This window comes from Pseudoalteromonas haloplanktis ATCC 14393 (genome assembly GCF_000238355.1).
Classification (GTDB): Bacteria; Pseudomonadota; Gammaproteobacteria; order Enterobacterales; family Alteromonadaceae; genus Pseudoalteromonas; species Pseudoalteromonas haloplanktis.
Genome location: NZ_AHCA01000009.1, coordinates 1 through 57,104, shown reverse-complemented (window position 1 = coordinate 57,104; position 57,104 = coordinate 1). Strand labels below are relative to the sequence as shown.

At 41.0% G+C, this 57,104-nt stretch carries 61 protein-coding genes, 1 tRNA gene and 1 pseudogene (1 of these 63 running past the window's edge); 40 read left to right on the top strand and 23 right to left on the bottom strand.

Annotation, left to right across the window (positions count from 1 at the left end):
* From PHAL_RS0116100 to PHAL_RS0116090, 3 genes are all read left to right on the top strand, one after another.
* Positions 1–463, top strand: the 3' portion of a protein-coding gene (locus tag PHAL_RS0116100; protein ID WP_016709456.1) for a GNAT family N-acetyltransferase. 23 nt of this gene lie to the left of the window's left edge; the window shows 463 of its 486 coding nt (coding positions 24–486); its start codon lies beyond the left edge, outside the window; the stop codon is at positions 461–463.
* 82 nt (positions 464–545) lie between these two features.
* Positions 546–2,501 carry a hybrid sensor histidine kinase/response regulator gene (locus PHAL_RS0116095; RefSeq protein WP_029216203.1) on the top strand — a complete coding sequence of 652 codons (1,956 nt, stop codon included), beginning with the start codon at positions 546–548 and terminating at the stop codon, positions 2,499–2,501.
* An 88-nt stretch (positions 2,502–2,589) separates the two neighbouring features.
* Positions 2,590–3,720: a response regulator gene (locus PHAL_RS0116090; protein WP_016709454.1), complete on the top strand. Its 1,131-nt coding sequence runs from the start codon at positions 2,590–2,592 to the stop codon at positions 3,718–3,720.
* A gap of 21 nt (positions 3,721–3,741) precedes the next feature.
* Here PHAL_RS0116090 and queG read toward each other — a convergent pair whose 3' ends face one another.
* From queG to PHAL_RS0116070, 4 genes are all read right to left on the bottom strand, one after another.
* Complete coding sequence (gene queG, locus PHAL_RS0116085) at positions 3,742–4,875, bottom strand: tRNA epoxyqueuosine(34) reductase QueG (protein WP_016709453.1); 1,134 nt, start codon at positions 4,873–4,875, stop codon at positions 3,742–3,744.
* A 66-nt stretch (positions 4,876–4,941) separates the two neighbouring features.
* The gene (locus PHAL_RS0116080; protein ID WP_016709452.1) at positions 4,942–6,159 is read right to left on the bottom strand and encodes a methyl-accepting chemotaxis protein; all 1,218 of its coding nucleotides are present in this window, start codon (positions 6,157–6,159) and stop codon (positions 4,942–4,944) included.
* Between the two features lie 101 nt (positions 6,160–6,260).
* A complete protein-coding gene (locus PHAL_RS0116075) occupies positions 6,261–6,959 on the bottom strand; it encodes a glycerophosphodiester phosphodiesterase (RefSeq protein WP_016709451.1) in 699 nt (232 codons plus the stop codon).
* Positions 6,956–7,822 carry a DMT family transporter gene (locus PHAL_RS0116070; protein WP_016709450.1) on the bottom strand — a complete coding sequence of 289 codons (867 nt, stop codon included), beginning with the start codon at positions 7,820–7,822 and terminating at the stop codon, positions 6,956–6,958. Before PHAL_RS0116070 ends, PHAL_RS0116075 begins: the two co-directional genes overlap by 4 nt.
* Before the next feature lie 273 nt (positions 7,823–8,095).
* On the opposite strand from PHAL_RS0116070, the pseudogene PHAL_RS0116060 reads away from it, so the two are divergent.
* From PHAL_RS0116060 to rlmB, 3 genes and pseudogenes are all read left to right on the top strand, one after another.
* Positions 8,096–8,305: pseudogene (locus PHAL_RS0116060) on the top strand (response regulator transcription factor); the annotation flags it as partial.
* A 119-nt stretch (positions 8,306–8,424) separates the two neighbouring features.
* Positions 8,425–10,917 (top strand): ribonuclease R, encoded by a 2,493-nt coding sequence (gene rnr, locus PHAL_RS0116055; RefSeq protein WP_016709447.1) that lies wholly within the window; start codon positions 8,425–8,427, stop codon positions 10,915–10,917.
* Positions 10,914–11,660, top strand: a complete 747-nt coding sequence (rlmB, locus tag PHAL_RS0116050) for a 23S rRNA (guanosine(2251)-2'-O)-methyltransferase RlmB (protein WP_016709445.1) — start codon at positions 10,914–10,916, stop codon at positions 11,658–11,660. Before rnr ends, rlmB begins: the two co-directional genes overlap by 4 nt.
* A 195-nt stretch (positions 11,661–11,855) precedes the next feature.
* Here rlmB and PHAL_RS24265 read toward each other — a convergent pair whose 3' ends face one another.
* A complete protein-coding gene (locus PHAL_RS24265; protein ID WP_016709444.1) occupies positions 11,856–12,032 on the bottom strand; it encodes a hypothetical protein in 177 nt (58 codons plus the stop codon).
* An 82-nt stretch (positions 12,033–12,114) separates the two neighbouring features.
* Here PHAL_RS24265 and rpsF point away from each other — a divergent pair, with 82 nt between their 5' ends.
* The 14 genes from rpsF (at position 12,115) to alr (ending at position 22,293) form a co-directional block, all read left to right on the top strand.
* Positions 12,115–12,456: a 30S ribosomal protein S6 gene (gene rpsF / locus PHAL_RS0116040; protein ID WP_016709443.1), complete on the top strand. Its 342-nt coding sequence runs from the start codon at positions 12,115–12,117 to the stop codon at positions 12,454–12,456.
* Positions 12,457–12,510: 54 nt separating this feature from the next.
* Positions 12,511–12,828, top strand: a complete 318-nt coding sequence (priB, locus tag PHAL_RS0116035) for a primosomal replication protein N (protein WP_016709442.1) — start codon at positions 12,511–12,513, stop codon at positions 12,826–12,828.
* Positions 12,829–12,840: 12 nt separating this feature from the next.
* A complete protein-coding gene (gene rpsR / locus PHAL_RS0116030; RefSeq protein WP_002962753.1) occupies positions 12,841–13,068 on the top strand; it encodes a 30S ribosomal protein S18 in 228 nt (75 codons plus the stop codon).
* Between the two features lie 36 nt (positions 13,069–13,104).
* Positions 13,105–13,557, top strand: a complete 453-nt coding sequence (gene rplI / locus PHAL_RS0116025) for a 50S ribosomal protein L9 (RefSeq protein ID WP_016709441.1) — start codon at positions 13,105–13,107, stop codon at positions 13,555–13,557.
* A gap of 392 nt (positions 13,558–13,949) precedes the next feature.
* Positions 13,950–14,375, top strand: coding sequence for a type IV pilin protein (locus PHAL_RS0116020; protein ID WP_016709440.1), 426 nt, complete (start codon positions 13,950–13,952; stop codon positions 14,373–14,375).
* A gap of 2 nt (positions 14,376–14,377) precedes the next feature.
* The gene (locus tag PHAL_RS0116015; RefSeq protein ID WP_016709439.1) at positions 14,378–14,830 is read left to right on the top strand and encodes a GspH/FimT family pseudopilin; all 453 of its coding nucleotides are present in this window, start codon (positions 14,378–14,380) and stop codon (positions 14,828–14,830) included.
* Positions 14,830–15,243, top strand: coding sequence for a type IV pilus modification PilV family protein (locus PHAL_RS0116010; protein WP_016709438.1), 414 nt, complete (start codon positions 14,830–14,832; stop codon positions 15,241–15,243). Before PHAL_RS0116015 ends, PHAL_RS0116010 begins: the two co-directional genes overlap by 1 nt.
* A complete protein-coding gene (locus PHAL_RS0116005) occupies positions 15,243–15,767 on the top strand; it encodes a prepilin-type N-terminal cleavage/methylation domain-containing protein (RefSeq protein WP_016709437.1) in 525 nt (174 codons plus the stop codon). Before PHAL_RS0116010 ends, PHAL_RS0116005 begins: the two co-directional genes overlap by 1 nt.
* Positions 15,767–17,551, top strand: coding sequence for a pilus assembly PilX family protein (locus PHAL_RS0116000; RefSeq protein WP_016709436.1), 1,785 nt, complete (start codon positions 15,767–15,769; stop codon positions 17,549–17,551). The genes PHAL_RS0116005 and PHAL_RS0116000 overlap by 1 nt, the downstream gene beginning before the upstream one ends.
* A gap of 199 nt (positions 17,552–17,750) precedes the next feature.
* Complete coding sequence (locus PHAL_RS0115995; protein ID WP_016709435.1) at positions 17,751–18,302, top strand: RNA polymerase sigma factor; 552 nt, start codon at positions 17,751–17,753, stop codon at positions 18,300–18,302.
* Positions 18,289–18,771, top strand: a complete 483-nt coding sequence (locus PHAL_RS0115990) for a hypothetical protein (RefSeq protein WP_016709434.1) — start codon at positions 18,289–18,291, stop codon at positions 18,769–18,771. Before PHAL_RS0115995 ends, PHAL_RS0115990 begins: the two co-directional genes overlap by 14 nt.
* Before the next feature lie 11 nt (positions 18,772–18,782).
* On the top strand, positions 18,783–19,724 hold the full coding sequence (locus PHAL_RS0115985) for a DUF4097 family beta strand repeat-containing protein (RefSeq protein WP_016709433.1): 942 nt from the start codon (positions 18,783–18,785) through the stop codon (positions 19,722–19,724).
* Between the two features lie 110 nt (positions 19,725–19,834).
* Positions 19,835–21,214, top strand: coding sequence for a replicative DNA helicase (gene dnaB / locus PHAL_RS0115980; protein ID WP_016709432.1), 1,380 nt, complete (start codon positions 19,835–19,837; stop codon positions 21,212–21,214).
* Positions 21,214–22,293, top strand: coding sequence for an alanine racemase (gene alr, locus PHAL_RS0115975; protein ID WP_016709430.1), 1,080 nt, complete (start codon positions 21,214–21,216; stop codon positions 22,291–22,293). Before dnaB ends, alr begins: the two co-directional genes overlap by 1 nt.
* 23 nt (positions 22,294–22,316) lie before the next feature.
* Here alr and PHAL_RS0115970 read toward each other — a convergent pair whose 3' ends face one another.
* Positions 22,317–22,556, bottom strand: coding sequence for a DUF2960 domain-containing protein (locus PHAL_RS0115970; protein WP_016709429.1), 240 nt, complete (start codon positions 22,554–22,556; stop codon positions 22,317–22,319).
* Between the two features lie 132 nt (positions 22,557–22,688).
* Here PHAL_RS0115970 and PHAL_RS0115965 point away from each other — a divergent pair, with 132 nt between their 5' ends.
* The 3 genes from PHAL_RS0115965 to PHAL_RS0115955 are packed head-to-tail and all read left to right on the top strand — an operon-like array spanning position 22,689 to position 24,415.
* Positions 22,689–22,940, top strand: a complete 252-nt coding sequence (locus tag PHAL_RS0115965; protein ID WP_016709428.1) for a hypothetical protein — start codon at positions 22,689–22,691, stop codon at positions 22,938–22,940.
* 24 nt (positions 22,941–22,964) lie between these two features.
* A complete protein-coding gene (pnuC, locus tag PHAL_RS0115960; RefSeq protein WP_016709427.1) occupies positions 22,965–23,588 on the top strand; it encodes a nicotinamide riboside transporter PnuC in 624 nt (207 codons plus the stop codon).
* Between the two features lie 8 nt (positions 23,589–23,596).
* Positions 23,597–24,415, top strand: coding sequence for a phosphotransferase (locus PHAL_RS0115955; RefSeq protein WP_016709426.1), 819 nt, complete (start codon positions 23,597–23,599; stop codon positions 24,413–24,415).
* Here PHAL_RS0115955 and PHAL_RS0115950 read toward each other — a convergent pair.
* Positions 24,412–24,594 (bottom strand): hypothetical protein, encoded by a 183-nt coding sequence (locus PHAL_RS0115950; protein ID WP_016709425.1) that lies wholly within the window; start codon positions 24,592–24,594, stop codon positions 24,412–24,414. The two genes, PHAL_RS0115955 and PHAL_RS0115950, sit on opposite strands and share 4 nt — an antisense overlap.
* Before the next feature lie 254 nt (positions 24,595–24,848).
* Here PHAL_RS0115950 and PHAL_RS0115945 point away from each other — a divergent pair.
* The 7 genes from PHAL_RS0115945 to PHAL_RS0115915 all read left to right on the top strand — a co-directional run bounded on the left by PHAL_RS0115945 (position 24,849) and on the right by PHAL_RS0115915 (position 30,789).
* Positions 24,849–24,923, top strand: a tRNA-Arg gene (locus PHAL_RS0115945).
* A 315-nt stretch (positions 24,924–25,238) separates the two neighbouring features.
* Positions 25,239–25,901, top strand: a complete 663-nt coding sequence (locus PHAL_RS0115940) for a hypothetical protein (protein WP_016709424.1) — start codon at positions 25,239–25,241, stop codon at positions 25,899–25,901.
* Between the two features lie 226 nt (positions 25,902–26,127).
* Positions 26,128–28,278 carry a TonB-dependent siderophore receptor gene (locus PHAL_RS0115935; RefSeq protein ID WP_016709423.1) on the top strand — a complete coding sequence of 717 codons (2,151 nt, stop codon included), beginning with the start codon at positions 26,128–26,130 and terminating at the stop codon, positions 28,276–28,278.
* A gap of 94 nt (positions 28,279–28,372) precedes the next feature.
* Positions 28,373–29,920, top strand: a complete 1,548-nt coding sequence (locus PHAL_RS0115930; protein WP_029216200.1) for a PepSY-associated TM helix domain-containing protein — start codon at positions 28,373–28,375, stop codon at positions 29,918–29,920.
* Positions 29,917–30,261, top strand: a complete 345-nt coding sequence (locus PHAL_RS0115925; RefSeq protein ID WP_016709421.1) for a hypothetical protein — start codon at positions 29,917–29,919, stop codon at positions 30,259–30,261. Before PHAL_RS0115930 ends, PHAL_RS0115925 begins: the two co-directional genes overlap by 4 nt.
* Positions 30,261–30,539, top strand: a complete 279-nt coding sequence (locus PHAL_RS0115920) for a DUF3325 family protein (protein ID WP_016709420.1) — start codon at positions 30,261–30,263, stop codon at positions 30,537–30,539. The genes PHAL_RS0115925 and PHAL_RS0115920 overlap by 1 nt, the downstream gene beginning before the upstream one ends.
* A 25-nt stretch (positions 30,540–30,564) precedes the next feature.
* A complete protein-coding gene (locus PHAL_RS0115915) occupies positions 30,565–30,789 on the top strand; it encodes a Rho-binding antiterminator (protein ID WP_016709419.1) in 225 nt (74 codons plus the stop codon).
* Here the strand turns inward: PHAL_RS0115915 and PHAL_RS0115910 are convergent.
* The gene (locus PHAL_RS0115910) at positions 30,767–31,738 is read right to left on the bottom strand and encodes a zinc transporter ZntB (protein WP_016709418.1); all 972 of its coding nucleotides are present in this window, start codon (positions 31,736–31,738) and stop codon (positions 30,767–30,769) included. The genes PHAL_RS0115915 and PHAL_RS0115910 overlap by 23 nt on opposite strands.
* Positions 31,739–31,888: 150 nt before the next feature.
* Between PHAL_RS0115910 and PHAL_RS0115905 the strand changes: the two genes are divergently transcribed.
* Genes PHAL_RS0115905 through PHAL_RS0115895 form a run of 3 tightly spaced genes read left to right on the top strand, consistent with a single transcriptional unit; the run spans position 31,889 to position 34,278 of the window.
* The gene (locus PHAL_RS0115905; protein WP_016709417.1) at positions 31,889–32,317 is read left to right on the top strand and encodes an ATP-dependent zinc protease family protein; all 429 of its coding nucleotides are present in this window, start codon (positions 31,889–31,891) and stop codon (positions 32,315–32,317) included.
* A gap of 10 nt (positions 32,318–32,327) precedes the next feature.
* A complete protein-coding gene (rimK, locus tag PHAL_RS0115900) occupies positions 32,328–33,233 on the top strand; it encodes a 30S ribosomal protein S6--L-glutamate ligase (RefSeq protein ID WP_016709416.1) in 906 nt (301 codons plus the stop codon).
* Complete coding sequence (locus PHAL_RS0115895; RefSeq protein ID WP_016709415.1) at positions 33,220–34,278, top strand: succinylglutamate desuccinylase/aspartoacylase family protein; 1,059 nt, start codon at positions 33,220–33,222, stop codon at positions 34,276–34,278. The genes rimK and PHAL_RS0115895 overlap by 14 nt, the downstream gene beginning before the upstream one ends.
* A gap of 84 nt (positions 34,279–34,362) precedes the next feature.
* Here PHAL_RS0115895 and PHAL_RS0115890 read toward each other — a convergent pair whose 3' ends face one another.
* From PHAL_RS0115890 to recQ, 4 genes are all read right to left on the bottom strand, one after another.
* The gene (locus PHAL_RS0115890; protein ID WP_036981231.1) at positions 34,363–34,908 is read right to left on the bottom strand and encodes a mechanosensitive ion channel domain-containing protein; all 546 of its coding nucleotides are present in this window, start codon (positions 34,906–34,908) and stop codon (positions 34,363–34,365) included.
* 77 nt (positions 34,909–34,985) lie between these two features.
* Positions 34,986–36,695, bottom strand: a complete 1,710-nt coding sequence (locus PHAL_RS0115885; RefSeq protein ID WP_016709413.1) for a BamA/TamA family outer membrane protein — start codon at positions 36,693–36,695, stop codon at positions 34,986–34,988.
* 65 nt (positions 36,696–36,760) lie between these two features.
* On the bottom strand, positions 36,761–37,060 hold the full coding sequence (locus tag PHAL_RS0115880) for a DUF3630 family protein (protein ID WP_016709412.1): 300 nt from the start codon (positions 37,058–37,060) through the stop codon (positions 36,761–36,763).
* Positions 37,061–37,075: 15 nt separating this feature from the next.
* Positions 37,076–38,899, bottom strand: coding sequence for a DNA helicase RecQ (recQ, locus tag PHAL_RS0115875; RefSeq protein ID WP_029216198.1), 1,824 nt, complete (start codon positions 38,897–38,899; stop codon positions 37,076–37,078).
* A 108-nt stretch (positions 38,900–39,007) separates the two neighbouring features.
* Between recQ and PHAL_RS0115870 the strand changes: the two genes are divergently transcribed.
* Both PHAL_RS0115870 and rarD read left to right on the top strand, forming a co-directional pair.
* On the top strand, positions 39,008–39,463 hold the full coding sequence (locus PHAL_RS0115870; RefSeq protein ID WP_016709410.1) for a thioesterase family protein: 456 nt from the start codon (positions 39,008–39,010) through the stop codon (positions 39,461–39,463).
* Between the two features lie 52 nt (positions 39,464–39,515).
* Entirely contained in the window at positions 39,516–40,439 is a 924-nt protein-coding gene (rarD, locus tag PHAL_RS0115865) for an EamA family transporter RarD (RefSeq protein ID WP_016709409.1), read from the top strand.
* Positions 40,440–40,455: 16 nt separating this feature from the next.
* Here rarD and PHAL_RS0115860 read toward each other — a convergent pair whose 3' ends face one another.
* Together PHAL_RS0115860 and PHAL_RS0115855 are read right to left on the bottom strand one after the other, a co-directional pair.
* Positions 40,456–41,691 (bottom strand): response regulator, encoded by a 1,236-nt coding sequence (locus tag PHAL_RS0115860; protein ID WP_016709408.1) that lies wholly within the window; start codon positions 41,689–41,691, stop codon positions 40,456–40,458.
* Positions 41,692–41,781: 90 nt separating this feature from the next.
* Complete coding sequence (locus PHAL_RS0115855; RefSeq protein WP_016709407.1) at positions 41,782–42,156, bottom strand: DUF413 domain-containing protein; 375 nt, start codon at positions 42,154–42,156, stop codon at positions 41,782–41,784.
* Between the two features lie 91 nt (positions 42,157–42,247).
* On the opposite strand from PHAL_RS0115855, the gene PHAL_RS0115845 reads away from it, so the two are divergent.
* Positions 42,248–43,123, top strand: coding sequence for a LysR family transcriptional regulator (locus tag PHAL_RS0115845; protein ID WP_016709405.1), 876 nt, complete (start codon positions 42,248–42,250; stop codon positions 43,121–43,123).
* Positions 43,124–43,316: 193 nt separating this feature from the next.
* Positions 43,317–44,246, top strand: a complete 930-nt coding sequence (locus PHAL_RS0115840; protein WP_016709404.1) for a porin — start codon at positions 43,317–43,319, stop codon at positions 44,244–44,246.
* A gap of 50 nt (positions 44,247–44,296) precedes the next feature.
* On the opposite strand, the gene recG is transcribed toward PHAL_RS0115840, so the two are convergent.
* The 3 genes from recG to asnC are packed head-to-tail and all read right to left on the bottom strand — an operon-like array spanning position 44,297 to position 47,638.
* On the bottom strand, positions 44,297–46,378 hold the full coding sequence (recG, locus tag PHAL_RS0115835; RefSeq protein ID WP_029216197.1) for an ATP-dependent DNA helicase RecG: 2,082 nt from the start codon (positions 46,376–46,378) through the stop codon (positions 44,297–44,299).
* 60 nt (positions 46,379–46,438) lie between these two features.
* Positions 46,439–47,125 carry a tRNA (guanosine(18)-2'-O)-methyltransferase TrmH gene (gene trmH / locus PHAL_RS0115830; RefSeq protein ID WP_016709402.1) on the bottom strand — a complete coding sequence of 229 codons (687 nt, stop codon included), beginning with the start codon at positions 47,123–47,125 and terminating at the stop codon, positions 46,439–46,441.
* A 54-nt stretch (positions 47,126–47,179) separates the two neighbouring features.
* Positions 47,180–47,638 carry a transcriptional regulator AsnC gene (asnC, locus tag PHAL_RS0115825; protein ID WP_016709401.1) on the bottom strand — a complete coding sequence of 153 codons (459 nt, stop codon included), beginning with the start codon at positions 47,636–47,638 and terminating at the stop codon, positions 47,180–47,182.
* Between the two features lie 198 nt (positions 47,639–47,836).
* Between asnC and asnA the strand changes: the two genes are divergently transcribed.
* A complete protein-coding gene (gene asnA, locus PHAL_RS0115820; RefSeq protein ID WP_016709400.1) occupies positions 47,837–48,832 on the top strand; it encodes an aspartate--ammonia ligase in 996 nt (331 codons plus the stop codon).
* A gap of 52 nt (positions 48,833–48,884) precedes the next feature.
* On the opposite strand, the gene PHAL_RS0115815 is transcribed toward asnA, so the two are convergent.
* From PHAL_RS0115815 to PHAL_RS0115790, 6 genes are all read right to left on the bottom strand, one after another.
* Positions 48,885–50,489: a DUF342 domain-containing protein gene (locus tag PHAL_RS0115815; RefSeq protein WP_016709399.1), complete on the bottom strand. Its 1,605-nt coding sequence runs from the start codon at positions 50,487–50,489 to the stop codon at positions 48,885–48,887.
* Between the two features lie 158 nt (positions 50,490–50,647).
* Entirely contained in the window at positions 50,648–51,040 is a 393-nt protein-coding gene (locus tag PHAL_RS0115810; protein ID WP_016709398.1) for a RidA family protein, read from the bottom strand.
* A 12-nt stretch (positions 51,041–51,052) separates the two neighbouring features.
* Positions 51,053–53,158 carry a bifunctional GTP diphosphokinase/guanosine-3',5'-bis pyrophosphate 3'-pyrophosphohydrolase gene (spoT, locus tag PHAL_RS0115805; protein WP_016709397.1) on the bottom strand — a complete coding sequence of 702 codons (2,106 nt, stop codon included), beginning with the start codon at positions 53,156–53,158 and terminating at the stop codon, positions 51,053–51,055.
* A 128-nt stretch (positions 53,159–53,286) separates the two neighbouring features.
* Positions 53,287–53,562, bottom strand: coding sequence for a DNA-directed RNA polymerase subunit omega (gene rpoZ / locus PHAL_RS0115800; RefSeq protein ID WP_016709396.1), 276 nt, complete (start codon positions 53,560–53,562; stop codon positions 53,287–53,289).
* A 117-nt stretch (positions 53,563–53,679) separates the two neighbouring features.
* Positions 53,680–54,300 (bottom strand): guanylate kinase, encoded by a 621-nt coding sequence (gene gmk / locus PHAL_RS0115795; protein ID WP_016709395.1) that lies wholly within the window; start codon positions 54,298–54,300, stop codon positions 53,680–53,682.
* Positions 54,301–54,413: 113 nt separating this feature from the next.
* A complete protein-coding gene (locus tag PHAL_RS0115790) occupies positions 54,414–55,274 on the bottom strand; it encodes a YicC/YloC family endoribonuclease (RefSeq protein WP_016709394.1) in 861 nt (286 codons plus the stop codon).
* 178 nt (positions 55,275–55,452) lie between these two features.
* Here PHAL_RS0115790 and rph point away from each other — a divergent pair, with 178 nt between their 5' ends.
* Together rph and pyrE are read left to right on the top strand one after the other, a co-directional pair.
* Entirely contained in the window at positions 55,453–56,166 is a 714-nt protein-coding gene (gene rph / locus PHAL_RS0115785; protein WP_016709393.1) for a ribonuclease PH, read from the top strand.
* A gap of 23 nt (positions 56,167–56,189) precedes the next feature.
* Positions 56,190–56,834: an orotate phosphoribosyltransferase gene (pyrE, locus tag PHAL_RS0115780; protein WP_016709392.1), complete on the top strand. Its 645-nt coding sequence runs from the start codon at positions 56,190–56,192 to the stop codon at positions 56,832–56,834.
* The last annotated feature ends 270 nt before the right edge of the window (positions 56,835–57,104 follow it).

Genomic DNA, 57,104 nt, shown 5'->3' with positions numbered 1-57,104 from the left:
CAATGATTTACCGGCCATCGTTGCAATTTATAATGAAACCATTGCCAGCAGAATGGTTACCGCTGACACCGAAGAGGTGACAGTAGCACAAAGACAAAGCTGGTTTGATAGCCATACGCAACTTCGGCCAATATATGTGTATGAGCAAGATGAAAAAGTGGTTGCATGGCTCAGCTATAAATCGTTTTATGGCAGACCCGCTTATGACGGCACTGTTGAGATCAGTATTTATATTACTGGCCGCGCACAAGGGCAAGGGCTTGGTAAGTATTTACTCGAATTTGCACAGACGCAGGCTAAGCAGTTAAATATTAAAGTGTTACTAGCATTTATATTTAGTCACAATATTCCCAGCATTAAACTGTTTGCGGCCTTTGAGTATCAACAATGGGGAGAACTCCCCAACGTTGCTATTATGGATGGTAATCACTACAGCTTAACCATATTAGGCAAGCATATTTAAGAAAATGACCTTTTTGATTATGTGAATACAGAAAATTTAGGCTACGCTTTCATCAGGTTAAGTGGGTGAAAGTGTGGTCAAAATAGTGCGAAAAATATTAATCGTTGATAGCAGTAGTGTTTTAGCTATGCGAATAAAAGTATTGCTAGAATTAATTGGCTGCGAAGTTGAATTAATCCATTTTTCAATGTTAAAAGAGTGCCCCGCGTTGAGTTCTTACGATCTCGTGGCTATAGCACATGGCGTGCCAGTAGCTACTGCAAGTTTATTAATTGCAGAGATCAAAGTCGAGCACGTGGTACTTCTTGCACCAAAAGTTGAAAACAACGAGCAACTGTCTTTATTCAGTGAACTTAACCGGTTGGTGCCAAATGCGATTGTCATTTATCCCTTCTTCTCAAATAAAGAAATTAGCAGCTTATTAGAGCAAGCTCTAGAGCTTGGCACTGATACTACGTTGCAATTACCGACAGTATTACTGGTTGATCATATTCCTGAGCGGCTTGAAAAAGTAGCGAATAGCTTGTTAGGCGCTCATATCAAAACTATTACTGCTAACAGTATTAGCGCTGCAATTAGCCAAGCACAAGGGCATGATATTGATTTGCTATTGAGTGACTTTAGTTTACCTGATGGCTCCGGTATTGATGTATTTGTCACCCTCAAAGCACATTACCCACAATGCCGTTGCTTGCTTTTTACTTCAAAGCCAAATCAAGTTTCTATGATTGAAGCGATCCGCCAAGGTGTTGAAGACGTGTTAATAAAGCCAATTAATGAAAATATGCTACTGCAATCTGTACATAAACTCTGGCAAACGGAATTATTAAAACGTCATAACATTGAATTGGTTGAGCGCTTACAAGATACCGTTGATGCACTCATCGAAAAAGATAGTCTACTGCGAGTTATTTATAAACATACACCAGATCCTATCATGCTATTTGCAAGAAATGGTGAAGTCATTGAAGCAAATGACGCCTGCTCTAAACTTTTTCGACTTTCAGCAAAAGAGCTTCAGAGCTGCTCTGTGTTTACTTTATTAGATGAAACATCAGCAGAAAAAATTAAGGATAAAGTGGTCACTTTAAATCAAAATCGGCAATTTAGCTGTGACGTGCATCTACCTTTGGAAGCCGGTGAAGGCATCCCTTTGGTTGGCTCGTTTAATGAGATTGATCATCATGGTGAAATTGCGCTGGCTGTTATTTTTAAAAACGTTACTCATCTAAAACACAAAGAAGATCTCTTACTAGAAGCGAAAGATATGCTGGAAGAGCAAGTCAGAGCGCGTACCTCGCAATTGGAACATGCTAAAAATGTTGCTGAAGCGGCTAATCATAGTAAGTCAGAGTTTCTTGCCAATATGTCTCATGAATTGCGTACCCCAATGCATTCAATCTTAAGTTTTGCTCGCTTTGGTTTAGATAAGCTTAGCAAAGGGGATATTGCGGTGGAAAAGTTACAAAAATACTTATCACGTATTGAGTGCAGTGGTGAAAGATTGCTTTCATTACTTAATAATTTGCTCGACTTATCAAAATTAGATGTGGGCAAATTTCCCTTTAATCCGCGTCCGCATAATCTAACGAACATAATTAAAACCAGTATTGATGACGTCTCTGGTACTGCGATGGAAAAAGAGATAGACATTCAGTTTGTGCCACCAAGCTCGCCTGTCATGATTGACTGTGATGAAGAGCAAATAAATCAGTTATTACGAAATATATTGGGCAATGCATTGAAATTTAGTGAACCACGTAGCTGCGTTGAAGTGGTTTTAACGACTAATCAACAAGCGCAAGCTGTTATTGAAGTCATCGACAGTGGTATTGGTATACCTGACGATGAGCTTGAGCATGTGTTTAGCAAGTTTGTACAAAGCAGTAAAACGAATAGCGGTGCTGGGGGAACTGGCTTAGGTTTAGCGTTATGTCGAGAGTTTGTTTCGCTACATAAAGGGGCGATATCAGCGCATAACAATAGTTCAGGTGGGACTACAATTAATATCAATTTGCCATTAGAGGTAAAACTTTAGCCAAACAAAAATAAATTACTTGTTCGTACTGGTAAGTGCCTTTTTTACGACTAAACTATTAATGTTAATTAAGAAATGGACGACAATTATGGCTTTGACAAGAATATTGGCGGTTGATGACGAACCTTTTAATTTAGAAATTATTGAAGAGATATTACTCGATTTGGATTTTGAATTAAAAATGGTAGGCAGCGGCTTTGAATGTTTGAGTGTGGTAGAAGACTTTGCACCGCAAGTTATTTTACTTGATGTGAGCATGCCGCAAATGAACGGCTATGAAGTATGTAGAAAACTGAAAGCGAATCCTAGCACAGCTCATATCATTGTTATGTTTGTTTCAGCTCGAGGCACTGTTGAAGAGCGTATGGAAGGTTATGCGGTAGGAGCCGAAGACTATATTGTTAAACCGTTTGGCCACGATGAATTAAAATCAAAGCTGAACATTCTTAATCAAGTATTAATTGAAAAAGAGTCGCTAGAACAGCAGGTTGAAGATGCAACCTCAACCGCTTTTAATGCTATGGCAAATAGCTGTGAGATGGGATTAATCGTTAATTATATTGAAAGCATAGGTATGATTAACAATACTAAGGCGCTTGGTGAGGCTTTAGTCAATTGCTTAAAGTCGTTTGATTTACAAAGTAATGTTGAGTTTAGAACGATTCCTGATGCTCCTGAGCATTTTTCTCTAACAGGTGTGTGCTCGCCAATTGTAATTGAATTGTTTGATATGCTTAAACATAAAGGGCGATTGCATGAATTTTCTCATCGCATATTGGTTAATTATGAATTAATTAGTTTATTGATTTTAAATATGCCAGATCATGATCCTGATAAGCATGGACGAATTCGTGATCATGTTTGTTTTATTGTTAGTGTGACCGAGCAACAGCTGCGAGCAATTATGATCCGTGCAGCTTTAGAGTTGCAACAAACTAAACTAAATAATGCCATAACGATGGTTAATAGTAAGTTTCATGGCTTAATTGATTTGCTGAATGAAAATCGTAAGAATAGTGAAGCGGTTTTTAAACGCTTACAAGAAGAACTGGAAGATAAGATCCCATCAATGGGATTAGATGAAGATCAGGAAATTTTTATTTATCAAAAGGTCGATCAAACTATCCAGAACTCAGTTGCCCGAGAAGAGTCTGTTAAGGAGGTGAAGGCTGCTTTTCATGAAATAGAGCAAGATCTATCAACTTTACTAAGTAAGTAAATTTACTCGCGATAATTGACTTTATGCGTCTCGTGGTAAGCCTTTTTCTACAATACGTATTAAACGGGCGGTTTTGCGTAATAACTTATCATGCTTAGCGCGTTGTTGCGCAAGCGCCCAATCGATATGCTCGATGACCATAGCACTCGATTGTGTGCGAATAACATTGAGTGTATCAACAATGCTTTGGCTAAATGCTGCATTTCCTAATCCCACCGCAATATTGCGACGCCAGCGCTGATGGCCAATGCGACGAATTGGGCTGCCTTCGGTATTCTTTAAAAAAGTGGCTTCGTCCCAACTAAATAGCTCGAGTAGATCTTTATCTTTTAACTGCTTGCGTGGGTGAAAATCTGCTTCATCTGTGATTTGCCCATAGCGATTCCACGGACAAACGAGTTGGCAGTCATCACAACCATAAATACGATTACCAAGTAGTGGCCGATATTGTTCAGGTATAGAGCCTTGTAGCTCAATGGTTAAGTAAGAGATGCATTTACGCGCATCAACCACATAAGGCTCGACAATGGCACCAGTTGGACATAAGGTAATACACGCAACGCATTTCCCACAACCTTCAAACTCATTTGGTTTATCAATGGGTAGTGGAATATCAACAAATAGTTCCCCTAAAAAAAACCAAGAGCCAGCTTCTTGATTAATCAATAAGCTGTGTTTGCCTCGCCAGCCTAGCCCTGCTTTTTCAGCCAGTTGTCGCTCAAGTACCGGCGCTGAATCAACAAAAGGGCGAAATCCCAATTGATCAACATGCTGCTCAATTTTTTGACCAAGCTGCTTGATGCGATTGCGCATCAGTTTGTGGTAATCACGGCCAAGGGCATAGCGACTAATATAGGCTTTATTAGTATCTTTGAGGGTTTTAGCAAAGCTTGCATCGGGGGGCAGGTAATTCATTTTTACCGAAATAACTCGTACAGTGCCTGGTACGAGTCCAGCGGGGCGCGCACGCTTCATACCATGGGCGGCCATGTATTCCATCTCACCGTGATAGCCTAAATCAAGCCAACGTTGTAGTTGTGCTTCATGTTTGCTCAGATCAATATCAGTGATTCCGACTTCACTAAAGCCAAGTTCTAAACCCCACTTTTTTATATCTAAAGCAAGTTGTTTGTAATCAGAGGTTAGGTTAGTCACACGGGCACATCATGGTTAAAAGTCGCTGCGTAATTTAGCATATTACGCAATTAAGATCACGATAGGTTATACAAAGCGCTGTAATTGCTGCTGTGTTTTTTCGCTTAACCGCTGAGACTGTTGGCAGTCAGTAACGGCGATATCGATTTGTGATTTGGCTTGACTGCCCAATGCAACGATTTGCTCAACTGATTGGTGGGTTTGGTTTTGTGTTTGCTCAAGTAGATGCACGGCATGCACAATTTGCTGCAATTGTTGTTGATTCTGCTCAAACTCAATTAACCGCTCCGTGAAACCATGGGAGGTATTGCTGATAGTGGCTTCTGCATTGTGTGAATAATTAACGAGTTGTTCTGAGTCTTTATTTGTTTGGTTGACTAAGGAATCCATTTGATTGATGAAATCGCTGATCTGGCGAGTTGCATCGCTTACTTTAACTGATAATGTTCTTACTTCATCGGCAACAACAGCAAAACCACGACCCGCTTCACCAGCGCGAGCAGCTTCTATGGCTGCATTTAGAGCCAGCAAATTCGTTTGATCTGAAAATTCTTCGACCATTTTTAGGATGCTGCGAATATTGTCGCTGTTTTGTTTCAAACCTAAGATTGTTTCTGAAAAGCTGCTTAACACATGACTAATCGACTTAACTTGGCTAACGAGTTCAGTTAGTTGCTGTGCCGAGTGAGTTACAAAATTTACATGCTCACTATTTACTTGATGGACACTGTCGGTGTTACTCACAATACTTTGCAAACTATCGGTTATTTGATTGCTGGCAGCGGTGATTGTTTGGCTAAAGTCGATTTGTTGTTCGCTTAATTTTGCAGTGTGTTGCATTGATACGGTCACTTGATTATTACTCTGTGCACTGGCTTGGGCACTTTGATAAATAGTGCCTAATAACTGACTCAAATGCTCCGTAAAAATATTATATTGCTGACTAACATCGCGAAACTCATCAAAAGTAAATTGAGGTAATTTTGCAGCTAGATTGGCATCTTCGTGATTTATTTTAACTAATGTATCGCGCATAGCTTGCACAGGACGCACAATTAGAAAGCGCATATAAAAAATGGTGAAGGCAAAGCCACTAATAATGATAAAGGTTAGAACCCAAAAAAAACCAGTGTTGGCGCCTTGCTCATTAAGGCTTTGATATAACCAAATTAGGGTAACGGCTTGAAAAGCGAAAACAAAGCTCAGGTTACCAATGATTTTTCGCGTTAAAGTAAAAAATAAGCTTTGTTCAATAAAGTTATAAATACGCATATACCCACTCATTAGTCGCCCGCTTGGCTGTTGCATCTGTTTTTACTCAGTATCGTTCAAATTCACTTTAATTCAAGAATATAGGACGAACTGTAGTATCTTATACAGTAGGCTCAAAGTGAGTTTAAAATCATTTTAGTGTTACAAGGGTAGTTGGTAAAAATACCCTCTACGCCATAATTAAGCATTAATTCTATATCTTCCTGTTTATCAACTGTGTATGCATAAACTTGTAAACCACGTTGCTTAGCGTCAGCAACAAACTCATGATTAATGAAGTTTTTATCAATATGAATACTTGAAGCATGTAAACGTTGTGCGAATTCTGCATAGTTGATTGGAATAGAGGCTGTTAAAGCGCCAATTTTGACCCATGGTAACTTTTGTTTTAACCACATGAGTTGATGGTGATCAAATGAAGAGACTAAAAGGTTCTCCCGCGACAGTTTGTTAACTGCAATATTTGCTTCAATCAACTCAACAAACTTATCCAGCGAAAAGGTGTGTTTTAATTCAAGGTTCAATAATGTTTTATTGCCAACCCAGTCAATGGTTTGCTGTAAAGTAGGGACGCACTCGTTATTACCAGCATCAAAACATTGAATTTGCTCTCGAGTAAGTTTATTGACTTTACCGCGGCCGCTGGTGGTGCGATCTAACCACGTATCGTGGATAATCATGTAATCATCTAAACAACTTTGCACATCAACTTCAATCCCATCAACTTCTATATCAACAGCAGCTAAAATCGCACTTTGAGTATTTTCAGGGTACGTACCGCTGGCGCCGCGATGAGCAAAAACTTTTATCATAATGTGTGTTTCCGAGTAACTGACCATGTTTCATACAATGCTGCACTGATCACCATAGTACCACCCAGTAAGGTTAGCAGTGAAGGTTGTTCATGCAACAATAAAAATGCTAAAAATGTGCCATACAGAGGCTGCAAACAAGAAATAAGCCCCGCAGTCGATGCGGATAAATATTGTAAACTTGCCGCAAATAAAGAATGCGGAGTTGCAGTAAATATCACTCCTGCAACGAGTAACAGGCCCAAGTCACGGGTGGATACATTAAGCACTGGTACTTCTACAAAAGTAGCTAATAAAATACTTGCCACTAACGTTTGATAAAACATGGTTTGTGGCCCGCCATACTGGCTAAAATAGCGTTTGTGAACAATATTTCTAAACGCGAAAAAAAACGCCGAAACCACCCCGGTTATCACCCCTAAAGTGACGTCATTGCCCATATTTGCATTGGGGATCAGTAAATAGATCCCAGTTATTACTACACACGCACTGAGCAAATCGTTTACTTTAGGTTTTTTACCATTAAAAAAAGGTTCAATAAAAACGGTTATTACTGGGTAGGTAAAAAACGCAATCATACCCACTGCAATGCCAGCCATTTGCATACCAGCAAAATAGGTTACCCAGTGTATGCCGACAGTCGCCCCTAAAAATAGCGCAATGAGGTAATCTTTCCTGCTATTGAGTTTAATTGCTTTCTTTTGCCATAGCAGTAAAAGCAAAATAGCTACACCTGCAATGGCGGCACGATATACCGTAATATCTAGTGCATTTAAGTTAATTAGCTTGGCAAATAATGCTGTACCACCAAACAGTAATACGGCGATGTGGAGATAAATTAAACTTTGCTGCTGAGCTTGCATCTAGACCTCTTTTAGACTGGTAAATACTAACATTTCAGATGTTATAAACAGGCTTGTTTTTGTAGCATTTTGTATCATTTATTAATGACAAAAGTCAGTTTTATTGATGACAATTTACACTACACTAAGCCAGCTTTAAAAGAGATAGTTAACATATTAAGTTGACTTGAGGTTGGTTATGAATATTGCAGCATGGGTAAGTTTTACATTTTTATCTTACGTCTTAAAGTCATTACCGCTTGGTGTGGGCTATAGTGCAAAGCAATTAGAGCAAACGCATTAGCTGATAGTGATCCCTTGTCACCGAAAGAGCGCAAAGCATTACAATTAGCGGGTGAAGGCTTGAAAACCGTTGATATCGCCGCTAAATTATATTTAAGCGAGGGCACGGTGCGTAATTATCTATCTGATGCGATTGCCAAACTCAATGCCAGTAACCGAGTCGATGCGGCACGTATAGCTAAACAAAAGGGCTGGTTATAGGCTTTTTTAGTCGATTTAAAGTAACTAAATTGGCTTTCTTAAAAGTTTCATAGCTTTTGCCTGTCTCATTGATCGGTTATGGGTTAAAATAACATCATAACCAATTAACAAGATAGTGAATGTCAAACCAAGATCCTAATCTCAGTCGAGAACAAGAAAAGTACGAAAACCCTGTCCCAAGTCGTGAGTTTATACTTACTCACCTAAAAGAGTGCGCTAAACCAGCTAACTTCCATCAGTTATGTGAAGAGTTGGCTGTAAACGATGATGAGCGCCAAATTGCGTTTAAGCGTCGCTTACGTGCTATGGAGCGTGATGGTCAACTATTCTTTAATAAATTTAAATGTTACGCCTTAATTGATGAAGCAGGGCTTGTTAAAGGTAAAGTAATAGGTCACCGCGACGGGTTTGGCTTTTTAGAAGTCGAAGGCGAAAGTAAAGACTGGTTTATTGCCAAGCATCAAATGAATATGGTGCTCCATGGCGACATCGTCTTGGCTAAAGGTAGCAAACGCGGCTCAGGTGGTAAATGCGATGCGCGCATCATTAAAGTATTGCCTAATGAACGTGCCCCCATTGTTGGCCGTTACTTTGTTGAACATGGTATTGCAGTTGTTGTCGCGGAAGATCCGCGTATTACACAAGATATTATAATTTTGCCTGGTAGTGAAAATGGCGCTCGGCATAACCAAATGGTGCAAGTGCAAATTACTCAAAACCCTAGCCGTAATATGAATGCGGTGGGAAAAATTATCGATGTCCTGGGTGAGCATTTAGCACCAGGTATGGAAATCGAAGTAGCACTGCGTAATCATGATATTCCTCATGTTTGGCCTGAAGCGGTTGAAAAGCAGGTTGAGCATTTAGGTGAGTTTGTCGAAGAAGCCGACAAGCAAAACCGAGTCGATTTGCGCGATTTACCCCTAGTGACGATTGATGGCGAGGATGCTCGCGATTTTGATGATGCCGTGTACTGTGAGCCTGTTGAATCAGGTGGATGGCGTTTGTGGGTTGCGATTGCAGATGTATCGCATTATGTAGGAATGAATACTCCTCTCAATGCCGAGGCAATCCAGCGCGGTAACTCAGTGTATTTCCCTGAGCAAGTTATTCCTATGTTGCCAAAAGTTTTATCCAATGGCTTATGTTCATTAAACCCAAAAGTTGACCGTTTATGTATGGTCGCAGAAATGCTGGTATCAGCTGAAGGCAAACTATCAGGTTACCGTTTTTATGAAGCGGTGATGAACTCACACGCGCGTTTAACCTACACCAAAGTAAATGCCATTTTACAAAACGATGAAAAACTACGTACTGAATACGCAGCCGTTGTGCCTCATTTAACTGATTTACAGCAAATGTATATGGCATTAAAGGCAGCTCGCCAAGAGCGTGGCGCGATTGAATTTGAAACCCTCGAGACCCGCTTTGTTTTTAATGCCCAGCGCAAGATAGAGTCTATCGTGCCAGTAGTACGTAATGATGCGCATAAGCTGATTGAAGAGTGTATGATTCTAGCCAATGTATCAGCGGCTAAAATGCTTGAAAAACATGAGGCGAGCGCACTCTATCGTGTGCATGCGGAACCTGATGGTGAAAAACTGGGGAACTTTAGACAGTTTTTATCAGAGTTGGGTATCGAATCTACCCTGAGTGACGAGCCAACACCAAAAGAGATCACTCACGTATTAGCTAAACTTGGCGATCGCCCTGATGCTGAATTGATCCAAACTATGTTACTGCGTTCAATGAAGCAAGCCGTTTATCAGGCCGAAAATATTGGTCACTTTGGTTTGTCATTGGATGAATACGCGCATTTTACTTCACCTATTCGTCGCTACCCTGATTTAGTGGTACATCGCGCGATTAAAGGTATTTTAAAAGCGCAGGGCATGGTGACATCGGGTGCTTATGTCTACAGTGATGAAGAAGTTGCACAACTAGGTGAGCAGTGCTCAAACACTGAGCGTCGTGCCGATGATGCAACGCGTGAAGTGGCCGATTGGCTCAAGTGCGAATACATGCAAGATCATGTGGGCGACGAGTTCGAGGGAGTGATCTCTTCGGTGACTAACTTTGGTCTGTTTATTCGCTTAGCTGATTTGCAAATTGATGGTTTAATTCATGTCACGAATCTCGGCGATGAGTACTTTCAGCATGATGGCGCGAAGCATTGCTTAATTGGTGAACATTCTCGTAAGGTTTATCGTTTAGGCGATAAAGTGACGGTTCAGGTTGCGTCAGTAAGCTTAGATGAGCGCCGCATTAACTTAACCCTTGACGGTAATGGCGAGCAAGATAGATACGCGCGCCGTCGTGGTGATGCAAAAGGACATCGCCCAGCAAGTGTTCGTTCGCAATTAAAACGTGGCAAAATACCAGGTAAAAAAGCGGATGAAACCGCCACTTCTGAGCGTAAAGGCGGTGCTGAGCAGAGAAAACCAAAGCCAAAAAAAAGCAGTGCCAGTAGAGGCAAAAAGAAGCCCGCAGGGAAGTCAGCTGCAGCAACGACTACAACAGCAAAAAAACCGAAGAAAAAGGCAGTTAAAAAGCCAAAGAGACCCGGCAAAAATGCCCGTAAAAGTACTAGCTCAGGAGCAAAGAATACGTGAGTAATGAATTAATTTATGGCTTTCACTCAGTTGAAGCGATTTTAGCAAGTGAACCCGAGCGTTTTATTGAAATTTATGCTCTTAAAGGGCGCGATGATAAACGCTTATCTCCGGTTATTGAGGAAGCGCGTAAATTTGGTATATCAGTACAATTTATGCAGCGTAAAGCGCTTGATAACAAAGCAAAGGGTGAGCAGCATCAAGGTATTATTGCAAACGTTAAAGCGGCACCTACGTTTAATGAAAAAGATTTGGATGTTATTATTGCTCGCGAAGACACGCCATTTCTATTGGTGTTAGATGGTATTACAGATCCACATAATTTGGGGGCTTGCTTACGTAGCGCTGATGCAGCTGGCGTTCACGCTATCATTGTACCAAAAGACAAATCTGCTAAATTAAATGGTACTGCACGTAAAGTAGCCTGTGGCGCAGCTGAAACAGTACCGCTGATCCAGGTTACAAACCTTGCGCGTACTCTGCGTGAAATTAAAGACGCAGGCGTGTGGGTAGTTGGCACTGCTGGCGAAACAGATACTCATGTATTCGATGCTAATCTAACCGGCCCAATGGCAATTGTAATGGGCGCAGAAGGCGAGGGCATGCGCCGCTTAACCCGTGAACACTGTGATGTGCTCGTTAAAATTCCAATGGCCGGCACCGTATCAAGTTTAAATGTTTCGGTAGCAACGGGCATTTGTTTGTTTGAAGTACTACGCCAGAGAAACGCAACACAAGCTTAAGAAGTTTTAAGCTTGTAGCCGTCAGCCGTCAGCCGTCAGCCGTCAGTTTAAGATCAAGTAACTTATTGACACGTAAGTTAATACGAGCAAAATCCCGTCAGCCGTCAGCCGTCAGCCGTCAGCCGTCAGCCGTCAGCCGTCAGCCGTCAGCCGTCAGCCGTCAGCCGTCAGCCGTCAGCCGTCAGCCGTCAGCCGTCAGCCTAAGACAAATTCGTCTTGACACCTAATAGCTGATAGCTGATAGCTGATAGCTGATAGCTGATAGCTGATAGCTGATAGCTGATAGCTGATAGCTGATTTCTTAACTCCCCCACTTAAAGCTAAAATACCTACTTGCTTAATTTTCCCACTAAGCGTAAAATGCGCGCTCATTTCGGCCTAATTAATATTAATTCCTTGCCTTAAACCGACTGGCTGAAACGGTAGAAGGCTCTATTAACCGTAAGGAATATCCATGCGTCATTACGAAATCGTATTCATGGTTCACCCAGATCAGAGTGAGCAAGTTGCTGGTATGATCGAACGTTATACTGGTTCTATCACTGAAGCTGGTGGTACTATCCACCGTCTTGAAGACTGGGGTCGCCGTCAATTGGCTTACCCAATCAACAAGCTTCACAAAGCTCATTATGTTCTTATGAACGTTGAAGCACCAACTGAAGTAATCAGCGAGCTAGAAACTACTTTCCGCTACAACGATGCAGTGCTTCGTAACTTAGTTATGCGTACTAAAGACGCTGTAACTGAAGCATCTCCTCTTGTAAGAGAAGAGAAGAAAGAAGCACCAGCTGCTTAATTGTTTTGAGTCCAAGCATGGCGTTTGATCAGCGATAACTTTAAGGTAAACCATATGGTCAGTCCTTTTATGAATCAGCTGGTTATCTCTGGGGTTGTTTGTAAAACACCTAAGTATAGCCAAAGCCCTGCTGGTATCCCGCATTGTATTTTTGTTGTAGAACATAAATCAATGCAAGTTGAAGCAGACCTTAACCGTAATAGTTATGTCAGGCTTCAAGTGGTTGCCAGTGGTAAGCAAATGCAACAACAGACTCAACATTTGCACGTTGGGCAGGCATTGCAAGTGAGCGGTTTTTTAAATCGTCACGAAGGTCGTAACGGCCTTAGCCAATTGGTTTTGCATGCTCAGCATATAGAAAGAATTATTTGAGGAATTTATCTCATGGCACGTTATTTCAGACGTCGTAAGTTCTGCCGCTTTAAAGCGGAAGGCGTACAACAAATCGATTATAAAGATCTAGCTACTCTTAGAAACTATGTTACAGAAAGTGGCAAAATCGTACCTAGCCGTATCACAGGTACTAGCGCTAAATACCAGCGCCAGCTAGCAACTGCTATTAAGCGTGCTCGCTACTTAGCCCTTCTTCCATACACTGACTTACATAAGTAAGCAGCGGATTAACACGTTTTTAAAAGGTGTAGAAACATGCAAGTTATTCTACTAGATAAGATCGCAAACCTAGGTGGCCTAGGTGACCAGGTTGTAGTTAAATCTGGCTTCGCACGTAACTTCCTTTTCCCACAAGGTAAGGCAGTTCCTGCAACTAAAGCTAACATTGAAACTTTTGACGCACGTCGTGCAGAGCTTGAAGCGAAAATCGCTGAACAGCTTGTTGCTGCACAAGCACGCGCTGATAAGCTTGAAGCATTAGCTGAAGTTACACTAGTTTCTAAAGCTGGTGATGAAGGCAAATTATTCGGTTCAATCGGTACTCGTGACATCGCTGACGCTATCTCAGCTGTTGGTGTTGAAGTTGCTAAGTCAGAAGTTCGTTTACCTCTAGGTACTATCCGTGAGACTGGCGAATTTGACGTATCAATCGCAGTACACTCAGACGTTACGGCTACTATCAAAGTAATCGTAATCGCTGAAGCTTAATTTTAATTAAGCAAGAAAAGCCGTGCTGAAAAGCGCGGCTTTTTTGTTTGAATTGTTATAATTTTTATTTCCTCATTGTTTATAGCTATTTTACTATTGCTATAGTCGCCCACTAATTTAATAAATATTAACCCAATGCTGCTTAAGCGCTTTATAATATGAAGTTTAGGTTCTTATGTATCAAATACAGGTAAACTGCAGTAGAATTTCCATTTTAGCTAGTTTCTTATTTGCTTGTTTTAAATTAAAAGAATAAAAAACTAATGATTTATGCTTGTTATAATGTAGCAATATTGTAATTAGGTTACAGTTAATTGACATTGACAGCGTTGTCACTGTATATTGTTTGTGCACTGGGCATAGTGTTAAGGATGCAATAATTGAAACAACACATGATGAGCAATGTGAAACCACCTGCTGGTTTTACATTAATAGAGTTATTAATCGTAGTCGCCATTTTAGGCATTTTGTATAGCGTTGCCATGCCTTCATATATTGAGCATATGGAGCGTAGCCGCCGTGCTGATATTCAGCAAGTTATGTTACAACATGGGGCGTCTTTGGAGCGTATATATTCGCGTAATGGTGGTTATCCAAATACTTTTGATGCGGCGGTAAATACAGAGTTTTACACGTTCACTTATACAGCGTTAAACCGTGTTACAGGCGCTGCGGCAAGTGAAAACTTTAAAAGCCGTGCATTTACATTAACGGCAACACCAAAGCTTGGTTCTGCTCAAGCGGGAGATCGCTGCGGTGCTTTAGTGATCAAGCACGATGGTACACAATCAGCTGATGCAAGTAACTGCTGGGAATAATAATGATTCGAACTGCTGCAGGCTTCACATTAGTAGAACTCATGATTGTGGTGGGAATTGTTGCGATCATGGCCGTATTAGCTTTTCCATCATTTAGCCAGCAAATAATGCAAGATCGCGTAGTAACCACAGCTAATCAATTGAACAGTGTTTACAAATACGCGCGTAGTGAAGCTGTAAAGCGCGATCGCGATATTAAATTGATTGTAAGTGGTACAAAGTGGCAAGTAAAAGCATCTGTTGATGGCGTTGACACTGTTTTAAAAGAGTTTGTAATTCAACATCAAGGTGTAACCGTTGGATTAGTTGATCGTACTGTTTGGTCTACTGGTGAAATATCTGCGGCAAGCCAAATATTAATTGAAGATGATAATGATAAGACGGTCGACTACTATCTGTGCATTTTAAAAAGCGGCCAAAATTGGTTAGCTGAACAGTCAGCGGCGTGTGCATAATGAACAAACAACAGGGCTTTTCATTATTGGAAGTGATGCTATCTGTGGTAATTGCAGGTATTGCATTACTAGGTTTGGCCGCAGCGCAACTAAAATCATTACAGTATGCGACCAATAGCTTTAATTACACCATCTCTTTAGTACAAGGACAAAACACTTTAGAGCGAATTTGGCCTCGTTTATGTGAGCTACAAACAACAAACCCTGCATTATTTACAGATGCTAACTTTCGTGCTTCTTTAGGTCCGCAAATTAATGATTACCAGCTGACGTTACCTGCGGCGTACGCACATGATATGCAAATTACAGTGTCTTGGAGTGATGAACGAATTAAGCAGCAAGATCCTGCTCAATTAGAGAATCAGATTACCTTGAATGCCAGTTACCCCGAACTACCTGCAGGGTGTATTTGATGATATCGATTTATCGTACACGAGGTTACACCCTTGTTGAGCTAATGGTTGCATTGGCTGCCGGTGCGTTTTTATTAGCAGGTGTTAGCCTGTCATATTCAGCAATTAAAGGTACGATTTTGGTTGGTAAAGAACTGGAAAATGCGCAAGAAGTGATCCGCTATACCAGTAAAGTTTTTACGCGCAGTATTAAACAAACCCCAAAGCTTCCTGAAATTGCGGCAGATGGCTCGACAATTACTATTTATCAGCCAGCAGGAGTTATTACCTGTGATGGGAGTGTTTCGGCTGCTGATGTTACAGAGGTTTATAGCTTAGCAGGCAATAGCTTAATGTGCGCCTTAGACGCTGCCCCTGCTCAGCGGCTGTTAACTGGGATCACACAATTGAGTTTTTCACTTAATAATAATGTTGTAACCATTAATGTAGGGCCTGAAAACTTACCGAGCCAATTTGGTGGCGCAATTATTGTAGATATTGCGGTATCTAATGTGATTTTAAACAATGCATTCGGTGGTGTGTAATGGCTAAAAAGCAGCACGGTTTCACGTTAATAACAGTATTAATCCTCACCAGTATGGCAAGTATTGTGGTGCTTAATTCATTGCGTGAAAATATTGTTCAAGAGCGCATGAGTGGTAATTTTCAAAAGAAAATGAATAGCCGACTGCTTGCAGAAAAGGGCGTGTTTGAAGAAGCCAAATTATTGCAACAAGCTTTATTAAATGATCAAACATTAGATATAGACGGCTTAATTGCCGCTACCGGTAATGCATCCGGCAGTGGTCTGATTGGTGATGATGCCACTTATCATGCCAGTATCACTAAAAATGCCGCAGGTGAACTGGAAATAGCCAGTCTTGGGCAGCGTTATGATGGTGATGCGCAAAGTAACTTAGTCGCAAGGTTTAGTTTGATCCCGGGTAATAATTTAACCCCTTACTCAGATGCAATAATAGGTTGTCGAGGGGTGTCATTAGGCGGTTCAGGTAAAATTACCAGTTATGATTCAACGGATGCGAGTTATGCAGGGAATGACGCAGATGTAAGGACCACCGTTCATAATGCAAACGTTACATTAAATGGAACCGGCACAATAAAAGGCAGTGTGGCGTCGACAGGCTCGATTATTGTCAGCTCCTCACAATCTGTGGAAGGAGATTTGTGGGCTAATAAGGATATAACTTTCCCGTCAGGTACTAGCACTTGGAGTACAAAGATTAATGGTAATATTTTAGCTAATGGCAATGTCCAACTTAAAGATATGATGGTGAATGGTTATGTTCGTACTGAAAAGAATTTAACGCTAAATAATGGTGTTCATGTAAATCATAGTACGGCTGATATTCCAGATATTCTTTATGGTGGCGGTGTATTAAGCTCTAGCAGCTATACAAATAACTCAGTTGTAAAGACTTTACCTGATACGGCTTATGTTGAAGGCTTGACTGTGCCAAATGTCGCAGGGTTAGATCCCGATGATCCTACAAGTTCACCTATATACATAAAAGATCAATGTGATCCTTTAAACATTAGTACATTAAGCGAGTTAAATGCATTAGGGCCATTTCCTGATTTACAACTGACGAATAATACTAAGAAAATAACATTAAATGAAAACAAAGCTGTATTTACTGACAATGGGACTGTAACAGAGTACTTACCGAAGGATGTTACTGTCTTAGGGCGCGTTCAAGAAAACATGTACTTTTTTAATAATCTCACTGTAAATGGTGGCAGTTTAGATGCGCTTTTAGCTGGGGCCGAAAATAAGAAAGTAGCTGTTTATGTTGCAGGTGACTTTACAATTACAGCCAGTGGTGAATCACACTTTAAAATACATAAGGGAGTGAGTTTAAGTCTATATGTAATGGGGAAAATTCATATTCGCACTAGTCCAATAGTAGAAGAAACGATCGTAAAACTCACTCCATCTGATGCCTATGCATTCAATATTTACTCTGGATATAAATCAGGTGATGGCTCTTTATCATGTAAGGATAAAGATGGTGCCAGTGATAAATTTGGTATTTACATCGCATCGAATACTGAAATGTATGCCACAATTTATGCACCTGATACTGATGTGCGGGTTGATGCCGGAGCTCAGTATACAGGCTCGATTCGAGGTGGTAGTGTATCAAACTGCGGTAATGGGGAAACACGCTATGATGTGGCATTAAAGAATATTACATCAGGTGGGGGCTCCAACAGCGGTGCTAAAATTGCTTTTCTTGGCTGGTCTTACAAAGTACCCGCTCAGGCTCCAGAGGAGCCGGTTGAAGAGCCCGTAGAACCGACAATTTAATTCTCACCTAAACGGCTAACAGTTAAGTTAGCCGTTTTTGTATTTATCTTTTAAAATTTTTCAACCAGCTTTAAACCTTTTCATTCTTTCTCTACGTCTAACTATTCAAGAAACATAAAACATCTGAAAGATCGTATTTCCACCATGGTTGGGTATACACTAAATTCAGAATAATAATCATAAAGGGACAGCATCAACGATGTTGATAGATGCAAAACAGGCTTTTACACAGCTAAGTGAAGATACACTTATTACACGTGTTAAAAGCGGTGATCAAAATGCCTATGCGGCACTTTATGAGTTACATGTAAAACGGGTCTACGGTTTGTGCTTGCGCTTATTAGCGGATCGCGAACATGCGGAAGATGCAACTCAGGAAGTGTTTGTGCAATTGTGGCATAAGATAGCCAGCTTTGAAGGGCAGTCACAGTTTTCTACTTGGTTGCACAGTGTTACTAGCAATATTGCGATTAGCTATTTACGCAAACATAAAAATTGGTTGCAAAAAGTGGTGAGCTTCGAGCAAAGCGGTATGGATGAGCAAAGTGCTGCTGATTGCCAAGGATTAAATGGACTCGATAAATTAGTACTAAGGCTCCCTGAGCGAGCGCGTATGGTGTTTGTTTTACATGCCATAGAAGGTTACCGGCATGAAGAGATTGCCAGTATGTTAGGTATGGCAGTTGGATCGAGTAAGTCGCAATTTCATCGCGCCCGTCAGTTATTAAAAGAGTGGTATGAAAATGAATAAGCCAGATTTTGAAACCTTTTTAGCTGAGTCTATTAACAACACTGACTCAGAAATTACGCCACAAAAAGACTTATGGCCAGGCATAGAAAAAGCACTAACGCATGCTCCTGTGTCGCAATCTAAAACGATTTTATGGCCTAAATTAGCGGGAGTTGCGGCATGCTCGGTCGCCGCTTTATTAAGTGTGCAATTAATATTTTCGGGGGCAGAGCCTGCAACCAGTGTGGCGATGAGTGACTATTTTACCCAACAAAAGCAAACCTTGTTGGTGCAATATCAAAACCAACCAGCTTTGACCGACAATTGGCAGCAACAGTTAGCGGAGCTAGAAGATGCTGAGCGAGCAATTAAGCAAGCATTAGAGAATGAACCTGAGAACCCCGCGTTATTAAAGATGCTGGCGCAGGTTTATCAACAGCAATTAGATTTAATTAATAAGGTACATGCACCGAAGTGGCAACAAATTTAGGAGTAACAATCATGAAAACATTACTAATAGCACTGACTTTATTGCCGTTTATAGCTACGGCGGGTGAAAAAATTAACGAGCAAATTGAGGTGCCAGTTAATAAACGCATTTTTATTGATAACCAACGTGGTGATGTCCGTATTGAGGGGTGGGATAAAGCGCAACTACAGATCACTGGTGAACTTGATGATAAAGCGCAAGGTTACCGTTTAGAGGATCGAGACGGTCGCATCGAATTTATTGTTAAAATGCCGCGCAACAATAATGGTTGGAACAGTGGTGATGGTTCACAGCTGACTATTTATATACCAAAAAGTAGCGAGCTTGAGTTTACGGGAGTGAATGCCAACATCACTGCTAAAGAGTTACATGCCGGAGTTGATATTGATGTTGTTAACGGTGATATAAACTTACACAGTATCAGCGGCAATATTAGTGTTGATACCGTCAATGGTGATGTTAATGCTATCGGATTAAAAGGTGATATACGCTATGAAACTGTTAACGGTGAAATTAATGATAAAGATTCACAGGGGACACTGCGCTTTACTGCGGTTAACGGCGATATTAAATCTAAAACAGCGGCGCAAGAAGTACGTTTAGAAAATGTGAACGGTGATATTGATTTTGCATTTGCAGCGTTGAAAAGTTTACGCATTAATACCGTTAATGGGGAAAGTGAAATCCATATTAATCAGTTATTAAAAGGCGCGCAGATCACGTATGAATCAGTCAGTGGTGATGCCAACTTTTATTTCCCTGCGAATGTATCGGCTCACTTTGAAATCGAAGCTCATGCCAATGGCAAAATCGTTAATGAATTAAGCAATGATAAAGTGAAAAAAGCCAAGTACGGTCCTTCTAGTGAATTAGAATTTGCAGTTAACGGTGGTGATGCAGATATTGAAATAGATACGATCAGCGGACGCATTGAATTACGTAAGCAAAACTAATCTCCTTAAGCAAAGCAGGAAAAGAAATCCTGCTTTGCTCTTTGCACGGCTTAGCCAAGTCGATAGAATAGAGGCCATTCATTGTTAGTATTGCGAAGTTATGGCTACATATGGCTAAACCAGATAAACAAGTCGACACTCTTAAAGTTCCTCCTCATTCCATTGAAGCAGAGCAATCTGTTTTAGGTGGCTTAATGCTTGATAATCAAGCCTTTGACCGTGTTGCTGAACTGGTTGTTTCACAAGACTTTTATACCCGTACCCACAAGCTGATTTTTGAGGCCATGGTTGAGCTTGCTGAGGTGGGTGATCCAATCGATTTAATCACTATCTCTGAAAGCTTAGAGAAGAAGAATTTACTCAGTGGCATTGGTGGTTTTGCTTATTTAGCTGAGATCGCTAAAAACACACCTAGTGCGGCGAATATAGACGCTTACGCAAACATTGTACGTGAACGTGCCGTAGTGCGAGAAATGATTGGTGTTGCCAATGAAATTGCCGAAGCGGGATTTAACCCCGAAGGGCGCACCAGCCACGATTTACTCGATTTTGCAGAGAGTAAGGTTTTTAAAATTGCTGAGCAACGCACTAAAAGCAACGATGGCCCACAAAGCTTACACAGCATTCTAGAAAAAACCGTCGATAAAATTGAAGAGCTTTACCAGTCACCGCAAGATGGTGTGACAGGAGTAAGTACTGGGTATGCTGACTTAGACAAGATGACCACAGGTTTGCAGCCTTCAGATTTGATCATTGTTGCCGCGCGTCCATCAATGGGTAAAACCACCTTTGCGATGAACTTAGCTGAGCACGCTGCGATGACCCAAGATAAACCCGTGTTAATTTACTCATTAGAGATGCCCTCGGAGCAAATCATGATGAGGATGTTGGCATCACTTGGTCGCATCAACCAAACCAAAGTACGTACTGGTCAGCTCGATGATGAAGATTGGGCGCGTTTATCATCCACCATGGGCTTGTTGATGGAAAAAGGCAAGATGTATGTGGATGATGCCTCGGGCTTAACGCCAACTGATGTGCGTTCTCGTGCGCGTCGTATTGCTCGCGATCATGGCGGTATCAGTATGATTATGGTCGATTATCTGCAATTAATGCGCGTACCGAGCTTATCAGATAATCGTACCTTAGAAATTGCGGAAATATCTCGCTCACTTAAGTCCTTAGCCAAAGAGCTGCAATGTCCGGTTGTTGCGTTGTCACAGCTAAACCGTACCCTAGAGCAACGTGCCGATAAGCGGCCAATCAACTCTGACTTACGTGAATCAGGCTCTATCGAGCAGGATGCCGATTTGATCATGTTTATCTACCGTGATGAAGTGTATAACGAAGACAGCACCGAAAAAGGTGTGGCTGAAATCATCATAGGTAAACAACGTAACGGCCCAATCGGTAAAGTGCGCTTAACTTTCCAAGGTCAGTTCTCGCGTTTTGATAATTACGCGGGCCCTGCAATAGATGATGATTACTAATGCGTTTAGCGATAGCCGAAATTAATCTGCAAGCACTTGCCCATAACCTAGCGCAAGTACGTCAGTTTGCCCCTGATAGTAAAATTATGGCGGTTTTAAAAGCCAATGCCTATGGTCATGGTTTAGTGAAGATTGCCCAACATCTCAACGCAGCTGATGCCTTTGCTGTTGCTCGTATAGATGAGGCTTTGGCTTTGCGCGCAGGTGGGTTAACTAAACCAATAGTGTTACTTGAAGGCTTTTTTCATCAAGATGACTTACCCATTTTATTGGCAAATAACTTTCAAACCATTATTCATGATGAAAACCAACTTGTCGCGCTAGAACAAGCCCAGTTAGATGCACCGATCAGCTGTTGGTTGAAAATCAACACGGGCATGCATCGATTAGGGATTGCTGCGACTCAGTTTGAAGATTTTTATCAGCGTTTACTGGCGACCCCAAATGCGAAAAATGAGATTAATTTAATGACTCATTTTTCGTGTGCTGACGATGTGAGCGATACCAAAACAGCAGAGCAAATTAGTTTATTTGATTCGTTAGTAGCAACAAAGCAGCAAGCCCATTGTTTAGCTAATTCTGCTGGCATAATTGCTTGGCCTGCAGGGCATGGTGACTGGGTGCGACCTGGTTTAATGTTGTATGGCGTGTCACCTATGCTTAACTGCACCGGAGCGCAACATGATTTAAAGCCTGTGATGCGCTTAACCACTAAGGTGATTGCAATTCGTGATGTAGCAGCAGGACAATGTGTTGGCTATGGTGGTCGTTGGCACAGCGCCAAGGCGACTAAGCTTGCTGTGGTTGCCATGGGATATGGTGATGGTTATCCGCGTCATGCAAAACATGGTACGCCTGTGGTCATCGGTAATAAGCGTTACGGTATCGCTGGGAACGTATCAATGGACATGATCAGTGTGGATATTGGTGATAATAGCGACAATATCAAAGTAGGCGATGAGGTGGTAATGTGGGGGCCAGAACTTCCCGTGGAAGAAATAGCCCTGTGCGCTACAACAATACCTTACGAGCTATTGTGTAATATCACCCCCCGGGTAAGTTATGAGTATTTAACTTAAACTAATGAGAGTAACGTTAAGCGTTACTCTTTAATAAAATACACATCACTGAAGCCCATACGGGCAAACTCTTCATCACGAAAATTACGTACTGCTGCAGAGCCTTTTGAGGTCATAGCAATTTGCTGTTCCATTTTTAAGTAATTTGTTAAATCAATCCCTTCAGCGGCTGCAATGGCTTGGTACATATCGTGGTACTTATCTTTAGCAAAATTAATTTCGCGCGGTTGATTTTTAAACTTATACGTAATGCGTCGTGCCATGGGGAACTCGTAAATTGAATTATATTGCCCTGATTTTATACCTTATTCGTCATCCTCTCTACCTTTGAATGACTTGTGGCTAAGCTCAAGTTACAATGGTGACTTATTTTGTAGCCGCAGCAAAGGAACATCATGAAACTAACTGTTGAGATCAGCAAATACCCACTACATCAAGATTACATTCCTTTTATTAAAGGTTTTATTGACCGTTTAAATAGTTACGATGACTTAAAAGTGATTACCAATACGTTATCAACGCAAATTTTTGGTGATTATGATCTCGTTATGTCCGTGCTTAGCACAGAGATTAAACGTTCATATGAAGAGTTTGGTAAAGCCATTTTTGTGTGCAAATTTCTCAATGGTGATCTTTCTCCTGAATAACCGTTAACTTCTTAGAGAGTCAACATGGATTTTATCACGCAAACGCTTGCAGGCTTTACGGCCATGTCGCACTGGGAATATATCGCTGTAGCTTTGTCGATGGCGTATTTACTGCTGGCTATTAAAGAGAGCTTGTGGTGTTGGCCTGCGGCATTTTTTAGTACTTTAATTTATACCATCATGTATTGGAATGGTGCCTTACTGATGGAATCGCTATTGCACTTTTACTATATGTATATGGCAGTTTATGGCTGGCTTGCATGGCGTAAAGGAGGAGAAAATAAGCTTGAATTAGCTATAACGTCATGGCGTTTAAATCAGCATTTATTGATCATTATGGGCACGTCAATTGTGGCTGTAGTCTTAGGGTATGTAATGAGTAATTATACCCATGCAGATTTTGCCTATTTAGACAGCTTTACAACTTGCTTTGCCGTTGTTACTACTTACTTGGTTGCAAAAAAAGTGCTTGAAAACTGGCTATATTGGATAGTGATCGATGCGGCGTCTATGTACTTATATTATGAGAAAGGATATTACCCTACACTGGTGCTTTTTGTGTTTTACACCATTATGGCGGCGTGGGCATTTAAAACTTGGTACGAAGAGTACGAGCAAACTCAAGCTAAGCCGTTAGCACAACTATAAGAAGCACTATGACAGGTCACGAAATTAGCGGCATTTTTGCCGCTTTTAACTCGCAATTAAACATCGTTAGCAGCGAACGATTACATAGCGGTTTGAGTAACGATAATTTTTTAGTACGTGCACAGTGGAAGCACCAGCCACAGGCTTATTTATTAAAGTGTTATCGTGATCATTGGCCTGAAGTTGGTTTAATAGCGCAAGCCGATTTTGCAGCACAAGGTATTTGCCCACAGCCACTTTGGACTGATAAAGCCAATAAAATCGCTATTTTTGATTACTTAGAGGGCGATATTGCACAAGGGAATTACACTACAGAGCTTTTAAAAAAGTTAGTCACTTTACATGGTTATCATGCCCAAACAGTACCAATGAACATCAATGATGAACTCGCTTTTTATCAACAAACGCCCTTATATCAGTATTACCAAGTGAGTATTGCAAAAGCATTGCAGCAAATAGCTTTGTTTCCTCGCGATGGCGGCTTTTGCCATAATGATTTGGTGAAGGAAAATATTATAGTTAATCAGCAGGGGATGTTCTTAATTGATTTTGAATACGCGAAGTACAACGATGTTTACTTTGATTTAGCCGCGCTGGTAGTTAGTTTTTCGCTTGATGATAAGCAAAAAACTAATTTGTTGGCACACTATCAACAACTTTTACCTGATGGTCAGCAGTTTTATTGCAGCATAAACAAGTTAGAGTGTTATCAAGTGGTCTTTTTAGTTTTATGTATTTGTTGGTACAGCGCACGCTCAGTCGAAGATAAAGTATCATTATTACGTACGCAGTTAGATCGTTTAATTAACCGTAAAAGCAGTAATTAAAGACCGCCAAAACGAGCGGCTAGTTCTTTATACTTTGCAACTTCATCGGCATCAAACTGCGGATCGCCATTAGCGTCTTCACCTTTTGCGATCAGTAAGCTTTCTCTGGCTAAACGCTTTACACGCTCAGTTTTAACACCTAAAAATTCTGCGACTTGCTCGGTTGACATTAAACTCATAATACTTCCTCGTGTTAAACCTTTTACAAGCGCCTTATAAGTTGTTCGACGGGCATTGATATGTTGCAAAATGGTTATTTATTTTCATTAAGTATAATTTAATAGCGGTTTTTTGCTTACTTGTGAAGTAATTTATTCTATTTCGTTTGTTTTATAATCAACTAGGCGATAGATGCTGGCAATTCATTGCAGATGCCTTTATTATTGCTGCGCCTAAGCACTGATATCGCGAGTTAGTGTGGTGGCACAAATGTGCTCTCGTGGTGAAATGGATATCACGTGGCCCTCCGGAGGCTAAGTTGTAGGTTCGATCCCTACCGAGAGCGCCATTTGCTAATCTACAAGTTATTATCGAACTAAATAGAATTCGCTATTTTTTTTCTAATTACTCCCTTTTGTTTGTCTAGCTAATACCAACCAACTTAAATATTTAACCATTCTAGCGAGCTAAAAAGCACCTCAAGTTATTGCAAATTCAATTGATAATCATTATTGTTATCGCGGTGTTGAGCAACGTCGCTTACTACTTGGCATTGCGGTGAAGGTAGATTGATAAGTGCGGTTAGCTTTTGTGTACTTTTAATTTAAAGCTGAGTTTTAGACCATTTGCTAAATGAATTATTAACAGACTTAAAGGAAATCTAATGAAAAGCCTAAAAAATTCTCTTTTTATTGCTGCGCTTTTAACGTGTAGTAACTTTGCGATTGCACATGAAATTTGGTTGGTAAAGTCGGCGAAAGGTGATGCTGTAAAATTGTATTTAGGTGAGCCTGGGGAGCCTGAGTCCGGCGATAAAATTGCAGGGCTGAAGAATACAAAAGTATTTGTAGATTCAACAGAGTCGACTTTAGCACTGACTCAACAGCAAAACTTTTGGTCAGCAGAGCTTACTGAACAAGGGGATGTAAGAGCGTTTACGGATGATTTATGGAAGCCTTGGAAAATGGAAAAAGTATCAGAGCAAGATACAGATACATTTCAAGCGGCTAAGTTATTTGCGAAAGCAGGCCGTGAAGAGATCCAAGCAAAGCAAGAGCTTGAATTTGTACCAACTAAATCAAACGGGGATACCTTCACACTTGTTTATAAAAATAAACCGGTTGTTGATCATGAAGTATTAGTGCAAACACCTAAGCACCAAGTAAAAACAATTACAGATAAACATGGTCAACTAACAGTTACTAGCGAAGAACAAGGAACCTATATTATTTCGAGTGATCATCCGGTTGCGGGTAAGGCGGTGATTGCCGGTAATCAGGTTGATAGTACGTATAATATTGTAACAATTAGTTTTCAAGTTAAGTAATTAAAGTTAGAGGTAAGCACTTTATGTTTTGTTAAGTTGCTTATCTCGAATTTAAGTTAAGTATTTTTTTAATAGTTGCAAAGCGTATTTATAGAGCATTAGTTTACATGGTGGATAGATTTGACATTGTGACTTCTTCAAGTGGTATTATATTATAATAATTGATGCAAGTAGTTATCATTCGTGATATCTTTTGCGTTGTTGTTTTTCTTATTAGAGTATTACCATGCATTTTACCCTACTGCCAATTGCGACAGCTGTCAGTGTCGCGCTAATGTCAATGAATCTAGCTGCTGCAGAAAGCGACAGTAAAGACGAAAATAAAATAGAAAAAATCACTGTTAACGGCAAATATATTGTTAATGAAAACATCGATACTGCCACAGGATTAGGCTTATCTATCCGTGAAACTCCTCAATCAGTCACTGTATTCACTGCTGAACGTATTCGTGACCAAGATCTTGATACCATTATTGATGCGGTTGATAACACCGTAGGTTTATCATCATCAAAAATGGATAACATCCGTAACACTATGCAGTCGCGTGGTTTTAGCGTATCTAATTATCAAATAGATGGTGTGCCATTATCATGGAGTTTGGCTGGGGATTCAGGAGAAACATCAGCGGATGTGGCCATTTATGAGCGAGTTGAGTTTGTTCGTGGTGCTACTGGCTTATTAACTGGTGCAGGCGACCCGTCTGCATCAATTAACCTGGTTCGTAAGCGTGCAAGTAACACTGATTTAACAGGCTATGTTGATTTATCGGTAGGTAGCTGGAATAAAAAAGAGCTAACCGTTGATCTTGCCAATGGCTTGAACGACAGTGGTTCAGTGCGTGGACGTGTTGTTGCTAAAGTCGTTGATAGCGAGTCTTACATTGACTTATACGAAGAAAATAAAAAGATTTTTTACGGTGTATTAGAAACGGATTTAACTGCAGACACTATTTTTCGTGTAGGCGGTAGCTATCAAAAAAGTGATCCACATGGGCCAGTGTGGGGTGCATTACCCGCTTATTATACAGACGGTACAGCAGCAGATTGGGATGTATCAAAAACCACAGCAGTAGATTGGACGCGCTGGGAAACTGAGCACACCAATTATTTTGCTTCACTTGAGCATGTATTCTCAAATGGCTGGCAGTTTGTTGCTAATTACAACCACTCAGAATACGACAAAGAAACAAAATTATTCTATGTATATGGTGCGCTTGATAAAGAAACTGGTGCCGGTTTAACTGGCCAGCGTTATTTCTCGTTTGGTACCACAGAGCAAGATAGCTTTGATTTACAATTAAAAGGCCAATACAACTTATTCGATCAAACTCATGACTTTGTGCTAGGTGCTTTGTATTCAAAACAAGCAGGCACAACCAGTACACGTGATCCTGATCCTATTATTGGTGGTACCGCATGGGATGCTGTGCCAATTGATGACTTCTATAACTTTGCCGGCGATTCAATTGCAGAGCCAAACTGGACTGAAGAAGCCACAGTACAAGACGATAATGATACTGAGCAAAAAGGCTTTTACGCTGCTACACGTATTTCGATTACTGATGCATTTAAAGTGATTGGTGGTGGGCGTATTTCATCGTGGGATCGTAAGCGTTATTACTACGGTGCAGAGCAAAATTACGGCAACTCAGGCGTGTTTGTTCCCTACTTTGGTGCCTTATATGATCTGAACTCTCAGCACCGTATTTATGCAAGCTACACTGAAATATTCAAACCACAGAATAACTTAGATGCTAATGGTGAATACCTCGATCCAATCGATGGTAAAGCAAGTGAAATCGGCTTGAAGAGTGCTTACTTTGACGAGCGTCTACAAACGTCACTTGCGATTTTTGATATTCAACAGGACAACTTAGCCGTTGAAGATCCAAATTACGTACCGACTGCAGAACAGATGTCAGCTTATTATGGTGCTGAGGGCACGCAAAGTCGTGGTTTTGAGTTTGAAGTAATGGGTGAACCAGTCGATGGTTGGAATATCTCTGCTGGTTACTCGCAGTTTGAAGCGGAAGATGCGGATGATGTTAAAGTAAATACCTCGGCACCTCGTAAGCAGTTTAAATTGTTTACCACCTATCAATTTGTTGAGCAATTACCTGATCTGACAGTCGGTGGTGGTGTCAATTGGCAAAGTAAATCTTATGCACAAGGCAGTACGGTTAACGTAGAGCAAGGTTCATATGCGCTGGTTAATTTAATGGCGCGTTATGACATTAACGAGGCAATGAAAGTGCAAGCTAACGTTAACAACCTGTTTGACGAAAAGTACTATAACTATATGACTGCAGGTAGATCAAACCTCTATCGCTATGGCGCGCCACGTAGTGTATCAGTGAGCTTTAGCTATAACTTTTAAGCTGAACACAATGATAAGCGGACCGCTCGTCCGCTGTAATTTACTAAAGGCGACCAGTGCGCCTTTAGTGTTTTATGTAAGTAGGAAAAATTAAGTGAAATTACGTTTTAGAGACAGCATGAACTGGTTACACACATGGTCTTGTGTGGTGCTAGGTTGCCTTTTATTTGCTGTGTTTTTAACTGGGACATTGGCGTATTTTCAATATGAAATTACTCATTGGATGCAACCAGAAGTAGAGCAGATCCAACATAAAGACAAAGCGATTAATCAGGCTCAGGCTTATTTAAATACGCATACAGAAAACGCTCCGCGCTGGACCATAGTGCCGCCTAATGAACGTTTTTCGCCGATTGTCGCTTATTGGCGTGATAAAAATACTACAGGCCGATTTAGTGTTGCTCGCCTTGATGAACAAGGTAACGAAATTAACAGCCGCGCAACGCGTGGAGGCGAGTTTTTATACCGGTTTCACTTTGATTTACATTATATGCCGGTATTTTATGCCCGTTGGCTAGTGGGCATAGCAGCAATGTTGATGCTGGTGGGAATTATAACCGGCATTGTGGTTCACAAAAAAATATTCAAAGACTTTTTTACACTGCAATTTAACAAAGGAGCAAAAAGCTGGCTCAATAGCCACACTGTGTGTTCAGTACTTGCGCTTCCTTTTCATATTATGATCACTTACACAGGGATAGTGACATTAATGCTTATGTACTTCTCATGGGCGATGAATATGGGCGATGGGGATAGACGTAGCTTCTTCTCGGCATTTAGCGATCAAGCCCCAGCTTTAAAAGCGTCAGGAGAAAAAGCACAATTACTTCCTCTTGGGGATATTTACAACAGCGCCAAAGCTCAGTTAGGGCACGCTGGTATCGGCTCAATTATTGTAAGTAACCCTGGCGATAGTAACGCTATGGTGGAAGTGTATGAAAATGCAACCGAAGAACTCACTTCAGATTACCGAACACTTAGATACCATGGTGTCACAGGTGAACTATTGCATGACTCAGGGGTAACAAACGCAGCAGAGCAAACCCGACGAACCATGATTAGTCTGCATGCCGGGCGTTTTGCTGATACTTCGCTACGTTGGCTGTATTTCTTGTCTGGGATCATGGGAACAGCCATGGTCGGCACAGGCCTGTTGCTTTGGTCTAATAAACGTAAGCAAAAAATGAATCCACGTTTTCGCATAGGTTATAAAATCATGGATGTGACTAACTTAGCATCTATTATAGGTCTACCTTTAGCTATTTCGGGGTATTTTGCTGCAAACCGGTTACTACCTTTGCAGCTTGAAAGTCGTGCCGAATGGGAAATTCATTGTTTTTTTATTGTTTGGCTTATGGCGTTTGTTTACCCGATACTAAGAGGGTGCAAACACAGCTGGCAAGAACTGAGCTTTATTACAGGCGTGAGTTATTTAGCATTACCTGTAATCAGTATTTTTACTACTTCACGCCACATTCTCAACTATCAATTTGAGCGAGATGCCACTTTGCTGTTTATGGATTTATTGTTATTTTTTACCGGAGGGTTGTTTATTTATATTGCGTATATAGTTTGGCGTAAAGGATATGAGCCAGCTGTGATTGCTCGTCCTAAAAGGCCGCCACGAGGAGTCGTACAATGACAATCAAGGCTTTTTTACAAGCAATCAGCAATGCTAAGGGTATGCAAATATTATGGCGAGTCGTGCTGGCAAGTGTTCTAGGATTCATTTTTTTAAGTGTGTTTATCGCTGGCGTAGCAAGCTTAGGCAGTGCTTTATTTCACCTGAGTAAAGCCACACTGATGTTATGGTTGATGCTGATTGGTATCGTCTTATATTGTTGTTTAGTTATGTGGATATTTGCCAGTAATAAATTAATGCGGTGTAGTGTAATTATTATTGCTGGTATTGTGATCTCTAGCGCTGCATTGTATGCCGGTGATATGTTGCATAAAAATCATCAGCCTGTGGAGTCTCGTTGATGATATTATTTATCAGTTTAATTATTAGCCTTATTGGTTTTATAGTATTAGCATTGGGAATGGCAAGGCACCGTAAAACGTTTGCTTTGACGCCAATATCAGCCATTGGTGAGCAGATCTATTTATCTGCTGGTTTGCTCATTATTAGTCTTTCCTTGTTAATAAATATCACGCAATTAAATGCAGGCTCGGCCATTGTATGGTGGTGTGGGCAATTGTCGTTGAGCGCATTGGCCGTCGTGACTATCTTGACTAGGAAACGAGGTAAGCGTTACTAATCGTTGAGTATAGGAGTTTATTGTTATGACTTATCAGCCTATAAAATGTACAGTTTACGATCAGCTTGAACTTTTTTGTATACAGCAAGCTAAGGTCACAATTACAACAACGGATGATGAAACGTTAATTGGTAAAGCTATTAATCTTGAGAACTATAAAGGGCAGGGGGAGTTTTTACTTATTAAATGTGAAGGTCAAGGCGAACATTTAGTTCGCCTTGACCAGATCAAAGCCATCGCTTATTTTTAAAGTACACGCCAATTGCACCAGTCAGGACTACCAGAAAAATTACAAAGGCGCTAAACGCATAAGGACTTTCAGTGCCCGGGATACCGCCGACATTGACGCCGAGCAATCCAGTTAAAAAGCCTAGTGGTAAAAACAATGCGGCAACGACCGACATGACATACATACGCTGATTAAGCTGCTCAGAAACTTGGCTGGTAATCGTTTGCTGAATAATTTGTGCTCGTTCAATCGAGTTGTCTAACTCTTCAATAAAACGAATAAGTAAGTTGGTTGTTTCATTTAGTTTCGCTTTATCATTTTCATCTAACCAGCTATAGCGGTTTGTCATTAGCATGGTAAGCGCTTCTTTTTGCGGTTTTAGATAGCGCTTTAAGCCAATGGTTTGACGACGTAATTGCGACAAACCTTGGTTATCGAAACGTTTTGTTGGCTCGTCAATTTCATCTTCAAACTCGTCAAGAGAATCGTCTAAGTTATCAATAACGCCTTGCATACGAGAAGTAAGATTATGCGTTAATTGGCAAACAAGCTCAGAAATACTGCAGGGGCCGGCTTTTTCTGTTAATGACATAAGCACATCTTGTACCGAAAGTAGGCGGCGTTTGCGTGTCGTGATCACGATGTTTTCATTAATGAATAAACGAATAGACACCATGTCTTCTGGGCTTTGTGCCGGATTTAGATTAACGCCACGTAAAAATAACATACAGCCGTTGGTGACTTTGGTGATCCGAGGCCGCGTTTCATCGGCAGTTAATGAAGCTAGCTCATAATCAGTGAGTAGTTCACTGTTTTTTAGCCACTCAATAGCATCAGCTTGACTATAATCTAGATGGACCCAGAGTTTTCCTTGCTCAGGTTGCCAATTATTTAAGTCAGTGCTGCTCTCTATTATATGCGCTCCGCCCTGCTCATCGAGGGTAAGTGCGTGAAGTAAACCATTGAACATAGTAAATTCCCTTAATTGCTGTATGGTTAATATAGTTGACTATTGAAAGACTTAGGTCAATCAAATTGACTCATCGACTTAATAAATTTATTTCATTGGTGTTTTTACTCGTGTAGCGTATAAGACAGTTTTTTATTAAAGGGCACATTTATGACGGCAAAGATAATTGTTGGTTGGCGTGAGTGGTTAAGTTTACCTGAGCTTGGCATTAATCAAATTAAGGCTAAAATTGATACGGGTGCCCGTACCTCATGTATCCATGCACTTAATATTGAAGAATATGAACTAGAAGGTGAAAAATGGGTGAAGTTTACTGCCCAGCCTTTACAAGAAGACGAACATACTCAAGTGCAGTGTCATGCTAAAGTAAAAAAGATGAAGTATGTAACTAGCTCAAGTGGGCAACGGGAGTTACGGTATTTTATTGAAACTCAGCTCTGTGCAGGTGGTCAAAGTTGGACTATTGAGGTGACTTTAACCAGTCGAGCCAGCATGAAATTTAGAATGTTATTAGGGCGTACAGCCATGGAAAATCGTATAGTCGTTGATCCGGCTTTATCTCATTTATTAGATAGTTAAGGTATTAACTATGAAAATCGGTATTTTATCTCGCAACAAAAATTTATATTCAACACGTCGTTTAATCGAGGCTGCCCAGTTGCGTGGTCATGAAGTGAAAGTGATTGATGCATTACGTTGCTACATGAACATTAACTCTGAACAACCAGAGATCCACTACCGCGGTGAAAATCTAAAAGACTTTGATACCATTATCCCGCGTATTGGTGCTTCGGTTACGTTTTATGGTTGCGCCGTATTACGTCAATTTGAAATGATGAATGTGTTTCCTGTTAATGAGTCTGTGGCAATTTCACGTTCGCGAGATAAATTACGCTCGTTACAGTTATTGTCGCGCAAAGGCGTAGGCATGCCAGTAACAGGCTTTGCTAGTAAACCAGACGATGTGAAAGACTTACTTGAAATGGTAGGTGGTGCACCCGTGGTCATTAAATTGCTCGAGGGTACACAAGGTATTGGTGTGGTGTTAGCTGAAACGCGTAAAGCAGCAGAAAGTGTTATTGAAGCCTTTATGGGTCTAAAAGCTAACATTATGGTGCAAGAGTATATTAAAGAAGCGGGTGGTGCTGATATTCGCTGTTTTGTATTAGGTGATAAAGTGATTGCCGCGATGAAGCGTCAAGCACAAGAAGGCGAGTTTCGTTCTAATTTACACCGCGGTGGCAGTGCAACATTAGTGCGTATCACGCCTGAAGAACGTAGAACAGCTGTGGCTGCGGCTAAAGCGATGGGCTTGAATGTAGCTGGGGTTGACTTACTTCGCTCATCTCGCGGGCCTTTGGTAATGGAAGTAAATTCATCACCAGGTCTTGAAGGTATTGAAGTGGCGACAGGAAAAGATATTGCAGGCATGGTGATCGAATTTATCGAAAAAACCGCTGCGACTAAAAGGACCGCAACGCGTGGCAAAGGTTAAAATCAATAGTGCGTTTACTTTATTAGGTGAAACGGTAGGTGTAGGCGAGCGTAAAACACTGGCCTTGGAAGCTGCAAAGCTGTACACCCACTCACCGTTAAATATTCCTATCGAAGTAGTGAATGGAGTGCAAGCTGGCCCAGTGTTAATGGTCTGCGCAGCAATTCATGGTGATGAACTCAATGGTGTTGAAGTAGTACGCCAATTATTAGCGAAAATAGATCCGTCTCAGTTACGGGGTACGTTAATTGCGGTGCCTATTGTGAATGTATTTGGCTTTATCCATAAGTCACGTTATCTACCCGATCGTCGCGACATGAATCGTAGCTTTCCGGGTTCTACTCGTGGCTCTCTTGCAGGACGTATGGCGCATATGTTCTTTTCGCAAGTGGCCGTTCACTGTACGCACATTATTGATTTACATACTGGGGCGATTCATCGTACTAACTTGCCACAAATCCGTGCCAATTTAAGTGATGAAGCCACAGCACAAATGGCTAAAGCATTTGGTACGCCGGCGGTGATTGATGCCTCTTTACGTAATGGCTCATTGCGTAGCGAAGCTGCTAACTTAGGTATTCCAGTTATTACCTATGAAGCAGGTGAAGCATTACGTTTTGACCCAATAGCCATTGCCGCAGGTATGCAAGGCGTAGATTACGTGATGCGACATTTAAAAATGATCCGTGGTAAGCGTGCTAAAAAGCTGCCTGAACCTATCATCGCGAGCTCGACCAGTTGGGTGCGTGCAGAGGTTGATGGTATTGTACGTGCACAAGTATCATTAGGTGAGCGCGTAATGAAGGGCCAGATATTAGCATATATCAGCAGCCCATTAGGCGACTCAGAGCTTGAGCTGTTAGCTCCACGCAGTGGTATTGTTATAGGGCAACAAACAATGCCATTAGTTAATGAAGGGGATGCCGTGTTCCACTTAGCTTATTTTGCCCACGCGAATAGCTTAGTAGAGCAACAGTTAGAAACCTTTATTGATGAAATTAGTGATCTTGAAGATGAGTTAAAAACTGCTGATTTAAATAATTAGTCTGCTTAAGAGATTTACGAACACATTGGTTTAAAAAGCCGCTGAAAAGGTTTTTTCTTCAGCGGCTTTTTTGTACCCGTTAGACTATTGAGGTGACTTTTTAGGGCCGATAATACGCTTTATTGGAGCTACTTTAGTGGGTTTGGGTTCACTGCTTAATACCATTACAGGCCGGGTAACAAACAAGTTATTTGGGTAAATAACACGGTGGCCATCGATATGCTCAAGTACCACATTCATTAGGCCCATTTCGACAATGCGCCCTTCCACAAAATTAGCGCCATCAATCACGCGAACCCAATAGCCAACACGGCAATCATTTTGGATAAACATCAGTAAGAAGGAAGTTAGATTGCTTAAAAGTGACCATGCGGCAAAAAGCGCAACCCCTAACATAGCAAACAAGGAAGACCCTAACACCAGTAAGCCTCGTAGCTCAATGCCCCAAAAAACCAGCACTAAACAGATCATCACAAATGCGAGAATAATTTTTAGCAACAGTTCGGCACGGTACTTTCTGTGAATATCGACCTTACCTTTGATAGTTTTTTCGAGTAATTTAGTAGTGAGTTTTAATAGTAATGGGAATGCCAGCAAGGCAACTAATGTTACCACCCACCTATATTGCATAATAAGAATATCAAGTAGTTCCACAGGTTGTCCCAATCAGCTTTACTTAAGCCGTATTCTAGCGTTTTTCGCGACCATTAAAAGGCATTTTTTACAGTAACAAGCCATTGGATTGAATCAACGTCATCATCTTTATCTAGGGGAGCGGCAATATCTAAATGAATCACCGTACCGGCATTGGCTCTACTCGGTGCTAGCCTTAAACCAACACCAATATTTTTTAATACCTGACCATTATCGCCGTTATTTTTATCGTTAAACCAGGCGCGCCCAATATCAAAAAATGCAGCCCCGCCGACTTTAAAAAGCTGCAGCAAGTCGTATTCCCAATAATAACGTTTCTCTAAATTAATCAAAAAGCTGCGATCACCTTGTTGATAGTCCAATGGGTAGCCACGTAAGCCATTTTCACCACCTAAACTCAATTGTTTATCTGGGGTGAGATTACCCGCATAATCAAGTCGCATTCTGGCATACCATGATTGCTCTAAACTGGTATTTAAATAATATTGTACTTGGCTGCTGGCTAAAAGGTTCTCTACTTTGCCTTGCTCCTCGTTCCAATAACCATCGAGACTGGCATGAAAGCGCCAAAGTGTATCGTTGCCGCTAAAGTGCGCTTTTTTGGCATTAAAAGAGTACACAGCGCGACTGGCATCATTACTGACTTCTTCACTTGAGTAACCGAGTAAAGCTTGTACATTCCACCCTAAATTAAGGTCTTCGGTGCGATAAATACTGTCGAAGTTTCTAACTTTTACAAAGTGATCTTCAAACCAATGACCGCTTACATAGGGATAACTTAGCTCTCGCTCTTCAGCCAGTGGTGTATTGGTCTCTAAAGTACTAGCAAAGCTCTGTTGTTCGTGGGTATAACCTACGGTAAGTCGCTGTGTCCAGCTATTACTTAGGCGTTTAGAATGACCGAAGTAAATACGGTTATATTCAGTTTTTTGGGAAAATTGGCTGAACACTTCGCCGCGTTCATAAAGCGATTCAGTTCGTTGATCTGAGTAGCTCAACAAGCCATAACTATAAGGTGTGTCAATTGAATAAAACGGGTAAGTTAACTCAAGTAAATGGCGTTTCCCATCATCGTTATCAGAATACTCGACGCGGCCACGGTAACGGCTAGACAGTATGTTCGGGTCATCATAAACAAATAAATAACCATTGCGCTCAGCATCAGTTGTACGTGACAGTGATAGGCGTTTTCCCCAGCCAAATAAGTTAGACTCACGAAAGCCTATGCTCGATTTATTTTCGCCGCCACTTCGACTAAAGCTTACCTCTGGGAGTAATGTCCATAAATCGCGGGTCTCAACTGTGACATCAATATTACCGTCACAATTAGTTTGTGCACTTATATTTGCATCGTACAGGTAAGCTTGGCGACGTAGTAAGCGTTCTGATTCGGCTAATTTTTTTGGCTCATAGTTATCTTCAGGCATAAATAACAGAATGCTTTTAATAACATCAGGCTCGGTGGTCATATGTGCACGATTAGCAAATCTAAATAATGCGTTATTCTCTTCTTCGAGTTCAGTATTAAAAACGTTAAGTTGGTTCAGTTCGATTTTTGCTATTTTAGCGCCCGGGGTTTTTTCAGGCAGTAGTTCCTCACCATCAAGTTGGCGGTGAAGGTTTGTTTCAGTGGCTGTTGTTGTTTGTTGTTTTTGGCAGCTAGATTCGCTTTGCATAGGTGATTGTGCAAGGCAATAGGGGGCATAGAGCAGGTAGCTAGAACAGCTCAAAAATAAAAATTTAAAACATCTGCTTACGGCCATTTAAATCCTTGAAAATGAACTTTAGTCTTTGCTTACTACACACTAACTTGCAGTATAAGTCCACCTCATTGCTGCATTTGTGTAAGAAAATAATGCACAAGTACAGCTAATAATTGCTCAGCTTCAACTCCTTCACCATTAATCCATATACTATTACTGTAATGTTCAAAGTTTAAATTAAAGTTTTGTTGCGCGTAGCTAAAGCGACATTGGTGGCGATCGGCACCACTGGCAAATTCGCTAATGCTGAGCGCGGGAGCATGCAAAAATAAATGTGCCCATAGTTCAAAGTCATCATCATTGGGCATTTCGCTTGGTTTGATAATGATTACATTATGACGGGGGTCTAATTGAAATTCAGTCATGTTGTTACTCGGTACTTAGGAAGTCGCTAAATAGTTGCGAATAGCATGCAAAAATGGGCTGCCGTATTTGTTAAGTTTGGTAAAACCAACTCCTGAAACTTTGAGAAATTCACTGTCATTGGTTGGCATCAACTGTGCCATTTCTGCAAGAGTTTTATCGTTAAATACCACATAAGGTGGTACATCATCAGCATCAGCAAGTTCTTTGCGCAGGGCGCGTAGTTTAGCAAAGAGCTTTTTATCATAATTAAATTGGGCCAGTTTATCTTGATAAACGTGCTTAGCCTGCAAGCGTGGCTCGGCCATTTGCAGTGCGTATTCGCCTTTAAAAATCGCACGAGCACCTTCAGTTAAACGTAGAGCAGAACCTTGGGTGATATCCTGGCTGAGCAATCCTTGGTGAATAAGTTGGCGTAAAATACTCAGCCAAAATTCACTACTGTGATCTTTGCCGATACCGTAGGTGCTTAGCTGGTGGTGATTGTTATCACGAATGCGGCTAGTATTAGCCCCGCGTAATAATTCAACAATGTAACCTAAACCAAAACGCTGCTCGGCACGGTACACACATGAGAGTGCTTGCTGGGCAACTAAAGTACCATCAAAGCTTTTTGGTGGATTCAAGCAAATATCACAGTTGCCACACGGTTCTCGTTGGTATTCACTAAAATAGTTAAGCAGTATTTGTCGGCGGCAGGTTTGTGCTTCTGCAAAGCTGGCCATGGCATTAAATCGTTGCTCTTCGACACGACGACGCTGTTCATCTTCAATGTCTTCAAAAAAGCGTCTTACTCGACCAATGTCAGCAGGATCAAAGTACATGATTGCTTCAGCCGCAAGGCCATCACGCCCAGCGCGGCCCGTTTCTTGATAGTAAGATTCAATACTTTTTGGAATATCGTAATGTAGTACAAATCGCACATTGGGCTTATTAATACCCATCCCAAAGGCCACGGTGGCAACCACGATTTGAATATCATCACGGGCAAAACCTGTTTGCACAAACTGGCGTTGCTCGTTACTCATGCCAGCATGGTAAGCCGCAGCGTTCATTCCTGCGTCAGCTATCTTTTCAGCTATTTCATCAACGCGTTTACGGCTAGTGCAATAAATGATGCCACTTTGATTTTGTTGTTCTTTTAAATAGCGTAAGAGCTGTGCGAGCGGCTTGAACTTTTCTTCTATGGTATAACGAATATTAGGCCTATCAAAACTGCCAGTATGAATATAGGGAGCTTGTAAACCTAACTGTTGCACAATATCAAACCGCGTTGCTTTGTCAGCTGTAGCAGTTAGTGCCATCATAGGCACGTGTGGGAAATGCAGCTTAAGCTCGCTTAGGCGACAATAATGCGGGCGAAAATCATGACCCCAATGCGACACACAATGTGCTTCATCAATCGCAAATAAACTAATATTAAGGTGACCTAAGCGTTCTTTAAATTCGTGTTGTAGAATTTTTTCTGGAGCAACATACAGTAGTTTTATCAAGCCACTGTGTAGTTGTTGGTATATTTGTTGTTGCTCGTCGCGGTTCAGGCTATTGTTAATATACGCCGCTTTTACTCCAAGCGCTTGGAGTTGTGACACTTGATCTTGCATGAGTGAGATCAATGGTGAGATAACCACGGTAAGGCCACTCAAGGCCAGTGCCGGCACTTGGTAGCATACTGATTTGCCACCGCCAGTGGGTAATAACACGAGGGTGTCTTGGCCACTGAGGGCTGCATTGATCACCGTTTCTTGGCCATCACGAAACTCACTATAACCAAACACTTGTTTGAGTATAGTGGCGGGACTGCGCACAATGGTGCTTGGAGTGGGGGTTGGTGTATTCATCGCGGTCATTTTAGAGCTTTTAGGCGACCTTGCATAGGTGATTTTATCGCACTTTCTTTTTAGTTGTGCTTTACTCATCTTACCAGTCATAAAAAGCGGATAATAATAATGAATAAAGCTATTTTAATTGATCGAGTTGCTAAGGTGTTTGTTGAGCAAATGCCGTTTAATCAGTTTCTACAAATAAAAGTAGAGTCACTGGATGCAGAACAAGCACAAATAAGTTTTCCTTGGCAGGATGTTTTTATTGGTAATCCGGCGCAAAAAATCCTTCATGGCGGAGTGATCTCCTCAGTACTTGATAATGTTGGGGGGATGCTTGCTGCGGCAGCGATGATCGATAAACTTACCGAGCTTGACCTGCCAAGCCTACAAAAAAAATTGGCAACCTTAGGTACTATTGACTTACGAACCGACTACTTAAGACCCGGCAAAGGGCTTGAGTTTACCGCCAGCGCAAAGCTGATCCGCTCAGGAAACAAGGTGTGCGTATGTCGGATGGAGCTGCATAATGAACTTGGTACACAAATAGCTTTTGGTACCGCGACTTATTTAGTTGGATAAAGCCTAAGAGGCAGGTAAACTAGCCGCCTTTCATCCCTTTTAGAATCAATTTATGCCAACTAATCTTGAGCAGCGTAAAGGCGTTATATTAGCGTGTATGGCCTTTTTTATGTGGGGCCTTGCGCCGATCTATTTTAAGTTATTACAACATATATCAGCATTTGAAATATTAATGCACCGTGTTGTATGGTCTGTTTTGTTTATTGTTGTCATTGTATCCGTTATGCAGCAATGGCATAAAATTCAAGCTGTAATAAGGAAGCCTAAATTATTATTGATGTTGGCTTTAACTGCTGCGCTATTAGGTTTTAATTGGGGGTTGTTCATTTGGGCGGTAAACAATGATCATATGTTGGATGCAAGTTTAGGTTATTACATAAACCCGCTTTTAAATGTATTACTTGGTATGCTCTTTTTAGATGAAAAACTTCGTAAGTGGCAAGGCGTTGCGGTTGCACTTGCATTAAGTGGTGTTGCGATTCAGTTGATCAGTTTTGGCTCGTTTCCTGTTGTGGCATTTTCATTAGCAGGATCTTTTGCTATCTATGGGTTATTACGTAAAAAACTGCCGATAGAGTCTCTGCCTGGTTTACTATTAGAGGCTGTGATTTTATTACCTGTTGCGCTTATTTATTGGTGGTTAATGGCGCCGACTGCAAGTTCTAATTTGATTTTAAACGATTGGCATATGAATGCATTACTGATCAGTGCTGGTGTCGTTACCACCTTACCATTACTTTGTTTTACAGGGGCTGCTAAGCGCTTACAGTATACGACCTTAGGCTTTTTTCAATACATAGGGCCAAGCTTAATGTTTATATTGGCAGTTATGTTTTATGGGGAAGTATTTAGCAATGAAAGAGTGGTGACTTTTGCATGTATTTGGAGCGCCCTTGCTATTTTTAGCTGGGATTCTTACCGCCAATCACAAAAGCGCAAGCGTGAAAATATCCCAGCACCCACTAAGCCTATTTAACCAGAGTTTATACTAATTAAGTACAGACTTTATTGCGGCCTGTTTCTTTGGCTTCATAAAGCTTAATATCAGCCTGTTTCAACAGTTCATCGATTTGATAAACAGGCTGATGCGCATAACCGATAGATAGCGTAAATTGAATTTTTTGCTGGCTAAATTCTGGGCTGTTGAGCTCAATGAAATGGCGAAAGCCTTCTAGATGCTTTAACACATCATTGCTGTTGGTATCACTAAAATAGACCGCAAATTCTTCACCACCCAAACGAGCTGCCAAATACTTTTTAAAGTATTTGGCAAAGCATCTCGCAAGTCCTTTAAGTACTTCATCACCGGCATCATGGCCGTAGGTATCGTTAATTGATTTAAAGTGGTCAATATCAAACATGGCTAACGAAGGTGTTAATTTTGCTTTATGCATTTGCTTTAATGACTTTGCTGTTTCTTCAAAGAAATAACGACGATTAGGAAGCTTAGTTAAATAATCAGTATTGGCTTGTAAGCGAATCGTGGCAATTTGCTCAAGCATATCAACGTTTTGGCTTAATCGACAGTAAAACTCCTCACTGTTAAAGGGTTTTCGTAGATAGTCGTTAGCGCCATTTTTTAAAAAGCGTGCTGATAGATGAGAAGAATCAGAGCCAGAAATTCCAATGATGGCTTTTTCATCATTACTGTATAGGCGACGGATCTCACTGCATAACTCATCGCCATTCATATTCGGCATTTCGTTATCGGTAATAATCACGGCAATGTCGGGAGTGTGTGCAAGTATAGCAAGTGCCTCCACACCATCATTGGCTTCTAAAACCTGGTATTTATGACGCTTTAATAAACTACAAATATGACGGCGGGTTGAAAGAGAATCATCGGCCACTAATACTTTAACGTTTTCATTACGGGGAAGGCGTTGTAATTGTTTCTCTAAATATTGGTAAGCTTGTTTATTTTCTTTGGTGATGTAATCAATAATGGGATATTTTTCAACGGTATCACGGGTTTTTAAATCGATGTTACCAGTCATTACAATAGTGGGGATTTCTGCTTCAATAGTGCAGGGAACGGCTTCCCCTTGCGGGGCATCTGGTAGAATAAAATCCACAACAGCACAAAAATAGTTATTTTTACTGATCAACTCTTTTGCTTGCGCTAGGGATTCGGCTATATCAGCGTCATAGCCAACTTTAATTGCAATGTGTTTTTGCACTCGCGCTATAGTTGGCGTATCTTCAATGATGAGTATTTTCCGTGTCACGTAACACCTTGTTTTTTGGCTGAGCCAAATATAATTGCTTATACAAGTTGTAACTGTTAAAACACGAAAAAGCAAATGACATCATTATTTTTATAGACTATCTGACTCCGAATAGTAGTCTTGGCTCTGCGGTGTTGGACTTGAGATCCTAGAGCGGCCAAATAGCGTATGAAACTTGGCTTTACAGGTTGTCAGCTTGAGGTATTTAATCCACGCACGTTCAATTGCGTTGGTTGGCTCTTGACTACCTGAAACAACAGCAAGAAATTGTGCTTGAATTTCGTTTTGTGGTTCAAGGGTTTTGTTGTATAACCCTTTGAGAACAACGCCGTGCTGCTCGAGTATGCTAGCTTCTAATAAAGTGAAGTTACCGCTGCGGCCGAATCCGCGTGGAAAATTCTGGTCATCATAAAACTGACGTTGGCTTACAAATGCTTGGCGAAGTAATGAAATATCATTGCTCATGGCTGTTTCCTCATGCCCTATTTACTGGCTGGAGTATGGATCAAGTTGCGCAATTTATTAAACAAAAAATTTTTATCGTGAGGATAAATAATTGGATATAGATTTATTAAAAACTTTTGTTGAAGTGGTGCGTACTCGCCACTTTGGTAAAGCAGCTGAAAACCTTTATATCACACAGTCTGCAGTGAGTTTTCGTATTCGTCAATTAGAGCAAGGGTTAGGGGTTAACTTATTTATCCGCCAACGCAATAATATCCAATTGACCGCTCCTGGAGAGCGTTTGCTGCCCCATGCACAAATGATTATAACAGGTATGCAACGAGCTAAATTAGACGTTGCACTTGCGGACAATATGCATAAGCAAGTGAGTTTAGCAGGTACCCCAAATATTTGGGATGCTTTTTTGCAGTTTGGTATTACAAATATCGTTTCAGCTATGCCTGGTGTATCACTGGTTGCAGAAGTGAAAGCGCAACAAGAAAGCACGCGGTTATTATTAGAGCGTACTTTAGATCTCGCTATTTTATTTGATCCGCCTAAAGTCGATGAGTTGGTTGTTGAACGTATTTGCACGTTGCCTATTATTCCTATTAGTGCCTTTGAAGGAGTTGGCAATGAAAACTTTTTTGATAATCAATATGTATACGTAGATTGGGGAACCACGTTTTCTCTTTGGCATGCGCGACAGTTTACTGGTCATACTCCACCTTATTTTCGTACCAGTACTGGACGTATTGCACTAGACTTAATACTGCAATGCGGGGGGAGTGCATTTATTCCAGAAGTATTAGCGAAACCTCACTTAGACAAAGGTGAGTTATATCGAGTACCAGATGTCGAGCATACTTCTCGCGATATTTTTGTGGCGTATCATAGAGACAACGAACAAAAGCCGTTACTTGAAACGTTAGTTAATCTGTTGGTTGAGTTAACGCCAAATATGAGTAGTGAGTTTGGCGTAAAATAGCTTTACTGGTACTTTATCATGCCACAGTGCAATAAATGTTTGTGACAATTTCATGTTGATTTGATTTCATTTTGAATGATTTTTAATGAAATATTTAAGTCGAAAATGTGTCTGCTGTAATATTTCTGTCATTTATCGATGGCAAAATGCAGCCGTATCAAAACTAGTCTGTTGCGTTTATTGAGGAAAGAATATGAAATTTGCAAAATCGAGCCTGTTACTAGCGGCTATTAGTGGTGTGTCTTTCTCGGCATTAGCTGATGTTGAAGTATATGGTAAAGCAAATATCACAGCACAGTCTTCAGATGAAGGCGATGGCTCGTTTACTGAGCTAAAAAGTAATGAGTCACGCTTCGGTATTAAAGGCGGCGAAAAAATAAATGATGGATTAGAAGTTATTTATCAATTTGAGTTTAAAGTTGATGTATCGGATGCGGATTCCAAAGGCGATGAAGACAATATAACTGCACGCAATCAATTTGTCGGTCTTAAAGGTAGCTATGGAATGTTGACAGCAGGTCGTGATTACTCGGCTTTGCGTAAGTCACAAGGTAAAATTGACCAATTCAATGACCTTGAAGGTGACTTAAAGAATGTATTTAAAGGTGAAGTACGTACCGGTAATGCATTACATTATACTTCAAACTCAATGAATGGTTTTAGCGCTTACGCAACATATGTAGTGGAAGATAATGCGCAAGGCGATAACTCTTATTCAGCTGCTGTTACTTACGGCGATAGCAGATTAAAAGAAACTAAGTTTTATGCTGCCATTGCCGGTGATTACGAAATGGAAGGTCACGATATTATTCGTGCAACTGTTGCAACTAAAGTTGCAGGGATAAAGCTAGGTGCAATGTATCAAAGCCAAGAGCGTTTAATAGATAAAGTAGACTCGGATGGTTTTTTGGTGTCAGCTGCCTACGATATTAGTCAATTTACACTAAAAGCACAGTATCAAACCCTTGATAGTGATGATGGCTTAGATAAATCGGGGTATAGTATTGGTGCTGATTATAACTTGAATAAGAATACCCGTTTATTCACATTTTATACCGACTATGATTACGCATTAAAAGATGATGCTAGCTACTTAGCATTAGGTCTTGAATATAAGTTTTAGTTTATCGAATTACGGTAATCAACTAGGCCCTGCAATTTAGCGGGGCTTTTTTATGCCTGCGCATAGTCAGCTTTACCAGCAAGCCAGCGGCTGATTAACATATCAACCTGTTGTGGGTGATGCTTTAACATTTGCAAGGCAATCGGCCGGACTTGGTTCAAGGTGTGCTTATCTCGGGTTAAATCAGCGATTTTAAATTCAGCTAAACCCGTTTGCTTGGTACCGAGTACCTCACCAGGACCACGAATTTCTAAATCGCGCTCTGCGATAACAAATCCATCATTACTATCTCTGAGTACTGCTAGGCGTTTTTGTGCAGTGTATGAAAGTGGTGCGTGATACAGTAATACGCAATGCGACGCCGTGGCTCCTCGACCTACGCGGCCGCGTAACTGATGTAACTGGGCAAGACCTAAGCGCTCAGGATTCTCAATAATAATTAAACTAGCATTTGGCACATCAACCCCGACTTCAATAACCGTGGTTGCGACTAATACATGAATATTACCCGCTTTGAACTCGCTCATAATTGCTTGTTTTTCAGCGGCTTTCATGCGCCCGTGCACCAAACCAACCTTCAATTGTGGTAAGGCTTGGGTTAATTGCTGAGCACTGTCTTCAGCTGCTTGGCATTGCAGTGCTTCTGATTCATCAATTAATGTGCATACCCAATAAACTTGACGACCTTGTTCAGTACAAGCTGTTCTTACCCGAGCTATAATTTCATCACGGCGAATGTCAGGCAGTGCAACGGTGGTAATGGGGGTTCGACCCGGCGGTAACTCGTCGATAATCGATGTTTCTAAGTCTGCATAGGCGGTCATTGCCAAGGTGCGTGGTATTGGTGTGGCCGTCATCACTAATTGATGTGGGTAACAGTTATTAAAGCGACCTTTTTCTCGCAGTGATAAGCGCTGGTGGACACCAAATCGGTGTTGCTCATCGATAATGATCAATACCAAGTTATTAAACACTACTTGCTCTTGAAATAACGCGTGGGTGCCGACAATCATTTGCGCTTCGCCAGAGGCTATTTTCTCTAAAGTAGCACTGCGCTCTTTGCCTTTGGTTTTGCCACCTAGCCAAGCTGTAGTGATACCTAGCGCTTGAAACCAGTTTTCGAAGGTTATGCCATGTTGCTCAGATAAAATCTCAGTAGGTGCCATTAATGCGACCTGATAGCCTTGTGCGATTGCTGTTAAGGCGCTTAAGGCGGCAACGAGTGTTTTTCCTGAGCCAACATCACCTTGAACTAAGCGCATCATTGGGTAGGGGTGCTGTAAATCACTTTTTATTTCTGCCACCACTTTACTTTGTGCATTGGTTGGGGCAAAAGGCAGTAGCGCTAAAAACTCTTTCTCTAATTGATTTATTGGCGACAGTGGCACGGCTTGCTGCTGTTGACCTTGTTGGCGCAATTTCAATAAACTTAGGTTTTGTGCTAGCAACTCTTCAAATACCAACCGCTGCTGCGCTGGGTGCAAGCCTTGCTCAAGGGCTGTTAAGTCAACATTATTTGCTGGGCGATGCAGTAATAATAGTGCGTCAGTTAAGTTAATATTGCCATGCTGAAATTGCTTGGGTAATAGCTCTTCAACGTGATACTTATTGAGCAAGTCAATTGCTTGATCGCTTAAAGAGCGAATCGATAGTTGTTTTAAGCCCTCAGTTGTTGGATAAACGGGGGTTAGCGTGGTCGCTGTAGGCTGTTCGCTCGGTGTATCGCTGAGGCTGTATTCAGGGTGGGTCATTTCATAGCCCACTCTGCCACGGCGTATTTCACCAAAACAGCGGATCACTTTTCCACTACTTAAGTTATTTTTTTGTGCTGCCGTAAAGTTAAAAAAGCGTAATGTTAATCGTCCGGTACCATCATTTACTTGGCACACCAGCATACGTCGCTTACCAAACGTGATTTGGCTGGTTTCTATGGTTGCTTCAATTGTTACATGGCTATGAACAGCTAAATCACAGATATTGTAAACACGGGTACGGTCTTCATAACGCAGTGGTAAGTGGAAGAGCATATCTTGTACTGTGCTGATCCCCAGCTTTTTAAGGCGCTCAGCCATCTTCGGGCCAACACCTTTGAGATCAGTAATTGGATAGCGACTTAAAGCTGGTTTTGACAAAATAGGCTCAAATCATTCATTTTTAGATGGTTTTTAGTTTACGTGCGAAAGCTTTAGTCATCAAGCATGTTTTAGCCGTTGCCAAAAGGCATCATCAGCCATGATCTCGCCATTATCATCAAGTGCTGGGTAGGGGAGTGACTTTTCTCTGCATTTTTGCGCAATGATTGGATGGCAGCCTTCAAATAGCATTGCATGTTTTACAGTTTCATCAAGCATAGTACGTTCATATAAACCTGCTTTTAGGCGCTGGTCTTGTGCTTCAAATAAAATCAAAGCAGCTGCTACTGATACATTGAGTGACTGCGCCATTCCCTGCATTGGGATAATGATATTTTTATCAGCGTGAGCCAGTGCTTGTGGCGATATGCCAGTTTTTTCTTGGCCGACAATAATTGCTGTAGGAAGTGTGTAGTCTATATCGCGATAATCAACGGCATCAGGGCTAAGATTAGTAGCAAGAACTTGGACTTTCGGATTGTGCTGACGCATCATTGCCACTGCATTATCAATATCCTTATGCAGGTGCGTTGCGATCCAATTTTTACTGCCACCAGAGGTGTTATTAGTTAGCCATTTTTGGTTTTGTGGCCACACAGCATGTACATGATGGCAGCCTACCGCATCCGCACTGCGAACAATCGCAGACAAGTTATGGTGTTTATGCACATCTTCTAAGCACACGGTTAAATCAGTTTGACGGCGATCAAGTACGTGTTTTATACGATGGTAGCGAGTATTTTCCATTTTTAGCCTTGTCTGAACTCATAAAATTGCCGCAATTATACGGGAATTAGTGCCTTAAGGCATTACTGAGCGGCTTATTGGATTTTGTAGCGAAATGAGCGTTTCGGTTGACTGTATGGCTTCGATAGCTTGAATTTTATTGATCAGTACATCTTGTAAATGATCAATTGAACGCGTCATTACCTTAATAAAAATACTGTAGTTACCGGTTGTGTAATAAGCCTCAACCACTTCTTCAAGTTCTTTTAAATGCAGTAAAGTTTGCGGGTAGTCTCGAGCATTATTAAGGTTTATACCTATAAAACAGCAGACGTCATAGCCAAGTTGTTTGGCATTAATGCTGACTTGAGTGCCGGTGATGATCCCTGCATGTTTCATTTTTTCAACACGAACATGAATAGTCCCGGCACTGACTGCAAATCGTTTAGCTAATTCTGCATAGGCAGTACGGGCATTATCCATTAAGGCGTGAAGGATCTGTTTATCGAGATTATCGATTTGATAATTTTCCATGTAAATAAGTCGCTATAATTATTGAATCTCTATTTTTTATACCATCAAATTAATTGAAATTATATATTAAAGCTCTTTTTGTTATTGGTTATTGAATTAAAATGCTAAATAGTTGAGGATTGCTTTAACGACATGGTTGCTGCAGCGCAACTATGCACTTTTAGCAAGTAACAATAACTGGGAATGAGGCCAATTATTATGCGTTCACAATTTATGCAGCAACAGCTGCAAATTAGCAAAGTGAAACACTATTTTTCACAGCAATTAGAGCAACAATTAGGCTTAATTGAAGTACAAGCCCCTATTTTGGCTAAAGTAGGCGACGGTATTCAAGATAACCTTAGTGGCACTGAAAATGCGGTTGCGGTAAATGTTAAAACCATTCCACAGAGCCAATTTGAAGTGGTTCACTCTTTAGCAAAGTGGAAGCGTAAAACATTAGCGGATCATGGTTTTGCTATTGGTGAAGGCTTATATACACATATGAAAGCATTGCGCCCGGATGAAGAGTCACTAAGCCCGATCCACTCAGTGTATGTTGACCAATGGGATTGGGAAAAAGTCATTTGTGCTAGCACTGAGCGCTCTTTAGATAAATTAAAAGAAACAGTGCGTGCATTGTATAAAGGGTTAAAAGCAACTGAGCAATTTGTTGCGGATGAATTTGCTATCAGCCCTTTTTTACCAGCTGAAATTACCTTTGTGCATAGTGAGCAATTACGTCAAATGTATCCTGATTTTACCGCTAAGCAGCGTGAAAAAGCCATTACTCAGGAGTATGGCGCGGTGTTTTTAATAGGTATTGGTGGAGTATTGGCTGATGGCAAAATTCATGATGTACGTGCGCCTGATTATGACGATTGGTCAACCCAAACCTGTGAGCAGTATAGTGGTTTAAATGGTGATATTTTACTATGGAACCCAGTGCTTGAAGATGCTTTTGAAATTTCTTCAATGGGGATCCGTGTATCACCAGAGGCGTTAGTTGCTCAACTAGCGATCACTGGTGACGAAGGACGATTAGAGTTTGATTGGCATAAGCAATTGCTCGCTAAAGAGCTGCCACAAACTATCGGTGGTGGTATTGGTCAATCACGTTTGGCTATGTTGTTATTGCAAAAGTCGCACATTGGTCAAGTACAAGTAGGTGTGTGGCCTGCAGATTTAAAACAAAATATTGCGGGTATTTTGTAAGTAGTATTAAGCAATAAGAGACTAACTAAGGCTAGTCTCTATCTGTTTGTGATCAACTGGTTTTAAATTCAATTTCTATCTTCCCTTCTTGCAATTTTACATTGCACGGAGGGTAGCTACGGTTAGTTTTCAATACCTTATCAAAAATATGGATTTCAACACCCGAGTGTAATTTCTTATTAACTGCTAGATTGGCATTATTGAGTAGCCCATATAAGTGATGTTCTAAATTCGATAAGCGCTTTTCGAGTTGTTCAGCTTGTTGGCAATAATGAGTTTGAGTAGCGCCTATTTTGGCTAGCAGGAGTTTTTTCTTTTCCGCGTCTTTAAGTAAATCAGCTTTTTCAATAGTCGCTTGCAACGTATCAAGTTGCTCATCTGTTTTAGCTAGCTCTTTTAGGCACTCATCTGTTTCTGCAGTAATAGCTCGCCCTGATGCAGCCATATTAATGAGCATTTTGGCACCAGACTCATTGCCAATCTCACCGGCTGTGATCATCCCAGCATCAAGAATTTCACCGCCAAATAGTTTACCTTGAGGATTATCAGCTTGGCCAATTTGTAGTAACTGCGTCGCTTTCATTGCGCAGTGGCTCGCTTGGCGTTCAATAAAAATATTATTACCAGCAAGGTAACTATATTGGGCGTGCGATAGATGAATATTACCTTCACAAATAATTTTACACGAGAGGGTTTTATCTTCTAGCTGGTGGCCAATAACACCTTGTTTAATAGTAATATCGCCTTGAGCAGTTAACTCACCGGATTCAACCGTGCCCATAACGGTAATATCGCCTTTGGCAGTCACTTTCATGCCCGGCTCAATGTTGTGAGTGACGATAACACTGCCATCAAAATTAACATGACCACTTTTCACGGTTACATCGGAAATAGTAAAAATATCATCAACGCGCATACCATTTTGAATTTCGACTGGTACGCCTGCAATGGTTGATATTAGCTCTAGCGGATTGGTTTTAGATATTTCGCTGCCTTCTCCGGCAACCAAAGGGCTACTTTCCCCCGGTTTCGCGGGTAAAATATCACCTTTAACGGTAAAGCCTTCTTTACCTGGAGTTGCAGGTTGCTGTTTAACTAATAATGTTCCCGGTTCAACACTGGCCAACTTGCCAAAGTCGCGCATATCTACAGTGCCATCTTCACGTAACTTCGGTGTTTTTAATCGTTCTTTTAGTGTTTGTACTTGAGGGAAAAGTTTGGATGATTTTCCGTCTTCAGGCAAGCGACCTTTTGCGAGTATGCCTTTAACTGTGGTACCTGCGGGTAATTCAAACTGTTTCTGTAAAAGCTGTTCTAAAAAAACTTGTTTGTAGCCTCTCGCAACTCCCGCTTTAATTAATTGCTGCTTCGCTAAATCTAAACCTAGCACTTTACCACCTTGCGCAATTGTAAGTTCACCGGTGGCTAACATTTTATCATCGCTGATAGTCACGACTAGGCTGGCATCATGCTTACTAGCGACAACTAAACTGCGTTCACTATTGGGTTCTTTAAAATAAGCGTTTATGGCATCGTGATCTATTCGGCATTCACAGAATGTCGATTTTTCGAGTGCTTCAATAATGAAGGCGGCACTGGGTGGTGAATGTTCTATAACATCAAGTAATACATTACCGTTATGAGCAAGCTTAAACACGGATTATCCTTTTACAACAATTAAGTTAAAGGTTTTTATTATTTATAATGATAGAGTGCTAGAGATTTGGGGTAGAGTCAAGAAAATCGAAGGTGAGATTAGATAAGGGCAATAAACCTAAGTATTTATTCTTAGGTTTATTACCCCTTTAGTCTTGGTTAGTTTGTAGACGGTAATTCCATAATTCCATCAATTTCAACTTGCACGTTTTTTGGTAGTGCACGTACACCGATTGCTGCGCGTGCAGGGTAAGGTGCTTTGAAATATTGGCTCATTACTTCGTTTACAGTAGCAAAATTAGATAAGTCAGTTAAATAGATGTTCACTTTTACTAAATCTTGAATGCTACCACCGGCTTCTTTACATACCGCGCTGATATTTTTAAATACTTGATGTGTCTGCTCTGCAAAATCTTCAGAGATCACTTCCATCGTAGCTGGCACTAAAGGGATTTGACCAGATAAGTAAACGGCCGTGCCAACCTTAACAGCTTGGCTGTATGTACCGATTGCAGCAGGTGCTTGTTCGGTAGAGATAAATGCTTTATTCATGATTTTCCTATGTTATTTTTTACGATAGACTTTTTGAACATCAGGCATAACGCGAATGCGGCGCATGATATTAGCAACATGGACACGGTTTTTAACAGTGATCCCTAAATCTATCACGTACAAATTACTTTCTTTTTCATCAGTGGCAATTTCCACTATGTTTGCTTGGGTTGTCGCAATCACATTGGTTAATTTTGCTAATGCACCTTGGTGATTAATAATCTCTACTCGCAGTGCTGCAATATACTCTTTCTCAGGGTTATCATCCCATTTTACGACTAAATATTTAGAGCGTTCAGTTTCCCAACCACGAATATTTTTACATTCCTGGCGATGAACTGTAATGCCTTTACCTTGGCTAATGTGTGCCGTAATTGCATCTCCAGGCACTGGTCTACAACATTTAGAATAGTTAACTAACATGCCCTCAGTACCAATAATGGTCGCTTTGGCATTTTTAGTTAGATCGCTTAAGTCATCATTATCGTTTTGTAACAGGCGACGCGCGATCAACATACTCATTAAATTACCGCAGCCAATTTCAACTAATAGCTCTAACACTGTATTAAGTTCATGCTCTGCTAAAACACGGTTGATATTTTCTGCAGGTAAGTCATCAAATTTAGTTTCACCTAAGGCTGAATCCAATAAACGACGGCCAAGGAGTAGAGCTTCTTCATGATGTTGGCTCTTCAGGTAGTTTCGAATACCCAAACGGGCTTTGCCAGTGACAATAAAGTTGAGCCAAGTTGCATTAGGATGGGCACCTGAACTTGTTATAACCTCAACAGTTTGACCCGTATCAAGTGCCTTACTAAGTGGATGAGGCTTACGATTTACACGAGCACCGACACAAGTATTGCCAACATCAGTATGTACCGCATAGGCAAAATCAACAGCTGTTGCGCCCATGGGTAATTCAACTATGCGACCATCGGGAGTAAATACATAAATTTCTTCAGGGAATAGCTCTGTTTTAACGTTTTCAACAAATTCAAATGACGAGCCGGCACTTTGTTGTAACTCTAGTAAGCTTTGCATCCATTGACGCGCACGTTGCTGTGCCGTGTGGCCTGCGCTATCACCGGCCTTTTTATACATCCAATGTGCAGCAACGCCTTTATCTGCCATATGATCCATATCGTGAGTACGAATTTGGATCTCAACAGGGATACCATGTGGGCCTACTAATGAAGTATGTAGTGATTGATAGCCATTAGTCTTTGGTACCGCAATATAGTCTTTAAAGCGCGTTTCAATCGGTTTATATAAATTATGTGCAACCCCTAATACGCGATAACAGGTGTCCATTGATTCAACTGCAATTCTAAAGGCGTAAATGTCCATCACTTCATTAAATAGCAACTCTTTATTCAACATTTTTTTGTAGATACTATATAAATGCTTCTCACGACCTGAAACGGTAGCTTTGATACCTGCTTCCTCAAGTCGAGCAGTGATCTCTGTTTGAATATTTGAAATGACTTCTTTACGATTACCTCGGGCTTTAGCAACTTCTGATTTTAAAGCGCGATGACGCATAGGGTAGAGTGCTTGAAAGCCTAAATCCTCAAGCTCATTTTTTATATCGTGAATACCTAGACGGTTAGCAATTGGCGCATAAATTTCTAGTGTTTCACGTGCTATGCGGCGGCGCTTATCCGGACGTAGAGCACCGAGAGTACGCATATTGTGGGTGCGATCGGCAAGCTTAATCAAAATAACCCGAATGTCTTGGGTCATTGCCATAATCATTTTTCGATAATTCTCAGCTTGGAACTCTTTTTTATCTTTAAAGCTGAGCTTATCTAGTTTGCTAACGCCTTCAACCAACTCGGCAACAGTATCGCCAAATATTTCTGCTAAATCTTGTTGGCTAAAGTCGGTGTCTTCAATCACATCATGCATTAATGCGGCCATTAATGTTTCATGATCTAAGTGCATGCCAGCTAAAATTTGGCTTACTTCAACAGGGTGAGTAATGTAAGGCTCGCCGCTTGAGCGAGTTTGACCTTCATGGGCCTCTCGGGCTACCACGTAAGCTTTTTGTACTAACTCTACATCGGCTGCAGGTAAGTATTCAGATATTTTCTTTTTTAGACCTTCAAAAAGATACATTCACACTCCAATGTTCTCGTGAAGCAATTAGGTAACGGTATGTTAAGAATATACGATGAAAAGAAGGGATTGCCAACGGCTAGCGTAGAAATACTACGCCGTTGGCTAAATCAGACTAGTAAGTCAGATTATTGGTTGCCGCCTACAATTGCTGCTACAGCAGCCATTTCAGCTGCTTCTTGGTGTTGTTGCTCTTCACGATCGATAAGATCCATTGATGAACTATCTACTAAACCAAGTTCAATTTCACGTAAAGCAACAACTGTTGGTTTATCGTTTTCAGGGTCAACAAATGGTTTTTTACCACCCACTGCGATTTGGCGGGCACGACGAGCCGCAACTAAAATTAAGTCAAAACGATTACCAATTGCATCTACTGCATCTTCAACAGTTACGCGAGCCATCTTCAGCACTCCAAATAAATTTTTAAGCAAAGACGTAGTTTACTGCACGTAGTCAGATTCGCCAATAGCTTGTGGTTAATTTAAACAAATAAAATACGGGCTTAATAAAAATAACGATTATTTAAGCAAATCAGTGAGCAATTTTTGATGACGTATAGCTTGGCTTTGAAGTGATAAGCGCTTTGCTAATACGATTGTTTCAATTTCGTTGAGTGCAGTAGCAAAATCATCATTAACGACAACATAATCGTATTCGTCAAAATGAGATGTTTCTGACTGTGCTTTTGCCATTCTGCCAGCAATTACTTGTTGAGAGTCTTGGCCACGATTATTTAAGCGTGATTCAAGCTCGGCTTTCGATGGTGGTAGAATAAAAATAGTTTCAACATCAGCAACTAGCTCGCGAACTTGGCGGGCGCCTTGCCAATCAATATCTAAAAATACATCAATGCCAGCAGTCAATTGCTGCTCAATAGCCTGTTTAGATGTACCGTAGTAGTTATCAAAAACTTGCGCCCACTCAAAAAAATCATTTTTCTCTATCAGCGCTTTAAATTCTTCAACAGTAACAAAGTGGTAATGCACACCGTTTTCTTCCCCTGGACGAGGCGAGCGAGTCGTATGTGATACCGATACTTTCATATCACTATGTTTTGCTAACAATGCATTGATTAAGCTCGATTTACCCGCACCAGAAGGGGCCGATAAAATAAATAAGTTTCCGCGAGTTTGCGTCATGAATTTGTTCTCTTACTAAAAATAAATAGGCTTGAGTTACGAGTAACTCAAGCCTTTAATAGTTGTATTGTACTTTATTTGAGTAATTTTGCTCAAGTTGAGCGAGTTATTGATTATTCAATATTTTGGATCTGCTCGCGCATTTGCTCAATCAATACTTTAAGTTCTACTGCGGCATTAGTGATGTCGCTGTTGATTGATTTAGAGGCGAGGGTGTTAGCTTCGCGGTTAAACTCTTGCATCATGAAATCTAAACGACGACCACATGCGCCACCCTTTTTAAGGATTTTTTTTGTTTCCTTAACGTGAGACTTTAAACGATCAAGTTCTTCGGCTACGTCTTGTTTTTGTGCAAGATAAATAAGTTCCTGTTCAAGACGAGACTCATCGATATCGGTTTTTAAATCTTCCAACTTTTGGTTGAGTTTTTCACGTTGCCATTTGGCAATCTCTGGCATATGGGTTTCTACAACAGCAACTTGTTCTAAAATACCATCAAGACGCGTTGCAATCATTTCTTCAAGGTTAGCACCTTCGGAAGCTCTTGCTAACTTGAAGTCTTCGATTACTTGATCAAAACCTGCAATAAGTGCGGTGTTTACGCTGTCCATGTCAAGCTCTTCAGCTTCCATAACGCCAGGCCAGCGCAGGATATCAACAGGGTTAATATCGCCATTACTTTGCTGTTGAACCCACTTAGCACTATTAATTAGCTGCGCGGCCAGTGCTTCATTAATAGATAGCTCACCAACGTGGGCTGGATTTGCGACAAACTTTAAAAAGACTTCGACTTTACCGCGTTGTAAATGTTTACGTAAGCGCTCGCGAATAACAGGCTCCATGCCACGAAATTGCTCAGGGGCGCGAATAAAAGTTTCAAGGTAACGTTGGTTGACTGAACGAACTTCCCACGTGCCAGTGCCCCAATCGCCTTTAATTTCGCGACGCGCGTAAGCAGTCATACTGTGGATCATGGATGATTTCCTAGTTTTATTTATTCAATATTAATTTGATTATACCGTAACACTGCATAAGCTCTAGCGGAAATTTTTGTTGATGAGAATTTTACAATCGGCTTTTGTACAAATCAGCATGGCATCTGAGTACACATCGACTTATAATACGTAAAATTATGAATTAAGGGGATCGTTAATGCGTCCAAGCGAAAGAACACCTAACCAAATTAGACCGGTTACATTTACCCGTAATTATACATTACATGCTGAAGGATCTGTGCTGGTTGAGTTTGGTAACACTAAAGTACTTTGTACAGCAACTGTTGAATCAGGTGTACCGCGTTTTATGAAAGGCCAAGGTAAAGGATGGATCACAGCTGAGTACGGTATGTTGCCGCGCTCAACCCATACTCGAAATGGTCGTGAAGCGGCGCGTGGAAAGCAAGGCGGTCGTACCATGGAAATTCAACGTTTAATTGCGCGTGCTCTGCGTGCCGCAGTTGACTTAAAAGCGTTAGGTGAAAATACCATCACTATCGATTGCGATGTTATTCAAGCTGATGGCGGTACGCGTACCGCGTCAATTAGTGGTGCGTGTGTAGCGTTAGTCGATGCACTTACACATATGCGTAGTAAAGGTACGATCAATTCAAACCCACTTAAATTTATGATAGCAGCAATCTCGGTTGGTATTTATAAAGGCCAAGCAATTACTGATTTAGAATATTTAGAAGATTCTGATGCTGAAACCGATATGAATGTCATTCTTACTGAAACCGGTAAAATTATCGAAGTACAAGGTACCGCAGAAGGTGAACCATTCTCGTTTGATGAACTAGATGAGTTACTAACTCTTGCTAAGCATTCGATTCGCGAAATTATTGACGTCCAAAAACAAGCATTAGCTTAATAAAGAAATAGGTTTATATAGTAATGAAAGATTATCAAATCGAGTTTATTGAATTTGCACTTGAAAAGCAGGTGCTAAAGTTTGGTGAGTTTACCTTAAAATCTGGCCGTACTAGCCCTTATTTCTTTAATGCTGGTTTATTTAATACAGGACGTGACCTTGCACGTCTTGGTCGTTTTTATGCCGCAGCCCTTGAAGATGCTGCGATTGACTATGATGTATTATTTGGCCCAGCTTATAAAGGTATTCCGATTGCAACAACTACTGCAGTTGCACTTGCTGATCATCACGATAAAGATGTGCCTTATTGCTTTAACCGTAAAGAGAAGAAAGCACACGGTGAAGGGGGCACATTAGTTGGCTCTGAGCTTAAAGGTAAAATCATGTTAGTTGATGACGTGATCACCGCAGGCACAGCTATTCGTGAATCAATGGAAATCATTGCACAAAACGGTGCTGACTTAAGTGGGGTGTTAATCGCGCTTGATCGTCAAGAAAAAGGTAAAGCAGAGTTATCAGCTATTCAAGAAGTAGAGCGTGACTTTGGTACTAAAGTTATTTCGATAGTAAAACTGGCCGATCTTATTAGTTACCTTGAAAGCAAAGGTACTATGAATGAGCACTTAGCATCTGTAAAAGCCTACCGAGAGCAATACGGTATTGCTTAATTAAGCTTTGATAAATTGTTATCTAACAAATTATCTAACAAAAAGCCCAGTGATCATCACTGGGCTTTTTACGTTTTATAACTCCCGCAGGTTAAGGTGAAGTAAAAAAAGTATCACTTTTGTAGAGTTTGGTTTGATTTTTGAACGAACAGAGTTTTATTTTAAGTTTTCTTCAATAAAGGGTTGATCTGTTTTTGGATCTCCCTATAATGCGACCCCACTGAGACGGCAGAGCAGGCAACGCTTAGCGAGGCAGCAGCTAATCAGTAA

Bases quoted from the DNA above. Each gene is read 5' to 3' on its own strand.
- PHAL_RS0116090 (WP_016709454.1), top strand. From the start codon at position 2,590: ATGGCTTTGACAAGAATATTGGCGGTTGATGACGAACCTTTTAATTTA.
- PHAL_RS0116080 (WP_016709452.1), bottom strand. From the start codon at position 6,159: ATGAGTGGGTATATGCGTATTTATAACTTTATTGAACAAAGCTTATTT.
- PHAL_RS0116075 (WP_016709451.1), bottom strand. From the start codon at position 6,959: ATGATAAAAGTTTTTGCTCATCGCGGCGCCAGCGGTACGTACCCTGAA.
- PHAL_RS0116070 (WP_016709450.1), bottom strand. From the start codon at position 7,822: ATGCAAGCTCAGCAGCAAAGTTTAATTTATCTCCACATCGCCGTATTA.
- rnr (WP_016709447.1), top strand. From the start codon at position 8,425: ATGTCAAACCAAGATCCTAATCTCAGTCGAGAACAAGAAAAGTACGAA.
- PHAL_RS24265 (WP_016709444.1), bottom strand. From the start codon at position 12,032: ATGAGCGCGCATTTTACGCTTAGTGGGAAAATTAAGCAAGTAGGTATT.
- rpsF (WP_016709443.1), top strand. From the start codon at position 12,115: ATGCGTCATTACGAAATCGTATTCATGGTTCACCCAGATCAGAGTGAG.
- priB (WP_016709442.1), top strand. From the start codon at position 12,511: ATGGTCAGTCCTTTTATGAATCAGCTGGTTATCTCTGGGGTTGTTTGT.
- rpsR (WP_002962753.1), top strand. From the start codon at position 12,841: ATGGCACGTTATTTCAGACGTCGTAAGTTCTGCCGCTTTAAAGCGGAA.
- rplI (WP_016709441.1), top strand. From the start codon at position 13,105: ATGCAAGTTATTCTACTAGATAAGATCGCAAACCTAGGTGGCCTAGGT.
- PHAL_RS0116020 (WP_016709440.1), top strand. From the start codon at position 13,950: ATGATGAGCAATGTGAAACCACCTGCTGGTTTTACATTAATAGAGTTA.
- PHAL_RS0116015 (WP_016709439.1), top strand. From the start codon at position 14,378: ATGATTCGAACTGCTGCAGGCTTCACATTAGTAGAACTCATGATTGTG.
- PHAL_RS0116010 (WP_016709438.1), top strand. From the start codon at position 14,830: ATGAACAAACAACAGGGCTTTTCATTATTGGAAGTGATGCTATCTGTG.
- PHAL_RS0116005 (WP_016709437.1), top strand. From the start codon at position 15,243: ATGATATCGATTTATCGTACACGAGGTTACACCCTTGTTGAGCTAATG.
- PHAL_RS0116000 (WP_016709436.1), top strand. From the start codon at position 15,767: ATGGCTAAAAAGCAGCACGGTTTCACGTTAATAACAGTATTAATCCTC.
- PHAL_RS0115995 (WP_016709435.1), top strand. From the start codon at position 17,751: ATGTTGATAGATGCAAAACAGGCTTTTACACAGCTAAGTGAAGATACA.
- PHAL_RS0115990 (WP_016709434.1), top strand. From the start codon at position 18,289: ATGAAAATGAATAAGCCAGATTTTGAAACCTTTTTAGCTGAGTCTATT.
- PHAL_RS0115985 (WP_016709433.1), top strand. From the start codon at position 18,783: ATGAAAACATTACTAATAGCACTGACTTTATTGCCGTTTATAGCTACG.
- dnaB (WP_016709432.1), top strand. From the start codon at position 19,835: ATGGCTAAACCAGATAAACAAGTCGACACTCTTAAAGTTCCTCCTCAT.
- alr (WP_016709430.1), top strand. From the start codon at position 21,214: ATGCGTTTAGCGATAGCCGAAATTAATCTGCAAGCACTTGCCCATAAC.
- PHAL_RS0115970 (WP_016709429.1), bottom strand. From the start codon at position 22,556: ATGGCACGACGCATTACGTATAAGTTTAAAAATCAACCGCGCGAAATT.
- PHAL_RS0115965 (WP_016709428.1), top strand. From the start codon at position 22,689: ATGAAACTAACTGTTGAGATCAGCAAATACCCACTACATCAAGATTAC.
- pnuC (WP_016709427.1), top strand. From the start codon at position 22,965: ATGGATTTTATCACGCAAACGCTTGCAGGCTTTACGGCCATGTCGCAC.
- PHAL_RS0115955 (WP_016709426.1), top strand. From the start codon at position 23,597: ATGACAGGTCACGAAATTAGCGGCATTTTTGCCGCTTTTAACTCGCAA.
- PHAL_RS0115950 (WP_016709425.1), bottom strand. From the start codon at position 24,594: ATGAGTTTAATGTCAACCGAGCAAGTCGCAGAATTTTTAGGTGTTAAA.
- PHAL_RS0115940 (WP_016709424.1), top strand. From the start codon at position 25,239: ATGAAAAGCCTAAAAAATTCTCTTTTTATTGCTGCGCTTTTAACGTGT.
- PHAL_RS0115935 (WP_016709423.1), top strand. From the start codon at position 26,128: ATGCATTTTACCCTACTGCCAATTGCGACAGCTGTCAGTGTCGCGCTA.
- PHAL_RS0115925 (WP_016709421.1), top strand. From the start codon at position 29,917: ATGACAATCAAGGCTTTTTTACAAGCAATCAGCAATGCTAAGGGTATG.
- PHAL_RS0115920 (WP_016709420.1), top strand. From the start codon at position 30,261: ATGATATTATTTATCAGTTTAATTATTAGCCTTATTGGTTTTATAGTA.
- PHAL_RS0115915 (WP_016709419.1), top strand. From the start codon at position 30,565: ATGACTTATCAGCCTATAAAATGTACAGTTTACGATCAGCTTGAACTT.
- PHAL_RS0115910 (WP_016709418.1), bottom strand. From the start codon at position 31,738: ATGTTCAATGGTTTACTTCACGCACTTACCCTCGATGAGCAGGGCGGA.
- PHAL_RS0115905 (WP_016709417.1), top strand. From the start codon at position 31,889: ATGACGGCAAAGATAATTGTTGGTTGGCGTGAGTGGTTAAGTTTACCT.
- rimK (WP_016709416.1), top strand. From the start codon at position 32,328: ATGAAAATCGGTATTTTATCTCGCAACAAAAATTTATATTCAACACGT.
- PHAL_RS0115890 (WP_036981231.1), bottom strand. From the start codon at position 34,908: ATGCAATATAGGTGGGTGGTAACATTAGTTGCCTTGCTGGCATTCCCA.
- PHAL_RS0115885 (WP_016709413.1), bottom strand. From the start codon at position 36,695: ATGGCCGTAAGCAGATGTTTTAAATTTTTATTTTTGAGCTGTTCTAGC.
- PHAL_RS0115880 (WP_016709412.1), bottom strand. From the start codon at position 37,060: ATGACTGAATTTCAATTAGACCCCCGTCATAATGTAATCATTATCAAA.
- recQ (WP_029216198.1), bottom strand. From the start codon at position 38,899: ATGAATACACCAACCCCCACTCCAAGCACCATTGTGCGCAGTCCCGCC.
- PHAL_RS0115870 (WP_016709410.1), top strand. From the start codon at position 39,008: ATGAATAAAGCTATTTTAATTGATCGAGTTGCTAAGGTGTTTGTTGAG.
- rarD (WP_016709409.1), top strand. From the start codon at position 39,516: ATGCCAACTAATCTTGAGCAGCGTAAAGGCGTTATATTAGCGTGTATG.
- PHAL_RS0115855 (WP_016709407.1), bottom strand. From the start codon at position 42,156: ATGAGCAATGATATTTCATTACTTCGCCAAGCATTTGTAAGCCAACGT.
- PHAL_RS0115840 (WP_016709404.1), top strand. From the start codon at position 43,317: ATGAAATTTGCAAAATCGAGCCTGTTACTAGCGGCTATTAGTGGTGTG.
- trmH (WP_016709402.1), bottom strand. From the start codon at position 47,125: ATGGAAAATACTCGCTACCATCGTATAAAACACGTACTTGATCGCCGT.
- asnC (WP_016709401.1), bottom strand. From the start codon at position 47,638: ATGGAAAATTATCAAATCGATAATCTCGATAAACAGATCCTTCACGCC.
- asnA (WP_016709400.1), top strand. From the start codon at position 47,837: ATGCGTTCACAATTTATGCAGCAACAGCTGCAAATTAGCAAAGTGAAA.
- PHAL_RS0115810 (WP_016709398.1), bottom strand. From the start codon at position 51,040: ATGAATAAAGCATTTATCTCTACCGAACAAGCACCTGCTGCAATCGGT.
- spoT (WP_016709397.1), bottom strand. From the start codon at position 53,158: ATGTATCTTTTTGAAGGTCTAAAAAAGAAAATATCTGAATACTTACCT.
- rpoZ (WP_016709396.1), bottom strand. From the start codon at position 53,562: ATGGCTCGCGTAACTGTTGAAGATGCAGTAGATGCAATTGGTAATCGT.
- gmk (WP_016709395.1), bottom strand. From the start codon at position 54,300: ATGACGCAAACTCGCGGAAACTTATTTATTTTATCGGCCCCTTCTGGT.
- PHAL_RS0115790 (WP_016709394.1), bottom strand. From the start codon at position 55,274: ATGATCCACAGTATGACTGCTTACGCGCGTCGCGAAATTAAAGGCGAT.
- rph (WP_016709393.1), top strand. From the start codon at position 55,453: ATGCGTCCAAGCGAAAGAACACCTAACCAAATTAGACCGGTTACATTT.
- pyrE (WP_016709392.1), top strand. From the start codon at position 56,190: ATGAAAGATTATCAAATCGAGTTTATTGAATTTGCACTTGAAAAGCAG.